Source organism: Aliiroseovarius marinus (assembly GCF_004360145.1).
In the GTDB taxonomy this organism is placed as follows: domain Bacteria; phylum Pseudomonadota; class Alphaproteobacteria; order Rhodobacterales; family Rhodobacteraceae; genus Aliiroseovarius; species Aliiroseovarius marinus.
The window spans coordinates 1-57,671 of sequence record NZ_ML178712.1 but is presented as its reverse complement, the minus strand read 5'-3'; the positions used below and the strand labels follow the sequence as shown (position 1 = coordinate 57,671).

Annotated in this window: 52 protein-coding genes, 1 tRNA gene and 3 pseudogenes (1 of these 56 running past the window's edge); 36 read left to right on the top strand and 20 right to left on the bottom strand. The window is 56.0% G+C overall.

Going from position 1 to position 57,671, the window contains the following annotated elements; all coding sequences use genetic code 11:
- The 8 genes from sucC to lpdA form a co-directional block, all read left to right on the top strand.
- Nucleotides 1-153, top strand: the final stretch of a protein-coding gene (sucC, locus tag EOL43_RS00275) for an ADP-forming succinate--CoA ligase subunit beta (protein WP_133484798.1). Its footprint begins 1,041 nt before the window's first position; only the last 153 of its 1,194 coding nucleotides appear in the window; its start codon lies off the left edge, out of view; the stop codon is at nt 151-153.
- A 5-nt stretch (nt 154-158) separates the two neighbouring features.
- Nucleotides 159-650 (top strand): hypothetical protein, encoded by a 492-nt coding sequence (locus EOL43_RS00270; protein ID WP_133484797.1) that lies wholly within the window; start codon nt 159-161, stop codon nt 648-650.
- 59 nt (nt 651-709) lie between these two features.
- On the top strand, nt 710-1,594 hold the full coding sequence (gene sucD, locus EOL43_RS00265; protein WP_133484796.1) for a succinate--CoA ligase subunit alpha: 885 nt from the start codon (nt 710-712) through the stop codon (nt 1,592-1,594).
- 5 nt (nt 1,595-1,599) lie between these two features.
- The gene (locus EOL43_RS00260; protein WP_166636174.1) at nt 1,600-2,400 is read left to right on the top strand and encodes a sulfotransferase family 2 domain-containing protein; all 801 of its coding nucleotides are present in this window, start codon (nt 1,600-1,602) and stop codon (nt 2,398-2,400) included.
- A gap of 20 nt (nt 2,401-2,420) precedes the next feature.
- A complete protein-coding gene (locus EOL43_RS00255) occupies nt 2,421-5,399 on the top strand; it encodes a 2-oxoglutarate dehydrogenase E1 component (protein ID WP_133484794.1) in 2,979 nt (992 codons plus the stop codon).
- Between the two features lie 3 nt (nt 5,400-5,402).
- Entirely contained in the window at nt 5,403-6,893 is a 1,491-nt protein-coding gene (gene odhB / locus EOL43_RS00250) for a 2-oxoglutarate dehydrogenase complex dihydrolipoyllysine-residue succinyltransferase (RefSeq protein ID WP_133484793.1), read from the top strand.
- A gap of 126 nt (nt 6,894-7,019) precedes the next feature.
- Nucleotides 7,020-7,289, top strand: coding sequence for a hypothetical protein (locus EOL43_RS00245; protein ID WP_133484792.1), 270 nt, complete (start codon nt 7,020-7,022; stop codon nt 7,287-7,289).
- A 91-nt stretch (nt 7,290-7,380) separates the two neighbouring features.
- Nucleotides 7,381-8,766 (top strand): dihydrolipoyl dehydrogenase, encoded by a 1,386-nt coding sequence (lpdA, locus tag EOL43_RS00240; protein WP_133484791.1) that lies wholly within the window; start codon nt 7,381-7,383, stop codon nt 8,764-8,766.
- 62 nt (nt 8,767-8,828) lie between these two features.
- On the opposite strand, the gene EOL43_RS00235 is transcribed toward lpdA, so the two are convergent.
- Both EOL43_RS00235 and EOL43_RS00230 read right to left on the bottom strand, forming a co-directional pair.
- Complete coding sequence (locus tag EOL43_RS00235) at nt 8,829-9,479, bottom strand: GntR family transcriptional regulator (protein WP_133484790.1); 651 nt, start codon at nt 9,477-9,479, stop codon at nt 8,829-8,831.
- A gap of 32 nt (nt 9,480-9,511) precedes the next feature.
- The gene (locus EOL43_RS00230) at nt 9,512-10,243 is read right to left on the bottom strand and encodes a M48 family metallopeptidase (protein WP_133484789.1); all 732 of its coding nucleotides are present in this window, start codon (nt 10,241-10,243) and stop codon (nt 9,512-9,514) included.
- Nucleotides 10,244-10,369: 126 nt separating this feature from the next.
- Here EOL43_RS00230 and EOL43_RS00225 point away from each other — a divergent pair, with 126 nt between their 5' ends.
- On the top strand, nt 10,370-10,690 hold the full coding sequence (locus EOL43_RS00225) for a TIGR02300 family protein (RefSeq protein WP_133484788.1): 321 nt from the start codon (nt 10,370-10,372) through the stop codon (nt 10,688-10,690).
- Nucleotides 10,691-10,788: 98 nt separating this feature from the next.
- A tRNA-Ala gene (locus tag EOL43_RS00220) sits at nt 10,789-10,864 on the top strand.
- A gap of 351 nt (nt 10,865-11,215) precedes the next feature.
- On the opposite strand, the gene EOL43_RS00215 is transcribed toward EOL43_RS00220, so the two are convergent.
- The 4 genes from EOL43_RS00215 to EOL43_RS00200 are packed head-to-tail and all read right to left on the bottom strand — an operon-like array spanning nt 11,216 to nt 14,269.
- On the bottom strand, nt 11,216-12,775 hold the full coding sequence (locus EOL43_RS00215) for a cryptochrome/photolyase family protein (protein WP_133484787.1): 1,560 nt from the start codon (nt 12,773-12,775) through the stop codon (nt 11,216-11,218).
- Nucleotides 12,769-13,431, bottom strand: a complete 663-nt coding sequence (locus EOL43_RS00210; RefSeq protein WP_133484786.1) for an SDR family NAD(P)-dependent oxidoreductase — start codon at nt 13,429-13,431, stop codon at nt 12,769-12,771. Before EOL43_RS00210 ends, EOL43_RS00215 begins: the two co-directional genes overlap by 7 nt.
- A gap of 14 nt (nt 13,432-13,445) precedes the next feature.
- Nucleotides 13,446-13,898 carry a TspO/MBR family protein gene (locus tag EOL43_RS00205; RefSeq protein WP_133484785.1) on the bottom strand — a complete coding sequence of 151 codons (453 nt, stop codon included), beginning with the start codon at nt 13,896-13,898 and terminating at the stop codon, nt 13,446-13,448.
- Nucleotides 13,895-14,269 carry a thiol-disulfide oxidoreductase DCC family protein gene (locus EOL43_RS00200; protein ID WP_240686415.1) on the bottom strand — a complete coding sequence of 125 codons (375 nt, stop codon included), beginning with the start codon at nt 14,267-14,269 and terminating at the stop codon, nt 13,895-13,897. Before EOL43_RS00200 ends, EOL43_RS00205 begins: the two co-directional genes overlap by 4 nt.
- A 328-nt stretch (nt 14,270-14,597) precedes the next feature.
- Between EOL43_RS00200 and EOL43_RS00195 the strand changes: the two genes are divergently transcribed.
- Complete coding sequence (locus EOL43_RS00195) at nt 14,598-15,155, top strand: CIA30 family protein (RefSeq protein WP_133484783.1); 558 nt, start codon at nt 14,598-14,600, stop codon at nt 15,153-15,155.
- A 201-nt stretch (nt 15,156-15,356) separates the two neighbouring features.
- Here EOL43_RS00195 and EOL43_RS00190 read toward each other — a convergent pair whose 3' ends face one another.
- The 6 genes from EOL43_RS00190 to EOL43_RS00165 all read right to left on the bottom strand — a co-directional run bounded on the left by EOL43_RS00190 (nt 15,357) and on the right by EOL43_RS00165 (nt 21,615).
- A complete protein-coding gene (locus EOL43_RS00190) occupies nt 15,357-15,608 on the bottom strand; it encodes a hypothetical protein (protein WP_133484782.1) in 252 nt (83 codons plus the stop codon).
- Between the two features lie 673 nt (nt 15,609-16,281).
- Nucleotides 16,282-17,532, bottom strand: a complete 1,251-nt coding sequence (locus tag EOL43_RS00185; RefSeq protein WP_133484781.1) for a site-specific integrase — start codon at nt 17,530-17,532, stop codon at nt 16,282-16,284.
- Nucleotides 17,533-17,981: 449 nt separating this feature from the next.
- Nucleotides 17,982-19,742 carry a hypothetical protein gene (locus EOL43_RS00180; RefSeq protein WP_133484780.1) on the bottom strand — a complete coding sequence of 587 codons (1,761 nt, stop codon included), beginning with the start codon at nt 19,740-19,742 and terminating at the stop codon, nt 17,982-17,984.
- A 1-nt stretch (nt 19,743) separates the two neighbouring features.
- Nucleotides 19,744-20,277: a bifunctional DNA primase/polymerase gene (locus tag EOL43_RS00175; protein WP_133484779.1), complete on the bottom strand. Its 534-nt coding sequence runs from the start codon at nt 20,275-20,277 to the stop codon at nt 19,744-19,746.
- A gap of 1 nt (nt 20,278) precedes the next feature.
- Nucleotides 20,279-20,476, bottom strand: a complete 198-nt coding sequence (locus EOL43_RS00170; protein WP_133484778.1) for a helix-turn-helix domain-containing protein — start codon at nt 20,474-20,476, stop codon at nt 20,279-20,281.
- Nucleotides 20,477-20,547: 71 nt separating this feature from the next.
- Entirely contained in the window at nt 20,548-21,615 is a 1,068-nt protein-coding gene (locus EOL43_RS00165) for a hypothetical protein (RefSeq protein ID WP_133484777.1), read from the bottom strand.
- Between the two features lie 41 nt (nt 21,616-21,656).
- On the opposite strand from EOL43_RS00165, the pseudogene EOL43_RS15465 reads away from it, so the two are divergent.
- From EOL43_RS15465 to EOL43_RS00095, 15 genes and pseudogenes are all read left to right on the top strand, one after another.
- Nucleotides 21,657-21,896, top strand: a pseudogene (locus EOL43_RS15465) (DDE-type integrase/transposase/recombinase); the annotation flags it as partial.
- A gap of 78 nt (nt 21,897-21,974) precedes the next feature.
- Nucleotides 21,975-22,931 (top strand): MurR/RpiR family transcriptional regulator, encoded by a 957-nt coding sequence (locus EOL43_RS00155; protein WP_133484776.1) that lies wholly within the window; start codon nt 21,975-21,977, stop codon nt 22,929-22,931.
- Nucleotides 22,932-22,962: 31 nt separating this feature from the next.
- A complete protein-coding gene (locus EOL43_RS00150) occupies nt 22,963-23,739 on the top strand; it encodes an ABC transporter substrate-binding protein (protein ID WP_133484775.1) in 777 nt (258 codons plus the stop codon).
- A 33-nt stretch (nt 23,740-23,772) separates the two neighbouring features.
- Nucleotides 23,773-24,480 carry an ABC transporter permease gene (locus tag EOL43_RS00145; protein WP_133484774.1) on the top strand — a complete coding sequence of 236 codons (708 nt, stop codon included), beginning with the start codon at nt 23,773-23,775 and terminating at the stop codon, nt 24,478-24,480.
- Nucleotides 24,481-24,482: 2 nt separating this feature from the next.
- Complete coding sequence (locus EOL43_RS00140) at nt 24,483-25,217, top strand: ABC transporter permease (protein WP_133485515.1); 735 nt, start codon at nt 24,483-24,485, stop codon at nt 25,215-25,217.
- Complete coding sequence (locus EOL43_RS00135) at nt 25,214-25,972, top strand: ABC transporter ATP-binding protein (RefSeq protein ID WP_133484773.1); 759 nt, start codon at nt 25,214-25,216, stop codon at nt 25,970-25,972. The genes EOL43_RS00140 and EOL43_RS00135 overlap by 4 nt, the downstream gene beginning before the upstream one ends.
- Before the next feature lie 45 nt (nt 25,973-26,017).
- The gene (gene menC, locus EOL43_RS00130) at nt 26,018-27,151 is read left to right on the top strand and encodes an o-succinylbenzoate synthase (RefSeq protein WP_133484772.1); all 1,134 of its coding nucleotides are present in this window, start codon (nt 26,018-26,020) and stop codon (nt 27,149-27,151) included.
- Nucleotides 27,148-27,879 carry a GNAT family N-acetyltransferase gene (locus tag EOL43_RS00125; RefSeq protein WP_133484771.1) on the top strand — a complete coding sequence of 244 codons (732 nt, stop codon included), beginning with the start codon at nt 27,148-27,150 and terminating at the stop codon, nt 27,877-27,879. The genes menC and EOL43_RS00125 overlap by 4 nt, the downstream gene beginning before the upstream one ends.
- 215 nt (nt 27,880-28,094) lie before the next feature.
- Nucleotides 28,095-28,262 (top strand): annotated as a pseudogene (locus EOL43_RS15460) (IS5/IS1182 family transposase); the annotation flags it as partial.
- Between the two features lie 107 nt (nt 28,263-28,369).
- The gene (gene dapE / locus EOL43_RS00120; protein WP_166636187.1) at nt 28,370-29,512 is read left to right on the top strand and encodes a succinyl-diaminopimelate desuccinylase; all 1,143 of its coding nucleotides are present in this window, start codon (nt 28,370-28,372) and stop codon (nt 29,510-29,512) included.
- Nucleotides 29,513-29,630: 118 nt separating this feature from the next.
- Nucleotides 29,631-29,711, top strand: a pseudogene (locus tag EOL43_RS15455) (IS6 family transposase); the annotation flags it as partial.
- A gap of 311 nt (nt 29,712-30,022) precedes the next feature.
- Complete coding sequence (locus EOL43_RS00110; RefSeq protein WP_166636173.1) at nt 30,023-31,753, top strand: DUF6538 domain-containing protein; 1,731 nt, start codon at nt 30,023-30,025, stop codon at nt 31,751-31,753.
- 313 nt (nt 31,754-32,066) lie between these two features.
- On the top strand, nt 32,067-32,819 hold the full coding sequence (locus EOL43_RS00105; protein WP_133484768.1) for a ParB/RepB/Spo0J family partition protein: 753 nt from the start codon (nt 32,067-32,069) through the stop codon (nt 32,817-32,819).
- A gap of 618 nt (nt 32,820-33,437) precedes the next feature.
- On the top strand, nt 33,438-34,112 hold the full coding sequence (locus EOL43_RS00100) for a recombinase family protein (RefSeq protein ID WP_133484767.1): 675 nt from the start codon (nt 33,438-33,440) through the stop codon (nt 34,110-34,112).
- Nucleotides 34,113-34,215: 103 nt separating this feature from the next.
- Nucleotides 34,216-34,449, top strand: coding sequence for a hypothetical protein (locus EOL43_RS00095; RefSeq protein ID WP_133484766.1), 234 nt, complete (start codon nt 34,216-34,218; stop codon nt 34,447-34,449).
- Between the two features lie 472 nt (nt 34,450-34,921).
- On the opposite strand, the gene EOL43_RS00090 is transcribed toward EOL43_RS00095, so the two are convergent.
- A complete protein-coding gene (locus EOL43_RS00090) occupies nt 34,922-35,962 on the bottom strand; it encodes a LacI family DNA-binding transcriptional regulator (protein ID WP_133484765.1) in 1,041 nt (346 codons plus the stop codon).
- Between the two features lie 99 nt (nt 35,963-36,061).
- On the opposite strand from EOL43_RS00090, the gene EOL43_RS00085 reads away from it, so the two are divergent.
- The 5 genes from EOL43_RS00085 (at nt 36,062) to EOL43_RS00065 (ending at nt 42,014) form a co-directional block, all read left to right on the top strand.
- Entirely contained in the window at nt 36,062-37,573 is a 1,512-nt protein-coding gene (locus EOL43_RS00085) for a tripartite tricarboxylate transporter permease (protein ID WP_133484764.1), read from the top strand.
- Nucleotides 37,570-38,040 (top strand): tripartite tricarboxylate transporter TctB family protein, encoded by a 471-nt coding sequence (locus EOL43_RS00080; RefSeq protein WP_133484763.1) that lies wholly within the window; start codon nt 37,570-37,572, stop codon nt 38,038-38,040. Before EOL43_RS00085 ends, EOL43_RS00080 begins: the two co-directional genes overlap by 4 nt.
- A gap of 47 nt (nt 38,041-38,087) precedes the next feature.
- Nucleotides 38,088-39,050, top strand: coding sequence for a tripartite tricarboxylate transporter substrate binding protein (locus tag EOL43_RS00075; protein ID WP_133484762.1), 963 nt, complete (start codon nt 38,088-38,090; stop codon nt 39,048-39,050).
- A 64-nt stretch (nt 39,051-39,114) separates the two neighbouring features.
- Entirely contained in the window at nt 39,115-40,518 is a 1,404-nt protein-coding gene (sauS, locus tag EOL43_RS00070; RefSeq protein ID WP_133484761.1) for an acylating sulfoacetaldehyde dehydrogenase, read from the top strand.
- Nucleotides 40,515-42,014, top strand: a complete 1,500-nt coding sequence (locus tag EOL43_RS00065) for an AMP-binding protein (RefSeq protein WP_133484760.1) — start codon at nt 40,515-40,517, stop codon at nt 42,012-42,014. Before sauS ends, EOL43_RS00065 begins: the two co-directional genes overlap by 4 nt.
- Nucleotides 42,015-42,359: 345 nt before the next feature.
- Here EOL43_RS00065 and EOL43_RS00060 read toward each other — a convergent pair whose 3' ends face one another.
- The 4 genes from EOL43_RS00060 to EOL43_RS00045 form a co-directional block, all read right to left on the bottom strand.
- Complete coding sequence (locus EOL43_RS00060) at nt 42,360-43,610, bottom strand: tyrosine-type recombinase/integrase (RefSeq protein WP_133484759.1); 1,251 nt, start codon at nt 43,608-43,610, stop codon at nt 42,360-42,362.
- Nucleotides 43,611-44,107: 497 nt separating this feature from the next.
- Nucleotides 44,108-44,935 carry a hypothetical protein gene (locus EOL43_RS00055; protein ID WP_133484758.1) on the bottom strand — a complete coding sequence of 276 codons (828 nt, stop codon included), beginning with the start codon at nt 44,933-44,935 and terminating at the stop codon, nt 44,108-44,110.
- 252 nt (nt 44,936-45,187) lie between these two features.
- A complete protein-coding gene (locus EOL43_RS00050) occupies nt 45,188-46,477 on the bottom strand; it encodes a bifunctional DNA primase/polymerase (RefSeq protein WP_133484757.1) in 1,290 nt (429 codons plus the stop codon).
- Complete coding sequence (locus tag EOL43_RS00045; protein WP_133484756.1) at nt 46,470-46,685, bottom strand: helix-turn-helix transcriptional regulator; 216 nt, start codon at nt 46,683-46,685, stop codon at nt 46,470-46,472. Before EOL43_RS00045 ends, EOL43_RS00050 begins: the two co-directional genes overlap by 8 nt.
- A 1,492-nt stretch (nt 46,686-48,177) precedes the next feature.
- Here EOL43_RS00045 and EOL43_RS00040 point away from each other — a divergent pair.
- The 4 genes from EOL43_RS00040 to EOL43_RS00025 all read left to right on the top strand — a co-directional run bounded on the left by EOL43_RS00040 (nt 48,178) and on the right by EOL43_RS00025 (nt 51,967).
- Nucleotides 48,178-49,812 carry a calcium-binding protein gene (locus EOL43_RS00040; RefSeq protein ID WP_133484755.1) on the top strand — a complete coding sequence of 545 codons (1,635 nt, stop codon included), beginning with the start codon at nt 48,178-48,180 and terminating at the stop codon, nt 49,810-49,812.
- A 451-nt stretch (nt 49,813-50,263) separates the two neighbouring features.
- Nucleotides 50,264-50,818: a hypothetical protein gene (locus EOL43_RS00035; protein WP_133484754.1), complete on the top strand. Its 555-nt coding sequence runs from the start codon at nt 50,264-50,266 to the stop codon at nt 50,816-50,818.
- A 16-nt stretch (nt 50,819-50,834) separates the two neighbouring features.
- The gene (locus EOL43_RS00030) at nt 50,835-51,185 is read left to right on the top strand and encodes a helix-turn-helix domain-containing protein (protein WP_133484753.1); all 351 of its coding nucleotides are present in this window, start codon (nt 50,835-50,837) and stop codon (nt 51,183-51,185) included.
- A gap of 197 nt (nt 51,186-51,382) precedes the next feature.
- Nucleotides 51,383-51,967: a response regulator transcription factor gene (locus EOL43_RS00025; RefSeq protein WP_133484752.1), complete on the top strand. Its 585-nt coding sequence runs from the start codon at nt 51,383-51,385 to the stop codon at nt 51,965-51,967.
- Between the two features lie 190 nt (nt 51,968-52,157).
- On the opposite strand, the gene EOL43_RS00020 is transcribed toward EOL43_RS00025, so the two are convergent.
- The 3 genes from EOL43_RS00020 to EOL43_RS00010 are packed head-to-tail and all read right to left on the bottom strand — an operon-like array spanning nt 52,158 to nt 56,394.
- The gene (locus tag EOL43_RS00020) at nt 52,158-53,372 is read right to left on the bottom strand and encodes an IS256 family transposase (protein ID WP_133484751.1); all 1,215 of its coding nucleotides are present in this window, start codon (nt 53,370-53,372) and stop codon (nt 52,158-52,160) included.
- A 32-nt stretch (nt 53,373-53,404) separates the two neighbouring features.
- Nucleotides 53,405-53,761: a response regulator gene (locus EOL43_RS00015; RefSeq protein WP_133484750.1), complete on the bottom strand. Its 357-nt coding sequence runs from the start codon at nt 53,759-53,761 to the stop codon at nt 53,405-53,407.
- A gap of 29 nt (nt 53,762-53,790) precedes the next feature.
- A complete protein-coding gene (locus tag EOL43_RS00010) occupies nt 53,791-56,394 on the bottom strand; it encodes a PAS domain-containing sensor histidine kinase (RefSeq protein ID WP_166636172.1) in 2,604 nt (867 codons plus the stop codon).
- Nucleotides 56,395-56,757: 363 nt separating this feature from the next.
- Here EOL43_RS00010 and EOL43_RS00005 point away from each other — a divergent pair, with 363 nt between their 5' ends.
- On the top strand, nt 56,758-57,462 hold the full coding sequence (locus tag EOL43_RS00005) for a response regulator transcription factor (protein WP_133484748.1): 705 nt from the start codon (nt 56,758-56,760) through the stop codon (nt 57,460-57,462).
- Nucleotides 57,463-57,671: the final 209 nt, after the last annotated feature.

Here is a 57,671-nt window from a genome sequence, read left to right as displayed (position 1 = left end):
GAAGTGGGCCTGCAGGTTCCGCTGGTCGTGCGCCTGGAAGGCACCAACGTGGAAGCCGGCAAAGACATCATCAACAACTCGGACGTTGATGTGATCGCTGCTGACAACCTGTCGGATGGTGCTGAGAAGATCGTGAAAGCGGTGAAGGGCTAAGCAAGATGCGCAAGGCTTTGATCACTCTTACGGCTTTCGTGGGGCTGGCTGCATGTCAGTCGACACCCGAGCAGTCGCGCTCTGCACTGCAAATGGTCCCGGTATCCGAGGCGATTGCATTGCTGGATGCGACCTGCGGGGCAACCCGCCCTGACTTTTCCGGAGTAGAAGCGCGCTTTCAAGCACGTGGTCTGACCCGGGATATGGGGGTGGCGTGGCAGTCCGAAACCAAAGCTCTCGTCGGTCGTGTGACCGAGATGGCAGATGGTACGCCGATCTGTTGGGTTGGCGGCACGTATGAGGGTGATCTGATCGCTTTGCAAAACGAACTTGCTTCGCGCTATGGCGGCGCGCGTCACTCGGATGTTGCCTATTTCGGCGCTGTTCGGGTGCCGGAATATAACCGGGGGGCGAAGGGTAAGATGCTCATCAACCTCGGCAACAGCCGCGCAGGTGCCGCCACGGCCGAATATCTTCTGGGGATTGTGGGCGGGTAGCGCCCTCCCCCGAAACGCAAAACATGTGGGCATGTCCCACGAGAAAGGGAGAAAGCCAAATGGCAGTCCTTATCGATGAAAATACAAAGGTGATCTGTCAGGGCCTCACCGGCTCGCAGGGTACCTTTCACTCGGAACAGGCCATTGCATATGGCACCAAAATGGTCGGCGGTGTGACGCCGGGCAAAGGTGGCCAGACGCATCTGGACCTGCCGATCTTCAACTCGGTTCACGAAGCCAAGCACGTCACCGAAGCCAACGCTTCCGTAATCTACGTGCCGCCGCCCTTCGCGGCTGACTCGATCCTTGAAGCGATCGACGCAGAGATGGAACTGATCGTCTGCATCACCGAAGGCATTCCGGTGCTGGACATGATGAAGGTGCAGCGCGCTCTGGAAGGTTCGGCTTCGCGCCTGATCGGCCCGAACTGCCCCGGTGTCATCACGCCGGACGCTTGTAAGATCGGCATCATGCCCGGCCACATCCACAAGCGTGGTTCGGTTGGCGTTGTGTCGCGCTCGGGTACGCTGACCTATGAAGCTGTGAAGCAGACGTCGGACATCGGTCTGGGCCAGTCGACCGCTGTTGGTATCGGTGGTGACCCCATCAAAGGTACCGAGCACATCGACGTACTGGACATGTTCCTGGACGACGACGAGACCCAGTCGATCATCATGATCGGTGAAATCGGTGGTTCGGCAGAAGAAGAAGCTGCTGAATTCCTGGCCGAGCAGAAGAAGAAGGGTCGCTGGAAGCCGGTCGCTGGCTTCATCGCTGGCCGTACGGCACCTCCGGGCCGCCGCATGGGCCACGCTGGCGCGATTGTTGCCGGTGGTAAAGGCGGTGCAGAAGACAAGATCGAAGCCATGCGTTCGGCTGGCATCGTTGTTGCTGACAGCCCCGCCACGCTGGGCGAAGCCGTTCTGGAAGCAATCGGCAAATAATGATCTTGGACGAGGCCGATCTTGGTCGGCCTCGTTCACGTCGCCGAAGAAATGACTCTGAGGTGAACTGGGACAAAGAGATGACGCTGGTCAGCTACAAGCACAATTTTGTCTACTTGAAGACACGCAAGACGGCAGGCACCTCGACCGAGATGTTTCTGCAGGCGTATTGCGTGCCTCCGGGCAAGAAAGTGACCGAGTACCAACCGCATCCCATTGTCAGTGAATACGGTATCGCCGGACGTCGCCGCGTAAGCGAGACGCTTAAGTGGTATCAAAAGCCGCGCCATCTTTGGCAGGTGAGAAACGGGACCCACAACTGGTACCCTCACATGGCGGCTAGCAAGGTCAAAGCTGGGTTGGATCCCGAGTTTTGGGGGCAATCGCTGAAGATCTCGTCAGTGCGCAATCCCTTTAAACGGATGATCTCGGCTTATTATTGGTCATTGAAACAACGGAATGGCGCTCAGACCAATCGGGATGACGTTATCGACGGGTTTCGCAGAAAAATCCTAAGCAGGAAGATTCAGAATGACCATGCGATTGTCTTTCTTGACGGAGAGTTCGTTCCTGACGTGCTGATCCGGCAAGAACATCTGGCAGACGACCTGAACGCGCTTGTGGACCGCCTTGGCCTTGACCCGTCATTGGCCCATTTGCCCGTAACCAAGAAGACGAACTCCTCGAGCGCAGACCAACGGCCGTCAACAGCCGAGTTTTATGATGAAGAGACCGCGGACATTGTTCGGGATCGCTTCTCATGGGTCTTTGAACACGCGAATTACTCGCTTGAAGTCCCGCACTGAGAAAACAGAAGGTGTGACCTATGAACGACCAATCCCCTAATGACATCTTCCACGCATCAAGCTTCATGCAAGGCCACAACGCCGAGTATCTGGAGCAACTGTACGCCCAGTATGTGAAAGATCCCAATGCGGTCGACGCCGCATGGCACGCATTTTTCGCTGAGCTTGGGGATGATGCTCGTGATGTGACCGCCGAAGCCGCTGGCCCCAGCTGGGCGCGTGGCGACTGGCCCCCGATGCCGGATGGCGACCGCGTGCATGCGCTGGACGGTCAATGGCCCGAAGCCCCTGAAGCGGAAGGCAAGGCGGCTGCCAAGAAAATCGAAGCGAAAGCCGCTGAAAAGGGCGTATCGCTGTCGGACGGTCAGGTAAAACGCGCTGTTCTGGACTCGATCCGCGCCCTGATGCTGATCCGCGCCTATCGTATTCGAGGTCACCTTGTTGCGGATCTGGACCCGCTGGGCATGCAGAAGGTCACCCCGCATCCCGAACTGGATCCCGCGTCCTATGGCTTCACCGATGCCGACATGGATCGCCCGATCTTCATCGACAACGTACTGGGGCTGGAAGTTGCCTCGATCCGTCAGATCCTGGACATCGTGAAGCGCACCTATTGCGGCACCTTTGCGCTGCAATACATGCACATCTCGAACCCGGAAGAAGCTGGCTGGCTGAAAGAACGCATCGAAGGGTTCGACAAGGAAATTCGCTTTACGCAGGAAGGCCGTAAGGCAATCCTGAACAAGCTGGTCGAGGCCGAGGGCTTCGAGAAATTCCTTCACGTGAAATACATGGGCACCAAGCGTTTCGGCCTTGATGGTGGTGAAGCGCTGATCCCGGCGATGGAGCAGATCATCAAGCGCGGCGGTCAGCTGGGCCTGAAAGAAATCGTCATCGGCATGCCCCACCGTGGCCGCCTCTCGGTTCTGGCCAACGTAATGCAGAAGCCGTACCGCGCGATCTTCAACGAATTCCAAGGCGGCAGCTTCAAGCCGGAGGAAGTCGACGGCTCGGGCGACGTGAAATACCACCTTGGCGCCTCGTCGGACCGCGAGTTCGACGACAACAAGGTCCACCTGTCGCTGACCGCGAACCCCTCGCACCTTGAGGCGGTGAACCCAGTTGTTCTGGGCAAGGTCCGCGCCAAGCAAGAACAGATGAACGACGTGGATCGCGATCAGGTTCTGCCGATCCTGCTGCACGGTGATGCGGCCTTTGCGGGTCAGGGCGTCGTGGCCGAAGGCTTCGGTCTGTCCGGTCTGGTCGGTCACAAGACCGGCGGCACGATGCATATCGTGGTGAACAACCAGATTGGTTTCACCACCGCGCCGCACTTCTCGCGCTCGTCGCCATATCCGACGGACATCGCCCTGATGGTGGAAGCCCCGATCTTCCACGTGAATGGCGACGACCCGGAAGCCGTGGTGCACGCTGCTCGCGTCGCGACCGAGTTCCGTCAGAAGTTCCACAAAGACGTGGTTCTGGACATCTTCTGCTATCGCCGGTTTGGTCACAACGAAGGCGACGAGCCGATGTTCACCAACCCGATGATGTACAAGAACATCAAGAAACATAAGACCACGCTGCAGCTGTATACCGAGCGTCTGGTCAAGGATGGCCTGATCCCGGAAGGCGAAATCGAGGACATGAAAGCGGCCTTCCAGGCCCACATGAACGAAGAGTTCGAAGCTGGGAAAGACTACAAGCCCAACAAGGCCGACTGGCTGGACGGGCGCTGGTCGCACCTTGATCGCAACAGCGACGAATATCAGCGTGGCAAGACGGATATCTCGACCGAGACCTTCCAAGAAGTTGGCAAAGCGCTGTCGACCGCACCGGACGGCTTCCCGATGCACAAGACGGTTGGTCGTCTTCTGGACACCAAAGCCAAGATGTTTGAAAGCGGCACTGGCTTTGACTGGGCAACCGCAGAAGCACTGGCCTTTGGCTCGCTGCTGACCGAAGGCTTCCCGGTCCGTCTGGCCGGTCAGGACTGTACGCGCGGCACGTTCTCGCAGCGCCACTCGGGTCTGATCAACCAGGAAAACGAAGAGCGTTACTATCCGCTGAACAACATCCGCGAGGGTCAGGCCCATTACGAGGTCATCGACTCGATGCTGTCGGAATACGCGGTGCTGGGCTTTGAATATGGCTATTCGCTGGCCGAACCCAACGCGCTGGTGATGTGGGAAGCCCAGTTTGGCGACTTCGCCAACGGCGCGCAGATCATGTTCGACCAGTTCATCTCGTCCGGTGAATCGAAATGGCTGCGGATGTCTGGTCTGACCGTCCTTCTGCCGCACGGCTTCGAAGGGCAGGGCCCCGAGCACAGCTCGGCCCGTCTGGAGCGCTTCCTGCAGATGTGTGGTGGCGACAACTGGATCGTTGCGAACTGCTCGACCCCGGCGAACTATTTCCACATCCTGCGCCGTCAGCTGCACCGCGGATACCGCAAGCCGCTGATCCTGATGACGCCGAAATCGCTTCTGCGCCACAAGCTCTGCGTATCGGATGCCAAGGATTTCACCGAAGGGTCCAGCTTCCACCGCGTGCTGTGGGATGACGGCGATCGTGAAAACGGCACAGGCCGCTCCGAGGCCAAGCTGGTCAAGGACGACAAGATCAAGCGCGTCGTCATGTGTTCGGGCAAGGTCTACTACGACCTGCTGGAAGAGCGTGACAAGCGTGGCATCGACGACATCTACATCCTGCGCCTTGAACAGTTCTATCCGTTCCCGGCCATGTCCTGCGTCAAGGAACTGGAGCGCTTCAAGCAGGCGGAAATCGTCTGGTGTCAGGAAGAACCGAAAAACCAAGGTTCGTGGACATTCGTCGAACCGAATATCGAATGGGTGCTGACCCGCATCGGCGCGAAACACACGCGTCCGGTCTATGCCGGTCGTCCGGCTGCGGCATCGCCTGCAACGGGTCTGGCATCGACCCACAAAGCACAACAAGAGGCGCTGGTGGATGCCGCGCTGACCATGGAAGGGAAATAAACCATGAGCATTGAAGTACGTGTCCCGACGCTGGGCGAAAGCGTGACCGAAGCCACGGTCGCAACATGGTTCAAGAAACCCGGCGACGCCGTTGCCGTAGACGAGATGCTCTGCGAGCTGGAAACCGACAAAGTGACCGTCGAAGTGCCGTCGCCTGCCGCTGGTACGCTGGGTGAAATCGCCGCCGCCGAAGGTGAAACCGTTGGTGTTGACGCGCTGCTGGCCATGATCGGCGAAGGCGAAGGCGCCGCCTCGGCACCTGCCGCTGCCGAGGCTGCCCCGGCCGCAGCCCCTGCGGGTGACGCTGGCCAAGCTGTAGACGTCATGGTCCCCGCGCTGGGCGAAAGCGTGTCGGAAGCCACCGTATCGACTTGGTTCAAGCAGGTTGGCGACGCGGTCGCACAGGACGAAATGCTGTGCGAGCTGGAAACCGACAAGGTATCTGTTGAAGTCCCGGCCCCCGCCGCTGGCGTTCTGGCCGAAATCCTGGCTCCCGAAGGCACCACCGTTGATGCGTCGGCCAAACTGGCCGTCTTGTCCTCGGGTGGTGCGGTCGCCGCCGCTCCGGATGCTGCGCCCGCCGCGGCTGCTGCACCTGCGGCGGCTGGTAAGGACGTCGAAGACGCGCCCTCGGCCAAGAAAGCCATGGCCGAAGCTGGCCTGAACCCCGCCGACGTGCAGGGCACCGGTCGTGACGGTCGCGTGATGAAGCACGACGTTGCTGCCGCCTTGGCCGCGCCGAAAACCGCTGCACCCGCACCGGCCCCGGCTGCCCCGCGCGCCGCTGGCGATGCATCGCGCGAAGAGCGTGTGAAGATGACGCGCCTGCGTCAGACCATCGCGCGCCGTCTGAAAGACAGCCAGAACACCGCCGCCATGCTGACCACCTATAACGAGGTGGACATGACGGAAACGATGGCTCTGCGCAAAGAGTACAAAGACCTGTTCGAGAAGAAGCACGGCGTCCGTCTGGGCTTTATGTCGTTCTTCACCAAGGCCTGCTGCCACGCGCTGAAAGAAGTGCCGGAAGTGAACGCCGAGATCGACGGCACCGACATCGTGTACAAGAACTACGTGAACATGGGCATCGCCGCGGGTACGCCCACCGGTCTGGTTGTTCCGGTCATCAACGATGCCGACAGCATGTCCTTCGCTGAGATCGAAAAAGCCATCGCCGAGAAAGGCCGCCGCGCCCGTGACGGTAAGCTTAGCATGGAAGAAATGCAGGGCGGCACCTTCACCATCTCGAACGGTGGTGTTTATGGCTCGCTGATGTCGTCGCCGATCCTGAACCCGCCGCAGTCGGGTATCCTTGGCATGCACAAGATCCAGGACCGCCCGATGGCGATCAACGGTCAGGTTGTCATCCGCCCGATGATGTATCTGGCGCTGAGCTATGACCACCGCATCGTTGACGGCAAAGGCGCCGTGACCTTCCTGGTGCGCGTGAAAGAAGCTCTGGAAGATCCGCGCCGCCTGCTGATGGATCTGTAATGAACCTTGGCGCGCTCGGCACTGGTCGGGCGCGCCAGCATCCTGTTTCCGGCGCACGACTTAGGTCAAAGACCGGCATGCTATCGCGTGCTAGCGTCGCCACACACACAGAGGGAGTTTCTGACCATGGCAACCCATGTACTCTGGCAAGCTGACGTGGCGGATTTCGACGCGTGGTACACCGTCTTCAAACAGGACCGTTTCAACCGCAAAGCTGTTGGCCTCAAAACATTGCACGTCTGGAAAGATCCGGATCAGGACAACCACGCAGTGGCCCTGTTCCAGGTTCTGGACCTCGACCGGGCACGCGCCTTCTTCGAGTCTGAAGAACTGGCCATGCATATGGAGCGTGACGGCGTCATCAACGTGAATGTGAAGCTGCTGACCCCGGTCTAAGGGCCGAGCGGTTTACAACAGCAAACGAATAGGCAAGTGCGCAGAAACAGCTAAGGCCGCGCGCATGGCGAACAATGAAGGATAGTGAGATATGGCAGACTATGACGTAATCGTAATCGGCGGTGGCCCGGGCGGCTATGTATGCGCGATCCGTTGCGCTCAGCTGGGCCTGAAAACCGCATGTGTCGAGGGTCGCGAGACCTTGGGCGGCACCTGCCTGAACGTGGGCTGTATCCCCTCGAAGGCGCTGCTGCACGCGTCGCACAGCCTGCACGAAGCCGAGCATAACTTCGCCAAGATGGGCTTGAAGGGCAAAAGCCCCTCGGTCGATTGGAAAGAGATGCTGGCCTATAAGGACGACGTCATTGGTCAGAACACCAAGGGCATCGAGTTCCTCTTCAAGAAGAACAAAGTGGACTGGCTGAAGGGCTGGGGATCGATCCCCGCGGCTGGTCAGGTCAAGGTTGGTGACGAAGTGCACACCGCCAAGCACATCGTGATCGCGTCCGGTTCCGAGCCGTCGAGCTTGCCGGGCGTTGAGGTCGACGAGAAAGTCGTCGTGACCTCGACCGGCGCGCTTGAGCTGCCGAAAATCCCGAAGAAGATGGTTGTCATCGGTGCGGGCGTGATTGGTCTGGAAATGGGCTCGGTCTATGCGCGTCTTGGGTCGGAAGTGACCGTGGTTGAATTCCTCGACGACATCACCCCGGGCATGGACAAAGACATCCAGAAGACCTTCCAGCGCACGCTGAAAAAGCAGGGCCTGAACTTCATCATGGGCGCTGCCGTTCAGAACGTGGACGCCAAGAAGACCAAGGCGACCGTGAACTACAAGCTGCGCAAGGATGACAGCGAACACTCGATCGACGCCGATGTGGTGCTGGTTGCCACGGGTCGCCGTCCGTTTGTCGACGGTCTGGGTCTGGAAGCCGCTGGCGTGAAGATGACCGAACGCGGTCAGATTGCCACCGACCACTGGAAAACCTCGGTTCCCGGCATCTGGGCGATTGGCGACGTGACCGAAGGTCCGATGCTGGCCCACAAGGCGGAAGACGAAGGTATGGCCGCTGCTGAAAGCATCGCCGGTCAGGCGGGCCACGTGAACTATGACGTGATCCCCGGCGTGATCTACACCTCGCCCGAGGTCGCATCGGTCGGCAAGACCGAACAAGAGCTGAAAGAGGCTGGCGTCGACTACAAGGTTGGCAAGTTCAGCTTCATGGGCAATGGTCGTGCGAAGGCCGTGTTCATGGGCGACGGCTTCGTGAAGATCCTGGCCGATAAAGCCACCGACCGTGTGCTGGGCGTCCACATCATGGGTCCCGCCGCTGGCGAGCTGATCCACGAAGCCTGTGTGCTGATGGAATACGGTGGATCGGCCGAAGATCTGGCCCGCACCTGCCACGCCCACCCGACCTTCTCGGAAGCGGTGCGTGAAGCCGCCTTGGCCTGTGGCGACGGCGCGATCCACGCCTGATCTTTAGATCTCGGAAAGAACAAAAGCACGCCTTCGGGCGTGCTTTTTCGTTTGGGGGCCGCTCAGCCCACCAGCATCTTCAAGCCCTGCGTTACATCCGTCCGCACAGCGAGCCTCAACGCCGGTTCATCGCCGGCGGCGAGGGCGGACAGGATCATGCGGTGGTGGCGCTGTAGGTCCGTGCGCTGGCCGCTGGCATAGAGCGCACGCATGGTGGGACCAAGCTGCAGCCAGACGGTCTCGGCCATCGCAAGGATAGCTGGGGCCTGCGCGCGCAGATAGATGGTGCGGTGGAACTCCAGATTGGTGCGCAGATAGCCGATGGCGTCCTGATTGGCGACGCATTCCGACACGCGGGCGTTGATGGCGCGCAGGCGGTCGATCAGGGTCATATGGGCACGGGGCAGGGCGCGTGCGGCCAGCTCGGGCTCCAGCAGGGCGCGCAGGGCCGTCAGCTCTTCAATCCGCTCGGCAGTCAGGTCCGGTGCCGTCACCCGGCCTGAACTGGACAGCGTCAGCGCGCCTTCAGCTGCCAGCCTGCGTACCGCCTCGCGTGCGGGGGTCATCGAGACGTCATACTCCGCGCCAATCCCCCGGATGGTCAGGCTCTCGCCCGGATCCAACTCGCCATGCATGATGCGGGTGCGCAGGTGGCGGTAAACCCGCTCGTGCGCGCTGGTATTGTCCGAGGTTGGGCGAATTTGGCTTTGCATGCGGGTAATTGTGATCACAAATCCCGGAGGCGTCAATCGCGAAAGCGATAGCGGTGTAAATCTGCCCCGTGATCCTTCAGCCACTTTCGTGGCGCTTGGTAGCTGGGAAAGATCGCCTCGACCTGCGCCCAGAAGGCGCGAGAATGGTCCATGTGGACCAGATGCGCGACCTCATGGGCGGCGACATAGTCCAGAACCTCGGGCGGTGCCATGATCAGCCGCCACGAATAGCTGAGATTGCCACGCGAGCTGCACGATCCCCAGCGCGAGCGTGTGTCACGCAAGGTGATCCGCCCGTAGTCACGCCCAACCTTTTCCGCATAGGTATCGCTGGCAGCCACCAGCGCCGCGCGGGCGGCTTCTTTCAGAAAGGCCTCGGCCCGGATCGCGTCGCGGTCGGGGGATTGTGGGGGCAGTAACATGTGATCGCCCACAACTTTGACCACCCGCGCCTGACCACGCGCCAGCGTCACGCTCTGCCCGCGAAAGGGCAGGGTCGAGCCGATGCCCGGAACCTCGCTGGGGGCCGTTTGGGCCAGATGGCCCCGGATCCAGTCCAGACGCTCTTTCGCAAACTGGATGGCCTCGTCCTTGTTCGCCCCATGCGGCGCGGTCAGTGTTACGCGCCCATCCAGACGGGACACCCGTAACGACAGCCTGCGCGCCCGTTTCGACGCCCGTAGTTCAATCACAACCGGATCCGCCGCCCCCAATGTCAGGGTGGTGTTCTCGGTCAGCCGATTGCGTGAATTTCGAAACAACATGCCCTTCAATGCGGCTTGAATCCGTCCAACGTCAACCCTTCCCTGCAAAAGCCTTTGACACCTATGCTGCATTGTGGCAGTTGCCTGAAATCTCAGACGAGTCAGTACGAACGGAAAGGGTTTCCTATGCCCAAAGCTGAATGGGGCGTCAAACGTGTATGCCCGACAACCGGTAAACGCTTTTACGACCTGAACGCCGATCCGGTGGTCAGCCCCTATACGGGTGAGGTCGTGAACCTGGACACCGGTAAAGGGTCGCGCACGATGGTTGCCGACAAAGAAGACAAAGCAGTCATGAAGGACGATCTGGTCGACGACGCAGATGCGGTTCTGGAAGATGACGACGCATCCGATGTTGATCTGGGCGATGATGTTCTGGACGACGACGATGACGATGATGTGTCGCTGGACGACATTGCGGACATGCCCGCGAACGACGACGAGTAAGCATCAAAGATTTTTTGCAAAGGCGCATTTTTTGGGTTGAACCCCTCCGCGCCTTTGCATAAATACCGCGCACAGGCAGCGACATAGCTGTCACGGATGGGGCCTTAGCTCAGTTGGTAGAGCGCTTGCATGGCATGCAAGAGGTCAGCGGTTCGACCCCGCTAGGCTCCACCAAATTGATCTCTCAGATTTGATAATGGTTTGAACCGGTTAGACGGTATCCGTCTACCGTTCGCGCATTGTGTCACCAGTTTGCATGCAGTCCTGTGTCACCCCTGTGTCACTCGATTGGGTGGGAAACGTGACGAACAGATCGAAGCAGGCAATGTAAAACTGGGACTGAAACAAGTTGGAAGATTTCAAACTGAGTTAATTGATCTTCAGTTCAATCGGGTATTGCGAAATTTTTGTTCGGTTCTACATCGCTTAAAACTGGGGACAACAAATGATGAAATGTGGTCGCCTACATCGTGAAGCGCTTGGGTTGATGAAGCCCTATGTCCAGCACAAGCTTTTGCTGATTGGCTAAAGAGCTTCCTTAACTGTATTGGCATGGGCCAAATAGGCAGATCGTTTGTCTTCGTCCATCCTGTCCCAATTCCGAAAGACATGCCCCAGACGCGGGTTGGACCGCAACTTGGCTTGGTTTCGGATCAGGAAATCCCAATATAGAGCATTGAACGGGCAGGCGGACTCGCCGATTTTCTGCTTCACATCATATCGACACTGGCCACAGTAGTCAGACATCTTATCTATATAATTCCCGCTCGCCGCATACGGCTTGGATCCAAGCAAACCTCCATCGGCAAACTGGCTCATCCCGATCACGTTTGGCGCCTCGACCCATTCGTAGGCGTCCAAATAGACGGAAAGGTACCATTCATGAACTTGTCTTGGATCCACGCCGGCGAGCATGGCAAAGTTCCCGGTCACCATTAACCGGTGGATGTGATGTGCGTAGGCGTAGTCACGGGTCTGGCCGATTGCTGCCGCCAAACAGGCCATATCGGTATCACCGGTCCAGAAAAACGCGGGCAAATCGCGCTCTGCAGAGAAGAAGTTCTCGTTGGTATAACCGGGCATCTTCAACCAATAGATACCGCGAACGAATTCGCGCCAGCCGATGATTTGCCGGATGAACCCTTCGGCGGCATTGAGTGGTGCGTCGCCATCAAGATACGCCTTTTCGGCGCGGCGGCAGACTTCTATCGGGTCTAGCAGGCCTACATTGATATAAAGCGATAGAACCGCGTGATACAGAAATGGTTCTCCGTCCAACATCGCATCCTGATAGTCCCCGAAGTGGGGCAGAGAGTGTTCTATGAAATGGCTGAGAGCATCAATCGCGTCGTCCCGTGTGACGGCGTACCAGAACGGGCGAAGCGTTCCGAAATTGCCGGCAAAGTCGGCCTCGACTAAGTCAAGGACCTCGTTTGTAATGGCGTCCGGACTGATCTGAAACGGCTGGGGCATGAACAGGTCGCGCTTGGCGGGTTTGCGGTTCTCTGCGTCGTAGTTCCACCTGCCGCCCTCGGGCTGATCGTCCTGCATTAGCAAGCCGGTCTTCCGACGCATCTCGCGATAGAAAAACTCCATTCGAAGTTGATTGCGCCCCTTAGCCCAGAGTTGAAATTCTGCATGGCTGGCCAGGAATCGAGTGTCTTCCAAATACTGAAGGCCCACGCCCAGTTCATCAGGCCAGGCCTGCATGTCGGCCTTCAACCGATACTCGCCCGGTTCGGTCACGACTACAGCCTCGGCGCGGTGCTGGGTGACTGCACGCTGAACCTCGCCACGCAGCGATCCGGTGTTTTCAGGATCGGTCAGGCGCGTATAACTGACTTGCCACCCGGCTGTCCTTAGTTCCCGGGCAAAGTGGCGCATAGCCGAGAATATGAACGCAATTTTCTTTTTGTGGTGCGGGACATAGGTGGCTTCATCGAGAACCTCTGCCATCAGAACGATGTCTTTATCCGGGTTTGCGTTCCGTAATGCGTGCATGTCGGGTGAAAGCTGATCCCCTAGGATCAGAACGATACGTGGACGGTCGCTGGTGGTACTCGGTTCAGAAGGCGCGCTCACCATGGAACCCTTTTCCCGGCCCAGTCGAAAAACTGTCCGCTGTCGTCAGGCGAAAGGTTGTCGATGACATTCAGCAGGTTGCACGCCGCTTCTTGTGGGGGAACCGTCTTGTGCTGAGGGTAGTTCCGTGTGAACTCCGTCGCAACAGTGCCGGGGTGCAAGGCGGCGCAAATCAGGTGCTTATGCGTGCGCTTCAATTCAATGGAAGCCGTTCTGATCACTTGGTTGAGGGCAGCTTTTGAGGCGCGGTAGGAATACCAACCGCCAAGGCCGTTGTCCCCGATCGAACCAACACGCGCCGAGAGTGCCGCAAAAACAGTTCTCTTATCTTTGGGCAACAAGCGCTTGGCATGTTTCAGAACCAAAGCAGGACCAATCGTGTTCACCGCGAACAGATTTTCCATCTCAACTGCGGACAACGCCAGCAGCGATTTTTCCGGTCCTTTTTCGCTGGACAAGATGCCGGTTGCTACGATGATCCTGTCGAACTGTGGCTGAAGGCCCCCGAGGGCCGTAGACACAGCATCTTCGTTGGTAATGTCCAGACCATCCCGCGAGCGAGAGAGGCATGTCACTTGCGTTCCCTTCGCCTTCAGCGCATCTGCCAAGGCCTGTCCGATGCCGCCCGAGGCGCCTATGACCAGTGCGTGTCGTTCCAAGGCCAGCCTCCTTTTCAGTTCAGATAGACGATCGCGGCATTCAAGGCCGACGCAAATCCTACCCAAGCGAGGTAGGGGATAAAAAGCAGAGCCGACAGACGGTCAGGATGCCATGTGGCTCGAATGAAGCCCGCAACGGTCACTAGCAGACAAAGAAGAATGACGAGCGCCAGCGCGGGCATCTGAGCGGCAAAAAACACCGGCGACCACGAGAAGTTCAAGACCAACTGCTTGATCCATAGGCGCTGCAAAGCAGACTGATGTTCATGCTGCCATACGCGCCAGCCAACGTAGGCGATTGCCAGATATAACACCGTCCAAACTGGACCAAAAACCCAGTTCGGTGGATTGAAGAAGGGTTTTTGCAAGTTCTGATACCATTCGCCCGGCGCGGTGAGCGTGCCAATAACGATGCCACCTCCCATGACCAAAAGCAGGAAAAGAAGAAACGAAACGAAGTTTTTCATGAGGTCCTGCCCGTTACTTTTTGTAATTTGCTAAAGCCCCATACGATTATGGGGCGAGCTTTTAAGAACAGACGGTATAGCACTTCCAGAACGCGCACAGCGCCCGGAAAACTTGCCAGCTTTGCCAGCCAGCGCCAGCTTGGAATAAGTCGCCAAACCTCAACGAACGCCCGCGCGCCTGACACTTGCCGACCGTCTGCCAAACGAACATGGAACCGTGCCATTGCGTCGGTTCGATTAATCCTGTCATCCCCTGAAAATTGATCTGATGAAACGTCGATGAAATCCAAGGCCTGATCGCGATCGGCCCGTTTGTAGTATCCGATTTCCGACGCACATAGTGGACAGGATCCGTCGTAGTAAAGGATCAACTTCGAGGGTGTTACGTTGCACGTAGATCTCAAATCAGAAGACCTCCGATGGGCTCCGGGGACGCGCGCAATGCAAGTCGTTGCTCGCCAAATGCAGCCAAAGCGAATGCGAACAACAGTGCTAATCTGATCATTTCGGCGCCTCCTATTTCCTTAATACGGCTCAAAGGTGCCTTTGGACCACTTGAGGTTCGAACAACTAGAATTTGCGGAAGACCTTTTCCAAAGTGGTTTAGAAGCAGTCGAGCGCTGTCGTGGAAAGATCCTTGAAACATTGACCGCCCAAACACAGGTCTATTGTAGCGCAATTGATACAGGATGAAGGCAAATGAAGACACTTGCAGCGGCTTTGGGCCTTTGCCTTTCATTATGTTGTTTCGCCACAACTGCCTTCGGAGAACAAGAAATGCTGGAAACTTTCGACAATGACCCCCAAAGCCGTTGGGAGTTCTTGGCCGACACTGTTATGGGTGGCGTCTCAACAGGCCAGGTCCGCTTCGAGAAGGAAAACGGCGCTGGGTATGCGCGTCTGACAGGAAATGTCAGTACTGAAAATCGTGGTGGCTTTATTCAGTTCCGAACAGAACTCGACGCGAAGCTTTCAGACGATACAAAGGGTGTAAGGCTTGTCACGCGCGGGAACGACCAAACATATTTCATACACCTTCGCACTGGCGGAACGGTGCTGCCGTGGCAGTTTTACCAAGCAAGCTTCGAAGTCACGTCACAGTGGACGGAAGTGCGCATACCATTCTCTGCCTTCAAGGCATCCGGCCGGATGCTCAGATCGGAACCGCGCGCAGGTTCGATCAAGTCACTAGGAGTCGTGGCCTACGGTCGGGACCACCAAGCCCAAGTCGACGTTCAGGAAATAGGCTTCTATTGATCGTCAATTCCGCTTTTCCAGTTTCGCCTGATCACACCCAAATTGAATACTGGCCGTAGTTGTTCTTACCCGGCCTTGATGCGCCCGCTATGATTTTCCTTACTTGAGGTTCGATTCATACCCAAACCTCGCTTTCTACTTACACCGACGAAGTGGCGCAGTTTTTGAGCAGAAGAGTTTGGGACAGGCACCCCAACCAAATCAGTTTTGTGAATCAGCCTTACGGAATACCATGAGCGTGATGAAAACACCCGCGATCAAAAGTACATGCCCTATGGCTGTAACACCAAACACGAAATAGCTGCCAACCGAAATAGAAAACACCGCACTCCACATCCAAGCCAGCACTTGCATTAGCATGTGAGCAGTAGGCAACGAGTAGTTTCTTAAGGGGTTCTGTGACTCGTCCATTACGGCATCCCACGAACCTTTGATGAAAGCAGTTATAGTCATTGTTTCTCTCCTCCTATAACTAAAATACGCGAGACTCAGTGCTTTGGATCATTTGGACAACCCTTTCTACATTTGAACTTAAAAGGTTTAACTCGTTTGAGTTGGTGCACTAGAGTTTGAATCACGCATACCGGTCCCAAGATTATTACATTGTCTAAGGTGTCTGTCTGGGCCCGACACAGACAACTCAAGTGTCACCGCTTCAACTATGTTCTGCATTCCAGAGACGTTTGTTACTGCGTCAAAAAACGTCTTTGTTTTGAATGGGAGGCGCGGTATTTTAGCGACCTCTCGCTACAGCTAGCGTCGCTTTGGGAGGCTAGCCAGAAATGCTCGTGCGTGGTCTGCGGAAATTATTCTTTTTTTTCCCTCTATGGCGAGCGCTCGGTTTCTGAATTACCCGGCGGAATGGTGAGCTGACGGCGACAGAAAATGCTAGAAATTGCCACTGATCCTGCAAACACGAAAGGCAGATTTTTTCGCATAGCAGACTCAAGTGTAAAGCGCAGCGAAGGTCCGGTTCCCGCTCGATTGCTCGTGCATGCCAGAGCAAAATATGGGCCACACTGGATCCTATCTCCCACCCACGGGAGTGGCCACGGAGCGCCCTGTGACATGAGCCAGCTATCCACCCACCCGGGCGGCTCCCAAGGGCCTCCCCGACCACCCTCCGTCAGGACCCGCTTTCGACCTGATAGGCGCGGTCTAGGACGGCCAGCGCCTCCGCTCCACCGCGCACCGCTTGGGTGTAGTGTCCCAATGTAACCGTTGGGTTCGCGTGGCCTGCGAGCTTGGCCACCAGTCCCACCTCAACCCCTTGCGCCTGCAGGGTGCTGACAAAGCTGTGACGCGCCGAATGGTGGGTCACATAGCGCAACCCTGCGGCTTTGAAGGCGGGGCGCCAGTAGCGCTTGAGGAAGTTGGAATAGAGCACTGGCCCTCCGCCAGCCTGGCGGGGCAGGGGCCATTGCTGAGCGACACCGGGTCCTGGGAACACGCGATGGAGCTTGCCCTCCAGACGCGGGCAGGTGACGCGCCATTCCAAGAGCATGGTCCGCAGCATTGGCGAGATCGGGATCTCGCGCTCACCCGCCTCCGTCTTGGTCTGGTCGGTAGTGGAGCCATCGCGCTCCTGCACCCGCCGGATGGTGATTGTGTTGCGGTCGAGATCGATGTCCTCCCACAGGAGCCCCAGTTGCTCGGAGACACGCACGCCGGTGAGGAAGGGGAAGGCATAGAAGATGCCACGGTCCTTGTCCGCCTGTGCGTGGGCCAGGAGCTTTGCCACCTCCTCGGGCGACAGGATCTCTTTCTTGGGCTTGGCCTTCCGTTTGGCCAGGTTGGTAGGCATCGAACAGACGCGCACCCCGAAGTCTTCCTCGGCCAAGGCCAAGATGCCCTTGAGCATCGACATGACCCGGTTGGCGGTATGAGCGCCCACTTCCGCGCGCACAAGGCTGTGCCAGCGGCGCAGTTGCGCGGTGGTGAGCGCGCTGACCTTGTAGGGGCCCAGCATCTCCAAGAGCTTGGTGTCGTGCTTTGGCTTCTCGCCGGTCAGCGCATAGTGCACCCGTTCTTGCGGGCTGCCCTGCAGCAGCGGTCCCACGATGATCTTGAGCAGGGGCCGGTAGCCCGCGATAGTCTGCGGCTTTACCGTGCCGCGCTTGGTTTCAGCCCAATGCTCAACAACCTCGGCAACGCTCGGGTTGGTATTGGGATTGAAGTAGCGTTCACCCGAGACTTCGGCGACCAGCGCATCTCGATAGGCTTCGGCCTTGGCCTTGGTGGGGAACGAGATGCGCCGTTTGCGCCCGGTCTCGGGGCAGCGATAATTGACGACCCATTTTTTGTCGGTGACCCGCTTGCCTGCGGCATTGCAACGGCGCCGGGTCCACCGGCCAATTGTTGGATTGAACTTAGTCATGGGCTCCCTCCTTGAAAGAAAAAAGCCCAAGAAAAACACAGGGTGAACTCACGCACAATTTTGCGCGGTGACACAGAATAGGAGGGCCCCAGACCACCTCCGAGGTGGTCCAGAGGGTGGAGGTGGTCACGGAGGTGGTCTTGCAGACCGAGGTGTGGCGGGGCCCGACGGGGCGGGGGTGAGAGCGTGTGGGGATTGGACGCCGCACAGGGCGCTGACCACCTGACCACCTGTCTCGCTGGGTGGGGGCGTAAGAGGCTGGGGAGGGGCCAAGTGTAGGCCCTGTAGGCGGTGTAGGCGTCGTCCTACCCTGGATGTGTGGTGCCCCGCGTGCAGCCGCCAGCGGGGGCACCGAGGTGATGTGCGGGAGGGCGCCGTCTCCCTCCCTCTCCAATTTAAAGGTTTGGGAACGCCTACACTGCCTACACTGCCTACACTTGCAGCGGGTCTCAGAACTGGCCATGACCATTGCCGTCACCATTGTCCTGAGCCGCGACCTCCCGGGCCAAGGCGACGCCTTCATCGGTCAACCGCAAGATCACCGTCTGGCCGCTGCTGGACCGCATACCTTCTTCGACCTCAAGGCCAATCTGGCGGTAACCAGGCTGCATGCGCTTGAGTTTGCTAGAGAGGGCGGAGGGCGAGGCTGGCAGGCCCCTCCCAAACCGGCGACTGTTAGCCACGAGCTCTTCATGAAGTTGGCCATACCGCCCCTCATACGCATACCCCGCTTCATTCAGCAGGAGCTCCATGAGCGCCACCGTAAGGGTGTCATCCATAGCGCTCTGCGCAAGGATCTCGCGTTGGATCATCTCCAGCGCGTCCAAAATAGAGCCCTCGGGGAAGCCAGTTGCCGGTTCCGCCGCAACCAACCAGTGGGCCGCATCCGCCATGCGAATAGAGCGGGGCGGTTCGACCTCATCGAGGTTGGCCAAAGCGCAGGTCACACAGTCAAGAAGGTACCCCAGGAACTTGGGCATCAGCTTGTCCAGTTCGGCGTAGAGTTCGCGCTCGGTCTTGCGTTTCCCTTTCTGGATTGCGGTGAGATTTAGAAAGATCGACCGTTCCAGCAGATCCGGTCGGGTGGCGAAATTGCCAATCCCATTCATCATGACCGGCCGTTTAAAAGCCAAGATGATCATCTCATTATCGGTGTAGAGTTTGCGCGTCGCGAAGGCGCCACCTGTTGCCATCGTGCAAAGCGAGTCGGACATGTCGTTTGAGACATAGGAGGCATTTTCGTAGTTGAGCAGCCATTGCCCTTGGGCTTGCAAAACCAAATCCTGTTCAGATTTCGGCATGCGGAGCTTATCGGCGACATTGCGATCAATCAGGTCCTTGATGATCTTTGCAATGATGGTTTTTCCGGCACCTTGCTCCCCATGGATTTGCAGTACGAAGAATGGCCCGTCGGGGTTCAGCGCGTTAATGCAAAAGGCAATCAAGAGGATGAAGTTTGGCATGCTCATGCCAAGCAGTTTCCGGAGCTCGTCGGGGTCGAAACCACGTTCAGGAAAGGGCAAGGGTTTTACTGCCCCGTGCGGCCGAACAAAGTTCACCGGGGACTCGTCGACCTCCTTCCAGCCGTGGCGTGTGATCTGGATGGCCCGATTGGTCTCGTCACCGAGGTCAATGATGACCCCACCATGGTAGTTGGCGATCCTGATATGCACCTCTTCAACGGGCGCGTTGTACCGTGCGTTGGCCTCCAACTGGTCCTGAGCCTCGCGCACGGCCATATTCCCCGGGGGTTTGCCGGTTTTCTCATAGTACAAACGACGCATCAGTTCTTTCGTGTAGGTGCTACGAACAGGATGGACTTCCTTCCCGCCGTGTTTGCCCGGCATACGGATATGTGGAATGAACTGCGGGGAGTTAAAAAACTCCCCGCCGCATTCTGCTACCGCCTCGAGAATGACCTCAGATTGTTTGCGATCGTCGTTCCCGTCAACGCCTTTTGGGTGGTGAAGACCTTTCCGGATCCCGCTCTGAACCATCTCCGGCACTTCTTTCAGCAGATTGCCTCGGTAATCCTTGGGAAGAAGGCTCTTGATCAGGTCACGGATTCGATCCTCATCTTGGGTAATAGGCAGGATCTCGTTAATGAGCCCCAAACCGGAATCGTGTGTGGGGGAACCTTCGGTCAGACTAAGGGCATGATGGCTTTCGAACACTACCTTGAGCAGTTTCAATGGAGATACATGCGCCATATCAAACCTCCACAATCGGCAGGTCGTGCGGATTCACCTCAAGGAGCGGCTTGCCGATCCAGCGATAGGGGCACTGGATATCAGGATGGATCGTGGGAGGAATCACAATCAGAGAGCCCGTGCAGAGAAGCTCGCCGATGTGGGTTGTATCCCCTCCGACTTCGCGGACATTGAACACCCATTTCGAGGTATTTCCAGCTCCACGAACGCGCACAAAATATGCGGCGCCCTTGCTCCCATACCGACCACAGATCGGACCGTCGAGCATGCTCCGCGCCACCTCGTCAAAGCGGTCTACATCAATATCGAGAGTCCCAAGGACAGTGTTGTCCGGCATCGGCGTGCCAAGGCGGAGACCAATCCCATGGTCGCCATTGGTGTCGATCCAACGGGTGTAGATGTCATTGGGCAATGCCGTGTCAGGCTTGTTCCAACCTGTCAGTTTGCAGGCCTTGGTTCCGGGCTTGATAGGGCGAGGTTCAAAACCCGCAGCTTGATATTTGGGTGCCCATTGGGAGAAGATTCCGTGTTCCATTTTACTTCTCCCCCTTTGCTTCGATTGCCGCGACGACCTCGGTAAGGCGCACGCGGATACGTTGGCTAAAGGGGCGGTGGAAAGGGACGAGCCCTTTGTTTACCGCGCGCCGAAGGGTAGAGGTGGGAATGCCCAAGCGGTCTGCTGCTTTGGGGATGGTGAGGTAGCCTTCTGCTACCGGTTCATGTGAATGTGCCATACTGGCCTCCTATTCAGACTAAAGTTCTGAACGGAGACTTGCAGCTTGCAGAGTGTATGACTTCTTACCCCCTAGAGGTGGTAAGAGGTCCGGTCAGTTGGCGGCAAGGTGTTGTCATCAGTGACTGCCAGATCGCGAATTTTTACTTCTGAGAGTTTGTTTTGCCGAAACGATGCCCTCATTTGGATCTCGTCTTCTGACAGGAGTTCTCGAAACCAGTCACGCTGATGATGCTTGGAAGGAAAAAACCCATTCCTCAAGATTTCTAGTATGAAGTCGATAACTTTGCTGTCAGTGTCCGCCCGCCTATCACCTGGATTTTTAAGAGCGACAAATACTTTCGCGTACCAACGTTTATGTTGCTCGCGGCTCTGTGCCTCGGCCCCTTTGAGGTACTGAAACTTAGGTGAGTTGCGCAGGAATTCATGCTCAATCACACCGGCGTGGTCGGAAAACGCACCCCATTCCGCGAGAAATGAAACGCTCAGTTCGCGTGCTTTTATCTTCGGTTTCAACTTGGTGGCCAAGTGGAGGGCCGTTTTCCATTTGAAGAAGAGGAGCTCTTCGTCTCGATCTGGGTCATATGGGATTTGAAGCCATGAACGAACCTTGGTTCCCACTTCAGGATCTTCCCAATATACCCTCAGATCTTTGCTAGAGTTCCCTAGACGTGGGGAAATGGCCTGCACCTTGGTCTCAAGTTTGGCTTGATTGAGTGTGTCGAGAAGATCGTAGAAGCGCCTCTCAATTTGCGCCCAAGTTTCATCATCGGTTTGCGGAGGAATGGCTTTCAACCAATCTGGCATTTCTTCTTCTGCGTCCGACATCGGCACCTCCATGTCTGCATCTTTGCATCGAAGCTGCGATCCGCCCAAGCCAAATAGCCGAAACGGCAGTGTAGGCGATGTAGGCAGTGTAGGCGATTTCGCCACTTCGGTAGCCCAGTTCGATTTTTCCGCCCGTCTTAAGTGCTTTCGAGAAATGACATCGAAATGACCAAAGATTTCATGTTCGAGGGGTGACAATGCCCTCAAGAGGTAGCTGGTTACCTCGAAAATGGCCCCAGAAATCTCTATGAGTATTTCTGTGCGGTCGCTGAGTTCTTGAGAAGTGGCCGGAGCTTCATAGACGCCAAGCAAAAGGTCAGTATTGTGTGATCTTGATCCGGGCTGAAAAGTCGGAGAAACAGAATTCTGGTCGCTTTCTGAACAACCGAATTAAGAACTCACATCTTCCATTCCGGCGACGAGAAATAGCGATGTCACGCTTTCGACGAATGCGAAGTTTGCAGAAATTTGTCTCCGTCCACTCCTCCGTCTTCAACCACTTTAACCATGATTGCAGTCTTTCGAAACGGAACCATATCAAGCTTGACCGCGCCGCTGATCTTTCCAAGTGGCGCGGGCTCTGCGCGATATAAAGGGCAGTCATGCTGGCCTGGGTGAGACTGGCTCGAATTGGTCTGATAGCGCACTCCAGCAAATGAAATGACAGCTTTATGTATTCTGTTGACTTATTGCAAGTTATCTTGCAGCTTTGCGCAACAGTTTCATCAACCACCGCAAAGATTGCCGAATTGTCCACACCAGTCCGCTCCACACTCACTAAAGCCCTCCAGAATGGCTCCAAGGCTGACAAGGCGATTGCGAATTATATGCTGAGTGCACTGGAGGAGGTTCCGTTCGAGACCGCTGCCAGTCTCGCAGACAAGGTTGGTGTGAGCGAAGCCACGGTCGGACGGTTTTGCCGTTCCAACGGATTTACAAGCTTCAAGGATCTCAAGGAAAACCTGAAAGGCGATCTTGGTGGACATCCCTGGCTGGTCAGTGACCGGTTGAACGAGCTACAAAAAAATGCACGTGATGATGAGACACACCTGACCCGCGGCATGGAGTTGGAAATCGCGGCGGTGGTTCGGATCTATGAATATGCCCGGACGCCTGAATGGCAAGAAGTCGTGAAACGTCTGGCCATGAAACAACATGTCTGCGTGGCGGGGTTTCAGACCGAACGCGGAATCGCCCAATATTTTGCCAACCAAATGCAGTATCTGCGCGACCGGGTCACTTTGGTTGATCTTGCGGGTGGGAATTTTGCCGAGGCTCTGGCTTCGGATCAGGATGCCTGTCTGGTGATCTTCGAAGCGCGTCGATACTCGCGAATGGCAAAGGTGCTGGCCCGAGAGGCTCAGGAGGCAGGCATTCCGGTGACCTTGATCACCGATGTTTTCTGTGACTGGGGACGCGATGTTGCCGATGAGGTCTTTGCCGTTCCTACCCAGTTCAACCAGTTCTGGGATTCTACAGCGCAGATGGCCAGCCTGTGCAATTTGATCATCAACGGCGTGTTCATGGAATTGGGTCAACCCGTCGAAGACCGCCTGAGCCGGATCGCCAAGCTATACGGACGTTTCACAGGTCATGTGGGCGATCCGATTAGTCAAATCGAAAAGTGATGAAACATTGGGAGAAACAGGAGGATACCCCATGACATTGAAGAGCAAGCTTGCCTTCATCGCAACCGCAACCGCGCTGGTTGCCTCGACCGCAACCGCAGGCAGTCTGCGCCTTGGCACCGAAGGTGCGTACCCACCGTTCAACTATATCGAAGCAGACGGCAAGATTGCCGGTTTCGACGTTGAGATCGGCCTGGAGCTGTGCAAGCGCATCGGAGAGGAATGTGACCTTGTCGCTCAGGACTGGGATGGGATCATTCCCGGTCTTCTGGCCAACAAATATGACTTCATCATCGCTTCGATGTTTATCACCGAAGAGCGCAAGAAACGGGTGGATTTCACCGATCCCTACTATCTGGCCGCCATGACCCATGTCGTGCCGAAAGGTTCGGACATCACCGAGTTCACCAATGAGGCACTGTCCGGCATGGTGATCGGTGCACAATCCGGCACCACCCAGGCCGATTTCATCGAGGCAACCTATCCGGATGCCGACATCCGCCTCTATCCGACACAAGATGAAGTGAACCTCGACATGGCCTCGGGTCGTATCGACCTGCAGGTGGGCGACATGCTGCCGATGCTCGACTGGACCACCAAATCCGACGACGGAAGCTGCTGTGAGTTGGCAGGTGAGCCGATCACCGATCCGGCCTTTGTTGGCGAAGGTGTGGGCATTGCCGTGCGTCAGGAGGATGACGAACTGCGCGAAAAGCTGAACGCTGCGCTGGCTGAGATCCGCGCCGACGGCACCTATAAAGCCATCAACGACAAGTATTTCGAGATCGACGTCTATACGATGAAGTAACAAAAACGTCCCTCCGGCCTGAAAAGGAAATCTATGTTTGAACTGCTTTCATATGGCGATGCCGGCTGGGGGGACGAAATCCTGCGCGGGCTGGCGATCACGGTGCAACTGGCGATCGTCACCCTGCCCGTCGGGTTGCTCCTCGGCTTTCTGGCGACTTTCGCCTCCATGTCGAAATTTCTGCCGCTGCGCTCATTGGGGTTTGGCTATACCACGATCATGCGAGGCCTACCCGAGATCCTGACCCTCTTTGTGGTCTATAACGGCGTTGGCCTTCTCATGAATGCGGTGCTGCGCTGGTGGGCACCAGACGCCCCACCCACCGATTTCAGCCCCTTTGCAGCGGGGGTCGTGGCCCTTGGCATGGTGTTCGGCGCATTTGCGGGCGAAGTGCTGCGTGGCGCGTTCCAGTCGCTCGACAATGGTCAGGTCGAGTCCGGACGGGCCATCGGCATGACGGATCGCCAGATCTTCCTGCGTATTCAGTTGCCGCAGCTCTGGCGCTTTGCCTTGCCGGGATTGGGCAATCTCTGGATCAATATGCTCAAAGACACGGCATTGGTGTCGGTCATTGCGCTGGATGACCTTATGCGCATGACCAAGGTCGCCGTGGGCGTTACCAAACAACCCTTCACCTTCTATCTGCTGGCCTGCCTGATCTACTGGGCGATGTGCGTTCTGTCGGAATTGGTACTGGCGAAGATGGAACACCGCGCCAACCGCGGCATCCTGAGGGCTTGAAAATGAATCCCGTAGAAATCCTCATCCAATACTGGCCGCGCTTGTTCGACGGCCTGCTGATGACCCTTCAGCTCACCGTTCTGGGCGCGCTGATCGCTGCGCTGGTGTCACCAGGTTTTGCGCTGATCCGGGTGCATGCCTCACCCATGGCGCAGGCTCCTCTCCGCCTTTATGTCTCGTTCATGCGGGGTACACCGATCCTCGCCCAGCTCTTTCTGATCTTCTACGGATCGGGGCAGTTCCGGCCCTTCCTTCAGGATTGGGGGCTATGGAGTTTTTTCCGCGATCCGTTCAACTGCGCCCTTCTGGCCTTCGCCCTCAACTCCACCGCCTATCAGACCGAGATCCTTCGCGGGGGTATCATGGGGGTCCCGCGGGGTGAGATCGAAGCCGCAAAGGCAATCGGCATGAGCCGGATCAAATCCCTCTACCGGGTTGTGTTCCCACATGCCTACCGCATCGCATGGCCCGCACTCGGCAACGAGGTGATCCTTTTGATGAAGGCCAGCGCATTGGCCAGCGTGGTCACCGTCTTTGACGTGATGGGTCGAACGCGGCAGGTCTTTTCCAAGACTTTCGACTTCTCCGTCTATCTTTGGGCGGCGCTGATCTATCTCTGCATCACCGCGATCTTTGTCCTGCTCTGGCGGCAAGCCGAACGCCGCCTCAGCCGCCATATCTACGCCCCGTACAAGGCCCAAAGCACCGCCCAATCCCTAAAGGAGACCCGTGCATGACACAGCCGGACATCATTCTGAAAGCCGAAGACATCCACAAATCCTTCGGCCATGTCGAAGTGTTGAAAGGCATTTCGCTCGAAGCGAAAAACCATGACGTGATTTCGATCCTGGGATCGTCCGGCTCGGGTAAATCGACCTTTCTACGCTGCCTGAACTTTCTCGAAACCCCTACCTCGGGCAAGGTGACCGTTCACGGCGAAGAGATCCTGGTGAAAAACGGCAAGCCGCAGAATGTACGGCATATCGAAGAGATCCGTGCCCGGCTGGGTATGGTGTTCCAGCAGTTCAACCTCTGGACCCACCGCACCGCTCTGGAAAACGTGATGGAAGGCCCGATCCAGGTCAAACGCGAAAGCAAGGCAGAAGCGCGCGACCGCGCCGAGGCTCTGCTCAATCGCGTCGGGCTTGCGGAGCGGATGCAGATGTATCCCTCACAGCTTTCCGGTGGCCAGCAGCAGCGCGTGGCCATTGCCCGGGCGCTGGCGATGGAGCCGGACGCGATCCTCTTTGACGAACCCACATCGGCACTTGACCCCGAACTGGTGGGAGAGGTGTTGAAGGTGATGCAGGATCTTGCCGCCGAGGGTCGCACGATGATTGTCGTCACCCACGAGATGGGTTTTGCCCGCGAGGTCTCGTCCGAAGTTGTTTTCCTGCATGAAGGCCGTGTTGCCGAACAGGGACCGCCGGACGAGATGTTCACCAATCCGAAAACAGACGAATTCCGCCGCTTCATTGCCAAGGTGATGTGAGCTTTGCCCTCAATCAGGTTCTCTGAAATGCCCAATGACTTGAATATGACCACCGGGTTTCTGCACCCCGGCATCCGCATCGAAAGCGCCGAGTTGCGCATAGTCAGCCTTCCGCTGCTGACCCCTTTCGTGATTTCAACCGGCACCATGACCGCAAAAACCTTTCCGCTGCTTGTGCTCAAGGGCGAAGGGATAGAAGGCGTGGCCGAGGCGGTGATGGATCCCACCCCTGACTATCTGGAGGAAACTATTCCCGGTGCCATGGCGTTTTTACGCGACGTGCTCCTGCCCCAGATCGTAGGAAAGCGCTTTGACTCACCCTACGAGCTCCAACCCCTCCTGTCGCCCTGGCGCGGCAACCGCATGGCTAAAGCGGTGGTCGAGATGGCGTTCTGGGATCTCTGGTCCAAGAGCCTCGGCATTCCGCTGAAAGCCGCGCTCGGTGGCGCCGGGAACCATGTGGATGTGGGGGTGAGCCTTGGCATCGCTCCGATCGACACTACGCTGGAACGGGTCGCCGATGCGCTGGCACAGGGCTACAAGCGCACCAAGCTGAAAATCGCACAGGGCCATGACGTCAAGATCGTCGAGGCTGTTCGCTCTCAGTTCCCCGACATCAAGCTGACGGTGGACGCCAACACAGATTACGGATTGGCTGATCTCCCAGTGTTGCAGGCGCTGGATGAGTTTGATCTCGACTATATCGAGCAGCCTCTGGCCTTTGATGACATTCACGATCATGCCAAGGTGCAGGCGGCGCTGAAAACCGCAATCTGCCTTGACGAGAGCATCCGCAGTGCCATTGACGCACGCAAGGCGCTGGAGATCGGCGCGGCCCGGGTCATCAACATCAAGGTCGGCCGTGTCGGCGGCTTTGCAGCGGCCCGCGCCATCCACGACACCAGCGCCGCCTTTGATGCACCGGTCTGGTGTGGCGGCATGCTGGAAAGCGGCATCGGGAGAGCACACAACATCCACTTGGCAACGCTCGCCAACTTCACCAAACCCGGCGACACATCCAGCGCCAGCCGCTATTTCGAAAGGGACATCATCAATGAAGCACTCGAAGCATCAAATGGCGAAATGCCCGTCCCCGCAAACGGGCCGGGCATCGGGGTAACGCTGGATCATGATTACCTCGCCTCTGTCATCGATCATCATGAGGAAATCAGAGCATGAACATTCGGAACACGGGGCTGGTGCTACGCGAACTGAACGGTGTGGCGGAACTCAAGAATGCAGAGTTGTTCCAGAAAGAGATCTGGGGCAAGGATGATCCCCCCGACAATTCTGACATCTTGTTGGCAATCCAGCATGAAGGCGGCCTTGTGGCGGGAGCGTTCATTGATGACCGGATGCTTGGTTTCCTGTTCGGTTTCCCCACCAGCCAATGCCATGTCCAGCATTCGCACCGGCTGGCCGTCCATCCAGACAGCCGTGGCATGGGCTTGGGAGTGAAACTGAAATGGTATCAGAGAAACTGGTGTCTGGATCGCGGTATTACCCATGTACGCTGGACTTACGACCCATTGCGCCGAATCAATGCGGGGCTGAACGTCTCCCGTCTTGGCGGAACCGCAAACACCTATCACATGGATTATTATGGTCAGATGGTGGGTATCAATGCCGGAGTCCCATCAGATCGTCTGGTCATTGACTGGGATCTAAACTCTCCGCATGTGGAAGCTCTGGCAACGAGAATGGATTTGCCTCAATCCCTTCTGAGGGACGAGTCCCTTACAGTTGAAATTCCTCGGGATCTGGATGAGCTTCTTGCCTCTAATCTGGACTTGGCCATCTCCGAACGGCTCCGTGTGCGGGAAGAACTGACCTCGGCATTTGCCGAGGGCTACCGGATTTCCGGCTTCGATGCCGAGACCTGCTGTTACCTCTTGTCCAAATCCTGAGGAGCAGCGCATTTCGCCCCAAGATAAGAATTCAGGTGCTACATTCGATGCTACACATTCTGCCTACCTCTTGAAACGGTAGTGTCATGTGTGGACGGCTCCGTGTGCGCAAGGGTTAATTCAAGCTGATGGCGATCGTTTCGGGGAGCGGTCATGTTTCCGGCCTTTGAGCGCGACACAAGTGGCCTGAGGCGATCTGGGCTGAGTGGTAGGTTGAAAAAGGGGGGCGTGATCGCCTGATTGGCCGAACGAAGGGCGGCATGAACTCGAAGTTGCATGCCGTCACGGATGCCCTGGATCGCCCTTTGCGGATGGTCCTGACGGCAAGTCAGCACAGTGACTATATCGGCGCACGGGCGGCGTTGAATGAAATGCCGCAATCCTCAAAGGTGACACATATTCCCCACAGCCTCCCTCGCTCGGTTTTTATTTTCTGCTTAACCCTGTAAGGGATGAGAAAAAGGAGAGCACCATGTCCAAAGTCAGCATAATCGGGACCGATCCCGTCCTTCTGACCCAACGCCTGATCCAATGCCCGTCCGTGACGCCGGAAGAAGGGGGGGCGCTGGTGCTGCTGGAAAAGATGTTATCGGAAGCCGGGTTTGCCTGCACGCGCATCAATCGCGGTGACACGTCAAACCTGTTTGCCCGCTGGGGATCAAAAAGTGCCCGCACGCTAGGCTTCAACGGGCACACCGATGTGGTGCCGGTTGGCGATGAAAAAGCGTGGACGGTGGATCCCTTTGGCGGCGAGATCAAGGATGGGTTACTCTGGGGGCGGGGCGCAACGGACATGAAATCTGGCGTGGCCGCCTGGGTCGCAGCAGCGATTGATTACGTAGCTGAGGCCCCCGAAGATGCGTCACTGGTGATCACGATTACAGGCGACGAAGAAGGGGACGCCACTGACGGCACCGTGGCAATCCTCGACTGGATGGATGCGCAGGGGGAAACCATGACGGATTGCATCGTCGGTGAACCCACCTGCCCAAACGAGATGGGCGAGATGATAAAAATTGGGCGGCGTGGTTCGATGACTGCCTATTTCACCGCCAGTGGTATTCAGGGCCATTCGGCCTATCCGCATCGCGCCAAAAACCCGGTGCCCGCGCTGGCGCGGCTGGTGGCGGATCTGGATGCGTATGTGCTGGATGAGGGTACCGATCATTTTGATGCATCGACACTGGCAGTGACCACAATGGATGTGGGCAATCCGGCGACCAATGTCATTCCGGCGGAAGCGCGTGCGACAGTGAACATCCGCTTCAATGATGCACATACATCAGAAGACCTGACCCGCTGGCTGCGCTCGGAGGTGGATCGAGTGGCGGCGGCAACGGGGATCGAAGTTGATATACGAGTGGAGGCATCAGGCGAGAGCTTTGTCACCCCTCCCGGCGCGCTATCCGATCTGGTGGCGACATCGGTCGCAGCTGAAACCGGCCGCACCCCTGAACTGTCAACATCTGGTGGGACGTCGGATGCTCGGTTTGTTAAAAGCCATTGCCCGGTGGTGGAATTTGGGCTTGTCGGCAAAACGATGCATCAGGTTGATGAGCGCATAAATGTCGATCAGATTTGCCAGCTCAAGGCGATTTATACGCGGGTGATGCGGGATTATTTTGCCAGTTAACGGGCACCCGCGCGGGTCCTGTCAGATTTAAATGCGCGTCTACTATACCAGAGCGGAATTGGGCAGTGTCAGAAGAAACCAACTTGAGGCGGGCAGGGCGCTGAACTAGCGTCCGGCCATGTCCAAATGCTCCCCATTTCGCTATTTCAAAACCAGTCCTGAGATCATCCGCCTAGCGGTGATGTTGTACGTCAGATTCCGCCCTCAAATGGTCCTTTGTGACTGTCCGGTCACCACTGCGAAACACAACGAGTTCCCACGAAACTGGACCAAATCGAACCTTTCACCCAGATCAGCGCACATTCTCAAAATATCGAATTAGGCTCATTCCCCTTCACTATCCTCCATTCACCTCAACTGGCCCAACAAACCAATCTCGCCCATGGCATGCAAGAGGTCAGCGGTTCGACCCCGCTAGGCTCCACCATCAACCTCTTAACATGTTGATCTTGTGGAAATCCCTTGTCATTAAGGGCTTTCAGAACGTGGATGTTACAGGGAGGTGTTACAGTGGCGGCTTTGGAAAAGATGCCCGGACACCCCAGATTGTACCGTCGTAATGCCACGTACTACCACCGTGCTGCCATCCCAAGAGACATCGCAGCAACCTATCCTAAGAGCGAAGAGACGTTCTCGCTTAAGACAAAGGACTACCAAGAAGCCCTGAGGTTGGTGCGTGTTGCCGCCGTAGAAGTGGACAGGCGTTTTGCTGCACATCGCAGAAGGCAAGCTAGTGTAGCGCAACCAGAGCTAACTCCAGAGCAGCTGCAGAAAATCCACGACGAGTATTATCGCCACTTGTTGGAAGAGGATGAGGAAAACCGCCTCGCTGGCTTTGCAGGTTACACAGCGGCGAAGTCCTTCGATGATGCTCAGGCGTTAAACGAGGACTTGGCAGCTGAAACGCGGCGACAATATGCGCGAGGGGAGGCGGACGAGTTCTTCTATGGGGAAGCAGAAGATGTGCTGGCGTGGGATGGTATCGACATCAATCTGACACCCGACTCTCCCTCTTGGGTTCGTCTGGTCCGTACATTGCACGAAGCAAGCCTAAGAGCCGCTGAGGCAATCAGTGAGCGTTTTCAGGGGCAAATAGTAGAAACACCACCTGACGCAACGGGGAGCGCAACTGCAGACCACTCAGGGCCGCGATTGTCTGTGTTGTTTGCGGAACGGGAAGAGGAAGCCCAGCGCACCGGAAAATGGTCTCCCAAGCTCCTAGACGACTACCGACAATGGACTGAGCTGTTCATTGAGCTTGCGGGCGACCGCCCAATACTAAGTTACAAAAAGCCTGACGCGCGGGAGTTCAAGAATGTGTTGATGAGCTTGCCTAGCAACAGGAACAAGCGTCGGCAGACAAAAGGGCTGTCTGCGATGGAAGCCGTTGAGGCGGGAAAAGCGTACGACCTGCCGACGCTTTCTGTCAGTACAATCAACAAGGCGCTGGGGAGATTGCAGGCAACATGGGAATGGGCATCTAAGCAGTTGGACGAGGAGGTCTTAGACATCTTCGGGCCGATGAAGTTGGACACAAACGGCAATGCAAGAGGTGAGGCGGACCCGTTCAGCACGGCACAGCTGCAGGCAATCTTCAGCAGTCCCATTTACTCAGGGTGCAGATCAACGAGGCTCAGGGCAGAACCCGGCGATACAGACATGAGTGGGACGAGTTGGTATTGGTTGCCTCTGTTGGGCCTCTGGACCGGGGCAAGGTTGAACGAACTTTGCCAGCTTGGGATTGATGATGTCGCAGAAGAGAATGGCATATGGTTCCTACGCCTGCGTGAAGGCGACGATACGCAACGCATCAAGGGCGGTAAGAAGCGTAATGTGCCGCTTCACCCTGAGCTAATCCGTCTTGGTTTCATCGACTACGTGGAAGAGAAGCGGAGGGCGCGGAAGGACCGGGTTTTCCCACGCCTCAAGCTCGATGCGAAGGGATACTACTCAGGACAGCCGTCCAAGGACTTCAGTGCATATATTGCCAAACTAGGAACTAAAACCGACAAGACATCGTTCCATTCCTTCCGGCACAACTTCAAAGACGCTTGTCGGCATGCGGGGATCAACCCAGACATCAACGACATCCTGCTCGGACACGCACTGCCGGGAATGGCTGGCAGATACGGAGACGGCAACATCCCTCTGCACCGCCTTTACGAAGCCATGTGTAAGGTTGAATACTCTGGCTTATCGCTACAGCATATCAAGGGCTATCAACGGGTCAGATCAGCCTAAGAAAGCACTATAGAACACCTGAAGCCCTAACTGAGAGCGCCCCTGCTACCATTAGGAACCACCATCCAACATTGGGGTCCACCATTGCAGAAGAGCAGCATGGAAACTGAGGTGACGGCCTCGGAGCAACGCCGTGCTGATCTCTTCGGCTGGTCCGTAGCTTTTGCCTTGGGTTTCCGTGGACGAGGTGATCTCGCTTCTGGAGGCCTGAGGTGGAGCTGATGCCGTAGCTAGGGTGTGCAGCCTCAGGGTGTGCAAATTGCACAGGCAAGGACCAGCAGTCTGGACACAGCCGAAGAACGGAAACCAATCAATGACAGCAAGAAATCACGGGGGGCCATCCCCCAAACGAAAGCGCCTGCCCATCGCTGCGCTACAAACAGACCCAATGACATTCCAGTTTCGCGAACAGGAACTGACACCCCACCATGTGGACGATCTCGTAGACGCGCTCAAGGCTGGCAAAGAACTCGATCCAATGACGGCATGGGTAGATCAGGAGGGGCGCTACATCGTAACCGACGGCCACCATCGTCTCGCCGCGTATCAAGCTGTTGATTGGCAGGGGAAGGTTCTGGTCGAGGTCTACACATGCGACCGCGCAGAGGCTCGCCTTCTTGCCCTCGCAGAGAATGCTAAGGCCCGCTTGCCAATGACACACACGGCTAAAGCGAATGCTGCATGGGCGTTGGTGTGCGATGAGTTCGCCTACAGCAAACGGCAGATCGTCGATGCAACCGGCATTAGCAACGGCACAGTGGCGACAATGCGGCGAGTGAAGAAGCTCTTGGATGCGGAGGACGAAGGTCTCCCTGAAGACTGGAAGCAGGCCCTACGAGCAAGCCAAGGCAAGGAGCCAAGGGAGATGACCGACGACATGGCGGAGGCGATGATCCAACACCGTACCAAGCAACTAGACGACTTGGTCGGAAAACACATCGGTCACATGGCTGAATTGCAGTGGGAAGCCATTGCTCGGATGCTGGAGCGGCGCATGGGGCAGAAGATACGCTATCTTGTCGAGGAGTGGCGGGACGACGAAGAAGAGGACGATCTTCCATTCTAACTGGAGCTGGTTTGGGCCACAAATTTCTGAGCGGTCTATCTATAATGTTATGATGCGTTTTCTCCCCCTGTAGGCGGGCGCAGGAGCGTGTAGGGAGGCTTTCATGGGGTGGAGGGGCCAGCCGATGAGACAGCCCCTCAGCGCCCGTCCTAGCCCCTCTCAGCGGCCAGCACCGGGGAGGGTGTAAGGTAGACCCTCAGGCTACCACAGCACAGTAGTAGTTCCTTCCCGCAGGGGGACGACAGCACCTCGACAGCGAGCCGGGGCTTGGTGACTGTGTTGCGCTGGGCGTAGATGCGACCGATGAACGGGAGGGTGAGTTGGATGAAGTTGGTCATATGTGCGTGTCCATAGCTGTAAGAACGACGCAAGGCTCTGATAACCAATGCCAATCTGCATGGATCGCCTTGCTCTCACTGATGCCATGGAAGGGCGGAGAAGACTCTGCGACATTCTGACTCATGGAGGGGATGGGAGGCCTTTGTCCGTAGGGGTATGGTTTTACGTACACATCAGTGGCTCTTACTGGCTTCAATGAAAATAGGTGTCCGTAGAGTTGACTAATCTCAACGTACGCAATAACAACGTACAGTACCCAAACGGACACATGAGGACGCCATGAGCAAGACCATACTGTACGCACGAGTCTCAACTACAGACCAAACCCTTGACCACCAGAAAGACCAAGCAGAGGCCGCAGGCTTTGTGATCGACGAGGTGGTGGCTGACCATGGGGTCTCAGGCGTCAGCACGACGCTACAGGAGCGACCAGAGGGGAAGCGGCTGTACGACAAGCTCCGCCACGGTGACACGCTTGTGGTCCGCTGGGTGGACCGTCTGGGCCGTAACTATCAAGATGTCACTGACACGATACGTCACTTCATGCGACAGGGTGTGGTGGTGAAGACAGTGATCAACGGTCTGACCTTCGACGGGGCAACGCAAGACCCAATGCAGGAGGCTGTACGCGACGCTCTTATCGCCTTTATGGCCGCGACGGCGCAGGCACAGGCGGAAGCCACGAAGGAGGCCCAGAAGGCAGGCATAGTGGCTGCGAAGCAGGATGGCACCAAGTACCGTGGGAAGAAGCCAAGCTATGACAGGAAGGCGCTGGGCGAGGTCATGGACATGCTAGGAAATGGGGCAGGAGCTTCAGAGATTGCTAACACGGTCGAAGTGCGTGTGGAGGAAGGCGGGGAGTGGAAAGCGCGGAAGCTGACGCGGCAGACCGTCCTACGGATCAAGAAAGACCCGGCAGCAGCTGAAGAAGTCTTGAGCAAGTGGGGGATGTAGGGAGGCGTAAGGGTGCAGAGCGCAATGGCCCTTGCAATCATCTACCTTTTCCATTTCTCTCGCATTTGTAATTCGCGTCATAGCTGAAAGGACTGGAAAAACAATGGCTAGAGCAGTGATAATCTTTGGGTGGATCGTTCTCGGACTAGGCGTTGCATTGGTGTTGCTCGGCCTAGCAGGTATCGCAATGAATGATGGTATTTGGGCAGCAATCCAGATGCTCAGCCCGTTCAATGTGATGAACTTCATCGCAACAGTTATCACCCTTGCCCCCGGTATTGCTTTGATCACTTGGGGGCAGAAGCTCAAGGAAAAGCAACGCAGACAAGGCAACTAGGGGCGGCAACATGTGGAAGCTGATAGGCAGAACTTTGATCGTGGCCGTAGGCGTATAAAGATGTTACAGAGACGTGTACCATTTGCCACTATGGCGAACTGGTAAGCGCTTGAAATATAAGGACTGCGTCAATTGTAACTCGCTCCCGCTAGGCTCCACCAAATCTCTTTCCAATATTCGATAATGGTTTGAACCTGTTACACGGTATCTGCTTACCATTCGCGAACTGTGTCACCATTTTGCATGCAGTCCTGTGTCACCTCTGTGTCACTCGGTTTGGGTGACAAATGCGAGGACAGCTCTAAAGCAGGTATTTGAATTGATCGCAGCGAATGGTTGGCTTGAGCCCATAGTGCCGACTGCTGCGATCGGCGCGAACGTTCGGTTTAGGAACAAAACTGACCTAAAAAGAATCTGATCTCGCGGACGCGGATCAATACCCTACTTTGCAAGGGATATTTCTAAAACATCCTCAAGCAAGTGCCGTTTTTGAGGGAGATGCCGTGGAATCGCGGGGGATTACTCGGAGTTCGTAGTTTGTCGACGTTGTGTCCGCGTGATCTCCATCGACGGCGTCTGCGATTTGCTTTGCGGCCAAAGCGCCAATTCGCTTGGCTGGAATGCGAATGGTGGAAAGTGACGGTTCGATTTCAGCCGAGCCTTTGAAATCGCCGATCCCCATAATTGACAGTTCGGTTGGCACAGTGATGTTATTGTGTTTGGCCGCGTAAAGCACGCCCTGAGCAATAATGTCATTGCCGCACAGAATGGCCGTAGGGTACGGGGATTGTGCCAGTAGGGGCAGGCAGGCTCGTTTTGCATCCGCAATGCTATAGGGTGCTTCCAATTGCCAATCGTCTGGTATCGTGATCTGTTCACGCCCTATCTCGGAAAGAGCACCGTGCAGCCGGTCGCGGGCACGGTCATTCCCCGTCGGATTTGGAAAGATCAGACCAATGTCACGATGGCCAAGATCCAGTAGGTGACGTGCAGCCAATCGCCCGGCCTCTGAGTTCTGAGCGCCGACGCAGGACAATCGTGCATCGTCGCTATAGTTCCAGATTGCTACGGTCGGGACGCACTGTTGTGCGATTAGTTGATAGGTGGCCTCGGAATGATCCAAACCGATCAGCGCCAGCCCATCGACACGGTGCTCCATTAGCTTACGCAGCATGTTGTATTCGCGATCCAGATCGAAACTATGCGATGCAATAAGCATCGTGAAACCGCGCTGATCCAGCCCATCGGAGAAAGACTGGATCAATTCGGCGAAGATTGCGTTGTCTATGGTCGGCACCACAAGCCCGATTGTGCCGCTTCGCCGCCCATGCATAACCTGGGCCGCGCGATTGCGAATGTAGCCCAGTTTCTTTACTGCCTTTTCGATCTTTTTCCGAGTCGCCGGCTTCAGCAACTCCGGGTGGTTAAAGCTTCTGGAAACCGTTGAGATGGAAACGCCAGCCACCTTTGCGACATCGACAATATCCGGCTTACCCTTTTGTTTATAAGACATAAAACTGGCCTTCGCTGGGTCAAAAATGAAAACATTTGCAAAACTATTTTCATCTCTTAGCCTACAATGTCAACACGCGATCAAACACAGGATTACACCGTGGAATTTCTGTACTACTTCGGAGATGTCTTCACCCCGATCTCGTTCGGGTTGCTGCTTCTGGGAACGATCGGCGGGCTTATTCTGGGTGCGACGCCCGGCTTGTCGCCAACAATGGCCGTCGCCCTTCTGATCCCGTTTACGTTCCACTTGGCCCCCGTTCAGGGCCTGATCCTACTGGGTGCGGCCTATACCTCCACGGTGGCGGGCGGCGCGGTTAGTGCGATCCTTTTGAAGATCCCAGGCGCACCTGCAAACATCGCAACGACGTTGGATGGCCACACCATGGCAAAGCAGGGCAAGGGCGCGCAAGCGCTTCAGCTAAGCTTCCTTGCCTCGGCTGTTGGTGGTGTGATTGGCGTGCTGCTGTTGATCTTCCTGACACCTGTTTTGGCGCAATGGGCGCTGGCCTTTGGCCCCAGCCATCTGTTCTGGTTGGCGATCCTTGGTGTTACGGTCATCGGGTCGCTGGACAGCGCGTCGGTGGTGAAAGGGCTGCTGTCTGGTTGCATCGGCCTGTGGCTTGCGACCATTGGGTTTGACGACATCATGGGCGCACAGCGGTTCATCTTCCACCCGGCGCTGGGCGGCGGCATCAACATCATCGCCGCGTTGATCGGGCTTTTTGCCATTCCCCAAGTTCTGACCATGTTTGCCAAAGGGCGCAACGCGGCGAATGCCGAGGTGATTGACGTCGAGAAGCATTCGATCATGGATGCCGTGCGCGAGCTTTTGCGTCGCCCGAAAGCGCTGAGCATCGGAACCATCACCGGGTCGGTCATTGGCCTTATTCCTGGTGTCGGTGGCCAGATTGCGGGTCTTGTCGCTTATGACCAGACCAAGAAATTCAGCTCGGAACGTGAGAAATTTGGGAAGGGTCACAGCGAAGGGGTGATCGCGGCGGAAAGCGCGAACAACGCGATGGTGGGGCCCAGCCTTGTGCCGCTTCTGACGCTGTCGATCCCCGGTTCGCCCACGGCGGCGGTACTGTTGGGCGGCCTTCTGATCCACGGGATTTTCCCGGGCACCGACCTGTTTGACAACCACCCGGACGTGGCATGGACCTTCATCAACTCGATGCTGATCGGACAGGTTCTGATGTGCCTCTTCGGCCTTTACGTTGCTGGCCTTGCTGCCCGCGTTGCACAGGTGCCGCAAAGCGTCATGGCCGCCGTCGTGCTTGGGCTGGCGGTTTTCGGCAGCTACTCGGTCCAATCCAGTATGGGTGATGTGTACGTCATGGCCACGCTCGGCGTCATGATGTACTTCCTCGAACGTTTCGGCTTCTCGGCCGCGCCTTTGGTGCTTGGCCTGATCCTTGGCCCGATCGCCGAAGCGAACTTCATCCAAGGATCGATGATTGCAGGGGCCACCGATGGGATGGCCAGCTACTTCCTGACTGGTGCGCTTAACATCGTCCTGATCGCCATCGTGATCGCCTCGATCGCCTATTCGGTTTGGATGGAACTTCGCAGCCGCCGCTACACATCAAAAGAGGAGATCATGGCATGAGCTACGTCAGTCTTCCACGCGTTCAGCACATCGTGGCATCCGGCTTTATCGCCGCCGTCGGGATGTGGGTGGCGTGGGTCAGCTATACCCAACAACCCGCCGAGGCATTCCTGTTTCCCCGCTTGATCTCGACTGTCTTTGTCGTTCTGGCCGTGTGGACGTTTGTCAAAGCGATCCTTGGCTGGACCAAGGTCGGGCACGGCGTTTCGCGCAGGGATTTTGTCTGGCTGCTGCCGGGTCTGATCATTGCGCTGATCTATATCTTCTGGGCCGCAAAGGCGGTGGGTTTCTACACCGCCGGCACAATCGCCTTCTTCATGCTGCTCAGTTTCTACGACCCTGCACCACATGGCGAAGCCAAAACCTGGATCAAGCGCGTGACCATAACCGCCGGGTTTCTGGCCGTGATGTACGGGCTCTTCGCCATGTTGCTCAAGGTTTACACACCACGAGAGATCTTTTTCTGAATGAGACCGCGCAAAGCGGCAAATGCACATCCAAGGGAGGATATGAAATGAAACATCTATTGGCAGGCGCCGCGCTGGCGCTGATGTCCCTGACCGGAGGCGCAGCCACCGCCGAGGACTATCCTGAACGACCCATCATGATGATGGTAAGTTACGGTGCGGGCGGCGCCACCGATTTCCAGGCGCGCATCGTTACCATGACGGCGGGCAATGAAGATGCGCTGGGGATGCCCATTGCAATCATCAACAAACCAGGTGCGGGTGGTCGCGTCGGCTGGAACTGGTTTGCAACTCAAGCCGAGGCCGATGGCTACACGCTCGCCGCCTACAACATTCCGCACTTCATCGCGCAGTCGATCAAAGGTGGTGTCGAGTATTCCGCAGACAGCTTTGAACCGATTGCGAATTGGGGCGCGGACCCTGCGGTCTTCGTCGTGGCTAAAGACAGCCCGATGAACTCGATGGAAGACGTTGTGAACTACGCCAAAGAAAACCCGGGAAAATTGACCTTCTCGGGTGCTGGCTTGTTTGTGGGACACCACATCGCGGCGCTACAGCTCGAGAAAGCTTCAGGCGTGAAAATGGCCTACATCCCGACCAAAGGCGGCGGTGCGGCAGCCATGAAAGCTGTGATTGCGGGTGACGTCATGGGCGGTGTGAACAACCTGTCCGATGCGTTCCGCGCGCAGGAAGCTGGCAACGTCAAAATCCTTGGCGTGTTCGATCTGGAACGCAACGCGTTCCTGCCGGACGTCCCGACGCTGAAAGAACAGGGCTATGACATCGACAACGCCAGCGTGAACTTCCGCGGTGTGATGGTGCCCAAAGGCACCCCGCAAGAGGTGATCGATAAACTGGCCGCATCCGTGCCTGAGATGTTCAAGAACGCGCGCGTGGCCAGCAAAATGAAGGCCGGTGGCTCACCCATGCACATCATGACCCGTGAAGAGGTTCAGGCCATGTGGGCGGCCCGTCAGGAAACTCTGCAAGAGCTTCTGGCAGGTCTTTAACAAGTAGAGCAGTACCAACGGATAGGGCGGATGGCGCCCTATCCACTTCAGTAGGATTTTCGTGATGAATGCACATGATGATGTAGCCCAAGTAAGCGCGATTGTGGCCCGTGCGCGTGCCGCCCAAAAAGCTTACGAGACTGGCGCCAACCAAGCACGATATGACCGTGCAGCCGAAGCTGCGGCTTGGGCGATCATGGAGCCTTCACGTAATAAGGCCTTGGCCGAGCTTGCGGTCGAAACGACCGGGCTTGGCAATGTGCCCGACAAGATCATCAAGAACCATCGCAAAACCCTTGGCCTGATGCGCGACATCAAGGGCGTGAAAACGCATGGGATCATCAGCGATGACAGATCCACCGGCATCACCGAGATCGCTCGCCCTATCGGGGTGATTGGCGCTGTGGTCCCATCAACAAATCCGGCGGCGACGCCCGCCAACAACATCATTAACGCATTGAAGTGTGGCAACGCAGTGGTTGTCGCCCCGTCACCAAAAGGTGTGGCGAGCTGCGAGCTGCTTCTGTCCTACATTCACGCCGAATTTGATAAGCTGGGGCTGGATCATGATCTGGTCCAAATGATCCCAGCGCCGGGCTCCAAAGCCAAGACGCAGGCGATGATGGAACTAAGCGACCGTGTGATCTGCACTGGCAGCCAGAACAACGTCCATCGCGCGCAAACTTGCGGCACGCCCGCCGTGGCCGTTGGCGCAGGCAACGTGACCGTGATCGTTGACGAGACTGCCGATCTGACCGCAGCGGCGCAGAAGATCACTGCATCCAAGACGTTCGACAATGCGACCTCCTGTTCATCCGAGAACTCGATGATCGTTGTGGATGCGATCTATGATGACTTCATCGCTGCATTGGCCAAAGAAGGTGGCGCACTGGTGAAGGACGAAGCACAAATCGTCGCGAAGCTCTGGCCTGATGGGCATCTGAACCGAGAAGTCATTGCGCAGGATGCCAACAAGATGATCCAGGCGCTGGGCTTGTCTGGTCAGGTGCCGGACGACACCAAGTTCCTTGCCGTCGAAACACAAGGCATCGGCGCGGACCATCCGCTATCAGGTGAAAAACTCAGCCGTGTCGCGGCCTTGTATCGTGCGACGGATTATGACGATGCGCAGGCCATAGCGACCCGTATTCTTGACTATCAAGGGGCGGGGCATTCCATCGGCATTCACACCGCTGACGACGCACGCGCCGTGGCGCTGGGCGCGTCGATGCCGACCTGCCGGGTCATCGTCAATCAAGCGCACACGTTCGCGACAGGAGGCTCGTTCAACAACGGTATGCCCTTCTCGCTTTCGATGGGGTGTGGCAGTTGGGGAGGCAATGCGATTGATGAAAACCTGCATTGGAAGCACTTCATCCAAAGCACCAAGATCGTTCGCCAGATCCCACCTGTTGAACCCGAAGTTGAAGACATCTTCGCGGACTACTGGGATGACGCAGGCAAATGAGGGTAGATGATCATACGCCCCCCAGCGGCACCGTTCGCGACTGGCTGGACAACCGGGCATGTATCGTTGGTGATCGCAACGCCTATCTGTTTTTCGACGGGGAACCCGCGCTTACGTGGTCTGGCTTGCAAGGCAAGGCGCGGCAGTTGGCCGGACAATTGACGGCACTAGGGCTGGAAAAAGGGGCCAGCCTCGCGATTCTCCAACCAAACGGGCGCGAGGCGCTCGAATGCCTTTATGGCGCGCTTTACGGCGGATTTCGCGCGACGGTGATCAACCTTGTCGCTGGAGACGAGGCCATTGGATATGCGCTGGACCATTGCGAGGCGCGCATCGCGCTTGTTGGTGACGGTCAGCTGGAGTTGTTCGAACGTGTTCGTCCCAAGGGGATGTCTCGGTTCGCTCCCACTCGCATCGACGAGGCTCAGGACATGCACCCGCTAGGCCCCGAAGATGACGCGCTGCTCATGTATACGTCGGGCACGACCGGCCGTCCCAAGGGCGTTGTGCATAGCCACTCAAGCTTGCTGGCTGGCGGCTGGACGCCCACTGTGGCCCACAAGTTGACGCCAGAGGATCGTGGCCTTTGCGTGCTTCCGATTTATCATATCAACGGGCTATGCGTGACCGTCTTGAGCGCGCTGGTTTCGGGCGGATCATTGGCTGTGTCCGAGAAGTTTTCGGCAAGCAAATTCTGGGACCAATGCGAAACGGCGAAGGTGACGTGGTTCTCGGTTGTGCCGACGATCATCTCTCATCTACTGCATTCGGACATCACCCCCTCATCAGAAACCCGTGCACGTCTGCGTTTTGGACGTTCTGCCTCGTCCCCTTTGTCGCCAGATGTTCAAACCGCGTTTGAAGCCCGGTTCGAGGTTCCAATCGTCGAGACGATGGGGCTGACGGAAACCGCCGCGCAAATCCTGTCTAACCCTTTGCCACCGGGCGTCCGCAAGATCGGGTCGCCGGGAAAGGCCTATGGGAACGAGGCCTGCATTCTGTCAGCCGACCTAAAGCCCCTGCCGCCTAACACCAAAGGCGAGATTGCAGTACGCGGTCCCAATGTGATGCGCGAATACCTGAAGAACCCCGAGGCCACACATGACACGTTCACGCCCGACGGATGGCTGCGCACAGGTGACCTCGGGCACGTGGATGAAGACGGTTATTTCTTCGTAACGGGCCGCCTGAAAGAGCTGATTATCAAGGGTGGTGAAAACATTGCCCCGCGCGAAATCGACGAAGCGCTCTATTCGCACCCGGATGTGATCGAAGCCGCCGCCTTCGCACGACCATGCAAAGTGTATGGCGAACGCGTGGAAGCCGCAGTCAAGTTGAGCCCAGGATCAAGCGCATCCACCGATCAACTCTTGGAGCTTTGCGTAGAGAGGTTGGGCGCGTTCAAATCACCTGACAAGATATATTTACTGAATGATCTTCCAAAGGGGCCATCGGGCAAGATCCAAAGGATCAAGCTGCCTGCGCTGACTGGCTGAAGGTTCGCCTGTCGTCTGTGTACGAAGTCGACAGGCATGAGCTTTGAATTTCCACTCATGTAGTAAAGTCAAATGGTCCCCCTGAAATAACTTGTAAAACATTCTAAGGGCCTTAGCTGACATTGGAGCAAGAGTAGCCAACGACGGCTACGTCCCGCGAACTGGTCGTTGGTTCCGAACGCAGATAGTGACCGCTTTCTTCCCTTTTGATTAAAACGCATGGAGAAAGGTAGGCCTCCAGCCCCATCTCCCCGCCCCCGGGGAGGGGCCACGGAGCCCCCTGAGACATGCCCCAGCTATCTACCCACCCGGGCGGTCTCTGCGTGCCTCCCCGGGCTCTCCCGGTCAGGACCCGCTTTCGACCTGATAGGCGCGATCCAACACCGCCAGCGCCTCCGCCCCACCGCGCACCGCTTGGGTGTAATGCCCCAATGTGACCGCCGGGTTGGCGTGCCCCGCAAGCTTGGCCACCAACCCCACTTCGACACCTTGGGCTTGTAGGGTGGACACAAAGCTGTGCCGCGCCGAATGATGGGTCACATAGCGCACGCCTGCGGCTTTGAAGGCGGGACGCCAGTAGCGCTTGAGGAAGTTGGAGTAGAGCACCGGCCCACCGCCGCCTTGGCGGGGCAGGGGCCATTGCTGGGGGACACCGGGCCCCGGGAACACGCGGTAGAGCGCGCCCTCGAGACGCGGGCAGGTGAGGCGCCATTCCAAGAGCATCGTCCGCAGCATCGGTGAGATCGGGATCTCGCGTTCGCCTGCCTCTGTCTTGGTCTGGTCGGTGGTGCTGCCATCGCGCTCCTGCACGCGCCGAATGGTAATGATGTTGCGGTCGAGATCGATGTCCTCCCACAGCAATCCCAGCTGCTCGGAAACACGCACCCCGGTCAGGAACGGGAAAGCGTAGAAGATGCCACGTTCCTTGTCACCACGCGCATGGTCCAGGAGCTTTGCCACCTCCTCTGGCGACAGGATTTCCTTCTTGGGCTTAACCTTCCGTTTGGCCAGATTGGTGGGCATCGAGCACACCCGCACACCGAAGTCCTCTTCAGCCAAGGCAAGGATACCTTTCAGCATCGACATGACGCGGTTGGCGGTATGGGCGCCGACTTCTTCGCGCACAAGGCTGTGCCAGCGGCGCAGTTGCGCGGTGGTGAGTGCGCTGACCTTGTAGGGACCCAGCATCTCCAAGAGTTTGGTGTCATGCCGTGGCTTCTCACCGGTCAGCGCATAGTGCACCCGTTCCTGGGGCGTGCCTTGAAGCAGTGGGCCTACGATGATCTTGAGCAGGGGCCGGTATCCCGAGATGGTCTGCGGTTTCACAGTGCCGCACTTGGTCTCAATCCAATGCTCCACCACCTCGGCGACACTCGGGTTGGTGTTGGGATTGAAGTAGCGTTCACCCGAGACCTCCGCGACCAGCGCATCCCGATACGCTTCAGCCTTGGCCTTGGTAGGGAACGAGATGCGCCGTTTGCGCCCGGTCTCGGGGCAACGGTAATTGACGACCCATTTCTTGTCGGTGACCCGTTTGCCAGCGGCATTGCGACGACGGCGGGTCCACCTGCCAATGGTCGGATTGAACTTAGTCATGGGCTCCCTCCTTGAAAGAAAAAAGCCCAAGAAAAACACAGGGCGGACACACGCACAATTTTGCGCGGTGACACAATGCAAAGGGGCCCCTGACCACCTCTGAGGTGGTCCAGAGGGTGGAGGTGGTCACAGAGGTGGTCTTGGAGGCCGAGAGCCGCCAGAGCCCGACGGGACGGGGGGGCGAGCGTGTGGGAATTGGACGCCGCATGGGGCGCTGACCACCTGACCACCTGCCTCGCTGGGTGGGGGCGTAAGAGGCTATGTTTACGGCCCCATTGTCCCACAGGACGCGCTCGGGCGGCGTGACGGTGGTGCGCAGGCTGGCCGCGTGTTGCGTCACCCAAATGAGATACCCCATATAGCTGGGAACGGTACGGAACGGTTCATGGTGGGGATATATATACCCATATGGTGAGGGGAGGGGGGATCCCCCCTCCCCCCGCGCCGCAGGGGGTATACCGGTGCCCCGCGCACCGTACCGTACCCAGGCGTTGCAATCAGAACGATACATCGCCATCCCCATCATCTTCGTCATCAAGTTCGGGGAGGTAGTGGAGCGGGATTCCCAAGCAACGATGCTTGCCGGGAATGTTCGGAAACCGTTCCGGGTGTTCGAGCCTAAAGGCGCCTGACAGTTGCCCCAACGCCCGGTTCCAAGCCCCGTTGGCCCAACGGGTGCCCGCATAGATCCGGTCCATTGCCTCGGAGCCATTCCGGATCAGGAGGCCGTCTTGGCCTTTGCCGATATGGAACTTGGCTTGCAGATTGTCCGCGATCCGTTTCGACTCCGTGATCGTATTGGGCCGTGCCCCGCTGCGGATCCGCTGCAACTCCCGGGCAAGCCAGTAGCCAACCGTGTTTTCGCCTGCGTCATGCGCGCGTTCGATGTGGGACAGTAGGTGCGTGAGGCATTCCTGCGCGTTGTCGCGCTCCTGATCACGCTGGTGCCCTTCGATGGTCTGACGATACTCGTCCACCATCTGCTCGGCTTCCGAGGAGGTGGGAACACGGCGGTGCAACGTTACAAACGTACCCGACATCAAGGTTGCGAAGGTTTTACGCAACCGGCTGTCATAGCCAGGCATGGCGGCAGAGAACACCGGGATTGCCTGCAAGATGGTTTCGACCAATCCGACGACATACCCGCACCAGCGCGGGCCCAAGGTCCGGAAATGGGCAAGCGCCTCTTCGATTTTGGCGCCAATCTCGGGATCGCTGTTATGGGGGCACAGTTCCATCGTAAGGATGCGCGTCTGGTCTGCGGGTGTCATGCCGGTCACATTCACCGCGGAGAACATGAAGCTGGCCCTAATGCTAAATTGCATAGCTTTGCCTTCTGGAGTTCCCCTAAGCAAAGGGGATTCTGCGGATGAGGCGCTGCGGGCCAAACGCAGGACGCTTTGCAAGCGACGGGCTTCTGTATCGGTCTCGAACTCATCAACGACGACCGGCAAGGCATCAGGGCCCTGAAGTTGGCGAATGCCAGCTTCGGTACTTTGGCCATCTGCGGCCACCACCATGGGCGTAAGAAGCGCGGCAACCAGATTGTGAAGCGTGGTCTTGCCGGTGTTCGGCGGTCACACATGCGGACGCCAATCGAGTGCCCCTCCAATTAAAGCGATGGAGAGCCAGCCAAACAGCATCGTAGCATTTCCTTGGTCGCGGAAATTGAACTGTTGGATCACTTCCTGAAGACGTGCCGCTTCGAATTCCTCACAGAGTTCGACAGGAACAGGAGAAAAGCACAGGTAATGGCATTGGAGATCATCAGGCAGGTCATCTCCAAGGTTGGCGATAATGCGATCATCTTCCTTCCACAGACCGCGACCGCGGACAGTGGCCGGATCAAAAGGCCCCTTGCTACGACACCCTTCGATTAGCGCGCTCCCGGCGAGAATAGAGGAATATCCCTTTTCGGTGCGGAATTGTTCGGCCCAAAAATCCATGGGCGCCAGTCCCAGCTGCCATTGAAGGCTTAAGAGTTGCGACGACGTTGCGGACAGGATGAGATCCCGCTCTTGGTCCCGCACGACGAAGTTTCCATTCTTGTCAAAGCCAAGCGGAATGGGCCCGGTGTCGCCGGGATCATAGGGTGCGTTGAAAGCCCCATTTTCGAAACCCTTCGCGCGGGCCGAGGTAATCATTCCTGATAGCTCTTTGTGTGTGTCGCCTGCATATCCAACCGGCAACAAACCCAAGACAAACGCTTCGATCTCGCCGTCGGTCGCGCCAGCCGCCACCAATTGGGCGGTGAAGGCCAAGGCCGCAGCGTGGGTTTCCTTGCCAGAAACAAGGCAAGGGACGTGTTCAGATTTGATCGCGATTGCCAGCACACCCAGAAAACGCTTGTCCACCTGCGGCAGGTCCTCGAACTTCGTCTTGTACAAAGGCTGCCCCAGCCACTTGTAAGGCTGGCCAGTGTTAGGGTGGATTGAAGGCGGCAGGACCGTTTGCTTGCCCCCGGAGAGAATGTCGATGCCGCCAAAACCCTCAACGGCTTTAAGGGCCGTGGACTTCACTTTTTCCGATTTGGGCACGCGGACGAAGAAGGTGGCCCCCTTCTTTCCACGCTTGGCACAGGCCTCGTTGCCGAACAGTCCGTATAAGGGGCGAACCCAGATATCGTCGTCCGCATCAATGGCAGCAATTTGCTCTCCGTCGGCCACTTGGGTGCCAAGATTGATGCCGATCCCGCAGTTCGAGTACCTGCTCAACCATTCCGCCCGACGATCCTCGCTGGGGAGATTGGCCTGATAGGACGTCCAATTCGAAATTGCCGGTTTCTTTTCTCCAGGTTTTTCGGGCAAGGCCGACAAGCCGATGGCCCAGTATTTTTGCGCTTCAGTTGCGAAAACTCCCTTACCCATCGCGCTGTCCTCCCACTTTCTGGGCCTCAATGACGGCAATGATTTCGGAAAGGCGCACGCGGACACGCTGACCCAACGGGCGATAGCTCGGCACGATGCCGCATTTCACAGCGCGCCGTAAGGTGGTGGTGGGAATACCCAACAGACCGGCTGCTTGGGGGATTGTGAGAAACTCTTCGGGAGTATCAGTCTTTGAGGTATAGCTCATCACTATTTTCCTTGAGTTCTGGAAAACGGGCTTATGCACACGCTCCCCAGCCCCTTTCGGGGAGGTTTGCGTGATGCCAGCCAGCGAGGATGAGCCTCGGGGTCTTATGCAGCGGCTAGAACGCTGCCCGGTATTGGGAGGAATTCCTTAGAGCACCTCTATGGGGTGCTCGACACGGTATAGGCCCTGTCTAACGCAAGCCACCGTGCCTCCTCTCCGTGAGATCACAGATGCTATTTATGATGGCCATTCTGATTTGCGTGTCAATTGGCATTTCTGGAAGTTGTGAACTCTAAGGCGTTCTCGAAAGTGACATCGAAATGACCAAGGATTTCATGTTCGTGTGGTGACAATGCCCTCAAGAGGTAGTCGGCTACCTCGAAAACGGCTCAGAAATCCTTCGAGAATGTTGGAAGTCGGTCGCTGATTTCATGAGAGCTAATCGGAGCTTCATAGACGCCAAGTAAGAGGTCAGGATTGGGAGGGCAAAACTGCTTTACCTAGTTGGTTGAGATGAGCGGGTTAGTGTGCTCGACCACCCCCACCTTGGTGGGGCAGGCATTCCTGCGCAACTTAGTGAGTTTTCGGCTAGGACACATATGATTGTAGGCGAAATCAAATTTGTAACGCATTTTGCACAACTCCTGGACCAATTTAACACACAACCAAACAACGATTGAGATGTTCCTGTGGCAAGAATGAGTTGAAAAAATTCCCCGATGCTGGAGCGTCTAATGCTTGGTCTGCAAGATGAACCTATACTGCAAGAATCGAGAATCCCTGGGCTTGAAGGTGCTGAAAAGGCTGCTCCCAAGTGTGTTGAGGAGTTGCGATTTCAATCACTAGGCCTTCGGAGCCGGGCGGTTCTTTTGGTCACTAATGATTGCTGTAATAATAAGATCATTCCTTTCGCTGGTGCGGCGTCTGAGCTCGAATTGGAAGTGGGCTCTACAGATAGTATCGAAAATGCGTTCAAGATCGTCTCTCCGTACCCAGAAGAATGGGGGATGGTCGCGATCTGCCTTGATGCGAGCTATAGGAAATCCTCCCTAGCAAAGTGGGTGCGTCTTATGCGCCTAACGGACCACAGACTTCCAATATCTCTTTATTGGTCGTCTGGAGCATTTTCCAGTGAAGAGCAGGAGCCGACGGCTCTTGGGGATAGTTTTGCACGGATGCCCAAGACTGCACACGAGCTTGCGATAGCTATCGGCGTAGCAGTGCGTTCAAATCGTAGTTTGGGACATCGCTTTGCTCACTTCAGCAACAACTCACTTCCTCAGACACTGCACCCCGGCAAACTTACACCCCGACGACTGGGGGCGTAGAGATTGGAAATGCGATTGAGCATGCGACATGCTTGCACACCCACCCCACTCCCGCATTTCCTTTTTGGGCCGTCTTTCGATTTCGGAAGACGGCCTCTTTTCCCGATATCTGAGCGAAATGGAGTGGCAAGCGCTTAGCCCTGGTCGAAGAGCTGGAGAAATCTATGGCTATCTATACATACACTGACGTCGAACTTCATCATCTGGGCCATGCGGGAGGCGGTTTACATGGGACCGCTGCTGGAGATACGTTCAACCTGACGGCAACAAACACTCGTGCGCAGTTCCATCCGTGGGGTGGGTGGGGCAACGATACGATCAACATGATCTTTAGTGATATTGATGGATTCGCACATGGCCATCACACATACGCCGACCTCTCTGGGAACGTGAACTTCTCTGATACGTATGACTTTATAGATATTCACGAAGTCCACAGTGGTGGAGTCGTCGTGGGTCGGCTGAATGACTACGATAGCACGCGCGACATACTTAAGATCGAAGGTCAGGTTGTTGATTTGTATGACCTTGAATCGTTTGAGCATCCGAGTGTGAGCAGCATCCGCATAGTAGAGTATAACGGAGCCCACACCGATCCTGATGCGCACGCTCAACAGTGGTTGCTTATCGAAACGTCAACAGGTGGTACAATCTTCTATGCGATTGAAGGTGCGCGAGTTGCCATGGATGGTAACGGCGGTTCCCAGACGCAAGAAACCCATTTTCTGTTGCCTGAAGACTTGCCCGTCAACTTCAGCGATCTGGAAACCGTAGAATTTGTCGCTAAGCACAACTATGTCCCATTGGGCTATACTGCCGAGGCCGGAGGCGTGGTTTACAATGATCGAGATAGGGATATCGCCGATGTTGAAGACGCTATTGGTGATGAAGCAAATGAAGCTTCACAGTTCGGAGATTTAATCGCCGCTGGGCTTAATGATGATTTGGTAACCGCTCTTGGGGGCGACGATTTCGTCTGGGGTGGGAGTGGCCACGATAAAATACTTGGTGGATGGGGTGACGACTACATAGAGGGCAATTCTGGCTCGGACATCCTCAAGGGAGGAAACGGAGCGGATCACCTGATCGGAGGAACCGGTGATGATAGATTAGTAGGCGGTAATGGAGGCGACACGCTTATTGGAGGAAGTGGTGCGGACATAATGAGCGGAGGACTGGGATATGACACGGCGGACTATTCAGCTTCGGTGTCAGGTGTTCAGATTAATCTATCCAAGTGCTCGTTGAAGGGATGGTCCATTGGGAAGGGCGGTCAGGCCGAAGGAGACAAGTTGAAGGGTGTTGAAGCCATCATAGGCTCTGGTACTTCTGATGACCGCATCAAAGGGTCAGCCAAAGATAACAAATTCTACGGCTTGGGTGGAGACGACAAGCTATTTGGGTATAGTGGAGACGACCATCTCGAAGGAGGTGAAGGTCGCGATCGCCTTCACGGTGGAGCCGGAAATGACTCCCTGTATGGCGGGTCAGGTGATGACATCTTGATCGGTGGCAGGGGCTCAGGATCCGATGTCTTGAGTGGCGGACTTGGTGATGACGTCTTCATATTTCACCGCGGCTTTGGAACTGACACCATTTCTGATTTCGACGTGTTCGACTCGACAGACATCATTGACGTTTCACGGATTTCTGACTTCGACGGTTTTGAAGACCTGATGGAAAACCATGTGACGCAGGTTGGGGCAGATACGTTAATAGAAGATGGAAATGGAAACAGCATCCTGCTTGAAAACGTCAACTCGGCCGACCTTAGCGCCGATGACTTTCTATTTTCGTGAAGCAATTAGCCAGAAGTGGCGTGAGGGGGCTCCGAGAGGAGTAGACATGGATTTTTTGCTTTTGTTTGCGGCTGGAATAGGGCTCTCGTCGTTCATAATTTGTGATGGGAGCGATGACTCAACGAGCTACCGAGCAACCCACCTGCCGATGTAAGCGAAGACGAAGCCAGTACGTGGCCTTACATGAACCGTGTGGCCTTACATGAACCGTAAGGAACTGCTCGCCCTGATGTGGGAACATCTGGGGCGGGGGAGGGGGGGCAGGCTCCTCAATGCCAAGTGCGAACACATCGCTATTGAGAACCCGGTGATGCACTTGCATGCGAAGGAGAGGATCAGGGGATACCGCGCCTCCGCCTCCTCAACGCAGCCGCTTCTTTTCCGGTATGGCTAAAGCTATGGCCGAGGAATGGATCGCATACGTGGTCAAAACTTTGATGGAGGAAGCAGCATGAAACTCAAGGCATGGGCCAGTGTGATGGCGCTGGTGGTGCTACCTCACGTGGCCAGTGGGGACATCGACAGCACGGTGCTGATGAAGCACAAGGATTGGGAGGTGACGCATGATTACCTCTCGTCCACGGACTCGTCAGCGTGCTCAGCCGACACGACGAACGGATCGGGGGACTTGTTCAGCCTGATCACGTGGGAGCGTGGCGGGGCATCCCTGATGATTATGATGGCCTCTGACTTCGAAGGGTGGGATGGCACGTTTTCAGCGGATGCTATCCTACACATCGACTACGAGCGATGGACCTTGAACGATGCGTCGTTCGGGGTGCATCGGACGGGTCAGCGCACGATCTGGTTCGACTTCCCCGACAATACCGACAAGGTTGGGGATTTTTTGGAAGACCTTTGGCGCGGCAGCAAGGTCGCTCTCAAGACACCGAAAGAGAAAACAAGTATTTCCCTATGGTCCCTCAAGGGATCGGCTGCTGCCTTGGGAAAGCTGAGCGAATGCACAACACGCATTCGTGGCAACTCTTCAACGACACGATACTGAAAGCGAGGGTATTATCATGGCACATCCAGTAGACGTTCATGTTGGCAGTAAGGTTCGAGAGCGCCGTCTGGTCAAGGGACTGACGCAAGCGCAGGTGGCCACGGAGCTGGGGATTAGTTTCCAGCAGATGCAGAAGTACGAGACCGGGTCCAATCGGATCAGCTCCAGCAAGCTGTTCGAGATTGCCAAGTTCATGGACTGCCCCATCACGTACTTCTTCGAGGGATTGGATGGCGTCGAGGCGGATGGCGAAGCACCTCGCACCCAGACAGAGGTTCGCATGCTGCATGCCACGCGCGCCATGCCTGAGACGCTGCGCTCCAAGCTGTTGGAGATGGCAGAGATGATGGTCGATAAGGCCAGCTAGGAGGGGCGCATGAGACGTTACGAGCTGAGGGGGTGCGAGGTTACCCCCTTCATCGGGGGACGAGTGGGGCCATGACCGTTCACCCATTGAAAATCGAATTTCCACCAAACAGACACTGATTTTGCAAAGAAGCGAACGGCGAATTCGACGATAGATCGCTAACTTGGACCTAATAGATGGTTTAAGGGGGCGAGTTGATGGCAATTCCCAACAAACTTCCGCGTGAGGAAGAAGCAATAAGCGTTAGCGCAATTACACCTTTCGTTGTTGTGAGTGCAGAGATTGATGGCAATTTAACTTTCGAAAATGATGCGAGCAATTTCAGGGCGAAATGCGTTGCTTTTGTTGCTCAGGATGAAACGAAAATTACTCAGTCCATTCAAGCTTTCAAAGATCTTGGCTTTGAAGCTGCATGTACAACCAGTCTAGAGGCTGCTTTTGAAGTGGTTTCTGAAGACCCAGAAGAATGGGCAATGATTGCGATCGTTCTGGACCGCCAATACTCTAAGACCGAACTTGCCGGCTGGGTCCACCAACTTCGAATGGTAGATTTCAGAATCCCGATAATGTTGCTCTCGGATCAGGGACCAAAACCGCATTGGGAGCAAGAACCCACGAGGCTGGGTGATTGCTGTCTTGCCTGTCCCTCCACCCCTAGCGAGCTTGACGCCGCGCTTGGAATTGCTTTGCGCGCCAACCGAAAACTAGGTTCAGATTTCAGACATTTTAAAAACGGCAGTGTTCCCCGGCCCTTGAACTTTCGCCACCACTCGCGGGTATAAAAAAACGCGAAAGCAAAAGGGTGGAAGAGATGAAGCATTGTTCCATGCCGCTTCATCTCTTCGTAAGAAGCTGCCTCTTGGTGTGGTCTTTTAGTCAGGAGGCAGCTTCAACTATTTTGGCGAACTCAGCGGTCTTGAGGGAGTGTCCTAAACTCTGTGTATCTGCGCCGGTCCATGCGGTTTCAGATACTCAAGCGTCGAAGCGCTCGCCGAACATTATGGCGAACTGATTGCGCGCTGCAAACCATTCCCGGACATTTCGGCCATCTTTTTCAAAGTTCCGTATCGCCAGATAGATCAGCTTTGTTGCGGCCTCATCGGTTGGGAACGAGCCTCGCGTCTTGATCGACTTGCGGATCACGCGGTTCAGGCTTTCTATGGCATTCGTGGTGTAAATGATCTTGCGGATCGCCGGATCGAAGGCGAAGAACGGGACCACCTCAGCCCATGCCCTGCGCCAAGCCGGGGCGATTGAGGCGTATTTCCCGGCCCATTTTTCCTCAAAAGCATCCAGCTCAGCCTCTGCCGCCTCGGCGGTCGGGGCACTGTAAATCCGGCGCAGATCGGCGGCCACGGCCTTGCGATCCTTCCATGAGCAGAAGTTCAGGGAATGGCGCACCAAGTGTACGATGCAGGTTTGAACCATAGCATCCGGGAAGGCGGCGGTGATCGCGTCGGGGAAGCCTTTGAGCCCATCAACAACGGCAATCAAAATGTCCTGCATGCCGCGGTTCTTGAGCTCGTTCATCACAGACAGCCAGAACTTCGCGCCCTCGTTCTCGGCAATCCACAGGCCCAGAACCTCGCGGCTGCCGTCACGGGTGACGCCCAGGGCCACGTAAACGGCCTTGTTTTTAACCGTCCGGCTGTCGGCATCGCGGATCTTCACCCGTAACGCATCGAAGATCACGATGGGATACATCCGGTCCAGCGCACGGCTTTGCCATTCACGGACTTCGTCCAGCACCGCATCAGTAACGCGGCTGATCAGATCGGGGGAGACTTTCAGGCCATAGACCTCTTCAAGATGGGCGCGGATGTCACGGACGCTCAACCCGGCGGCATAGAGCCCAACGATCTTGTCATCCATGCCGTCGACCCGGGTCTGGCCTTTCTTCACCAGTTCCGGCTCGAAGCTGCCCTCACGGTCTCGTGGGATCGCCAGTGGCATTTCCCCGTCCTGACCCTTCAGAACCTTGCTTGAGGTGCCATTGCGGCGGCTGGTCTGGCCCGAAGGCGCGTCCTTGCCTTCCTCGTAGCCTAGATGTGCGGTCAGTTCTGCGCCTAGCATCCGCTCCATGAGCTTGATCTTCAGCTCTTTCATCAGCCCGGCTTCGCCAAGCAGGTCTTCCGGGCGCTCAACGCCTTGCAGAAGTTCGTCCAGCAGTTCTTTCGAAATAGTCATTCATGCTTCCTTTCGGTGAAGCATGAACCGGATCACTCATACACAAAAGACAGGACACTCTCGGTCTTGATCGGCTTGGACATGACCCGATCTAAATTCGGTAAGATCCGTCTGATGCTTTCCCTTGTCTCCATTCTTCCAGAGACCAGAATATATTTAATTGAGCCTCCAAAGCTAGCGAGGCAAAGCTGTATCAGCTCTGCGCCATTAAGCTTTGGCATCGTGAGGTCTGCGATCAGTACATCAACTTTACCATCACATTTCTCGAGAAACTCCCAGCAATCATGGGAGTCGTCAAAGACATGGGCGTTGCAGGGTAGATAGCTCAGTGCGTCCCTGACTTCATCACAGATGACCGTTTCATCATCTACATAAACTACGGTTACCATTACTATGGCTCCTAACTTTCAACTGGTTACTATTTCAGCGGAAGGCAAATCATTATCTCTGCCCCCGTTTCTGTATTTTTCGCCCGAATGCTTCCCTGCATAGCTTCAACAGCTGTTTTGGCCATGTAGAGTCCAATTCCGGTGCCTTCCTCTTCGGGTTTGGAGGTCACGAACGGTTCAAATACCTCATGAAGGATGCGCTCGGGAATGCCAGGTCCATTGTCGGCAAACTTGATCATGATTGCTTTGCGCGCGCTGAGAGAATCCTCCTCCTCGAAGCGGCTGTGACACTGTCGTTCACAGGTGGCGCATACATTGTAACTGCACTCGATATTGATCTCACGGTTATCTGATGCATTGCCGCAGACAGCCTGTTGCGCGTTGATCAATATTGCCAAGATTGATTGCTCAAGCATGAGTGCATTCCCTTCGACTGTCGCGTTTTGACAGGGTTGTGAAATGTTGAGTTTGACGGAGTTGACCCGCATTGATTCCTTCGTCGATTCGAGCGCGTTATCTAAGATTTCAAGTATGTCGAACGTCGTGGTTTTGAGTTGATCGCGATGCAATACAAACTGACGAATGGTTTGAATTACCTCGCCAGCCCTGATCGCTTGATCTTCAATGCGTTCAAATTTTTTGTTGATGGAAGCGAGGTTGGGTTTAGCCTGATGTAATTCCGCCATTCCGTTCCCAGAAGCTAATGCAATTGCGTTTAGAGGCTGGTTCAGCTCATGAGCAAATGTCGCGGCCATCTCGCCCAGTGCGGTAAGGCGAGCAGCATTTAGGATATTAGCCTGCGCAACCTTCGCTTCTGTAATATCTTGAGCCACAAAGTAGTTTCTGTTCTGGGCTAAACCGGAGCGAGAAGTAACACCTCTTTGAACCGCAGTGGAAACGTCGTGCAAAAACGTCCTACCTGTCTGAAGGTATAGCTGCCTTCCATCTTTGGTGATCAAAGAAAACGAAAATCTGTGTGAGGCGCTATTGGGGGCGATTTCACCAAACAAAACGGCTAAGTCTTCTGGTGAGCTATCGCTTGCATCAATGAGACCTAGAATTTTTTTGCCTTTCACTTCCCGTAAGCTGAAACCGGTCAATTCTTGCATCATTGAGTTCCAAACGCAGATGTTGCCGGATTGATCAGTTGCAAAAATTGGAACTTTGGAGTTTTGGATCACAGCATTGAAATTACGGATGGCAAGCAGTTCCGACCTTTCCTTCTCCTTTATGAGGGTATCCAGCCTTTTCACCCACTGCACCGTACGGCGATCTTCTTGGAAACGCGCAGATAGCGCGCGTTGGCTGATTTCGCCGGTTCTGACGAAGTTCTCAGTCTCTCGGGCAAAGCGGTCGAGCCAGAGATTCAATCTAATTCCAAGAAAGTAAACGAGGCAAATCAAGGCCATTGCGATTATGGAAAGCCGGAGAATAACTTGTGCGTATTCGGCGTGAAATTCCACTACGGAATTGCGAATTCCCATCGATACTGTCAGAGCGATTTTTGGTGTTTCACTGATCGCAAATGAAGTTTGGGCTGTTCCCGCAAGCCAGGATCGAAGCGCGGGTATATCGGCGCTGGTGTCTCTAGTCGTCCAGATTTTAAATTCCCCGTCTGATGGCGCGCTGCTTGCACCACACGATAGCATGATATCTTCATCTTCGGCCCCCGCAGTTAGAACGCTCAATACTTCTAACGGCCACAACGAAAAATAGTCTTGGCTAGGCGACGAGCCACGAATGGCGACAAGCATTGTGCCTTTGGAGCAATCGAGTATCTGGGTTGTGTCATTTCCATCCTTGGGGCGGGTTAAAACAAGCTCTCTAGCCCTTTGGTTCAAAGCGTCCAGAGGCGCGCCTGCGATGCGTACTAATTTGTTTGTGTCTGAAAGCTTGTACAATCCGATCGGTGCATAGGTTTCGATGACCCCCTTACGACTAGCCTTGGTGCTCGGTTGGACTGCGTAGGGGTGATCATGATGCATTGCCCAATACCGTGTTTCCTTGGCCAGAAAAGGCAGCCCATTCGCTCTGAGGGCTGATGCTGCCCTTGTCACCTCGGCGTGGGTCGCGGCAATGCGAAGATCAAATGACTTACGAATGGCAAATAGCTCTGCGAGGCCAGTGGATACTAAAATCAACAGGATAATAGAGGACTGAATCAGCGCTGAATAAGAAGGGGATTGAACGTGAATACCCACTTCGCGAGTCCTTTTGGAAATCCTGCATTGAGGTTTCTTGGCAAACGCATTGAATAGAAAAATCGCGGCGCATACATTCAGCAGGCTATTCAGAACTTGTTTGGACACGACAATCATCCACGTGCTCTGAGGTAGATCTAAGCCATGACTATAAGCTGCGTATGATAATGGTGCTCCCAATAGCAGCCAGTAAGCAACTAACCCGAGCGCTATCTTGGATGTATCTCTTTCACGCCGAAGCAGCGTGGCTATGAAGAGAAACTCAAGAATAAAAATTCCAAATGCGTAGTAGTGCCCCCAAAGAAGCACAGTGTAGTACGCGGCAGTTATCGCTGTGAAAAGTGCAGAAATTGGCCCTAGGAATATCCAGCAGAGCCAAACGAATATCGTTCCAAATAAAAAATTGACTCCAAAGAACAGGTCAATGTTCACGATGTTCCCGAGCACGGCCAACGAGGTATAGAAAAGCGTTAGAGCTATTTGCCAGCCAATTCTTTCCCACTTTTCTCCTAACGGAGACGTTTCAGAACCGGTCCCAGCGAAAGACTGCTGATTAGATAGAGATGACAAACGATCTGCTCCTAGGATGTGGATTTGCGTTCTGAAGTGGGCGATCCAATCCTTTTGGGACTTGCACCGAACCATCAGTATAGGTGTATTTTACGTGAAGAATTGTGCGAGTTGTGTGCAAACTTTGCGGATAGCGTGGAGTTTGTTGAAGCCGTTTGTTAGGCAATTTTCATTCGGCAGTTGTCGTTGCGAACGGCATACACGCACTTGAGGATGGAGTATTAAATGCAAAGCATTCTTCTGGTAGAAGACGATGTTCCGGTAGCAGAAGAGTTGGCAGAAGTTCTCGAGCGATATGGCTTTCGGGTGAAAGCTGTCAGGACGATTAATCAGTTCCGATCTCTTCAGGACATTCGTTCGTATGACCTGATGGTCGTGGATCTCAGTTTGCCCGATGGACATGGCAATGAGGTGATCCGAATTGCTCGCGCTGGGACCAATGCAGGCATAATGGTGCTTTCCGGTCACCACAGTGAAGTCGACAAAGTTCTGGCTCTGGAAATTGGCGCTGATGACTATGTTGAAAAACCGTACAGGATCTCTGAATTTATTGCTCGCATCCAGAGTTTGCTCAGGCGTTTGGAAAGGTCGGTTGCCCCTTTAGAGGCTCAAAAGAAAGATACTTTTTTTGAGTTTGATGGCTGGAAAGTCGATACACAGAAGAGGCGATTTTTGAATCCAGACGAAGAAGAGGTTGTTCTAACAAAGACAGAGTTTGATGTCTTGGAGATCTTTCTGAACCATCAGGACAAAATCCTTTCGAGAGAACAGATTGTCATTAAGTTAAGAGGGGGTGAATGGGCTGGATACGATCGTGCGATAGATGGCATCGTCAGTCGCCTCCGTGCGAAGTTTGCGGCACATAAATGTGACGTTGACTACTTCCGAACCGTTCGCGGGGTGGGATATCTGTTCTCAGCCACTCAATAAGGTGAAATTTACACTTGGGGTGACCTTTTGCATGTAAAAACTGCCCTAGTTCGTGACGCGCTTGAAGTGCAGTGATCACCTATGATTTCTACATTGCTTTCCGATTGGAAATGCTCGCTTTGGCTTAAATATGATCTGTCTGGTCATATCGAAGGTGATCAGCTGCACTTTATAAAGGGCGGCGCAATATTGGACCACGGTAGCGCCGC

Excerpts from the sequence above, each read along its gene's own strand:
- EOL43_RS00270 (WP_133484797.1), top strand. The coding sequence starts at position 159 with ATGCGCAAGGCTTTGATCACTCTTACGGCTTTCGTGGGGCTGGCTGCA.
- sucD (WP_133484796.1), top strand. The coding sequence starts at position 710 with ATGGCAGTCCTTATCGATGAAAATACAAAGGTGATCTGTCAGGGCCTC.
- EOL43_RS00255 (WP_133484794.1), top strand. The coding sequence starts at position 2,421 with ATGAACGACCAATCCCCTAATGACATCTTCCACGCATCAAGCTTCATG.
- odhB (WP_133484793.1), top strand. The coding sequence starts at position 5,403 with ATGAGCATTGAAGTACGTGTCCCGACGCTGGGCGAAAGCGTGACCGAA.
- EOL43_RS00245 (WP_133484792.1), top strand. The coding sequence starts at position 7,020 with ATGGCAACCCATGTACTCTGGCAAGCTGACGTGGCGGATTTCGACGCG.
- lpdA (WP_133484791.1), top strand. The coding sequence starts at position 7,381 with ATGGCAGACTATGACGTAATCGTAATCGGCGGTGGCCCGGGCGGCTAT.
- EOL43_RS00235 (WP_133484790.1), bottom strand. The coding sequence starts at position 9,479 with ATGCAAAGCCAAATTCGCCCAACCTCGGACAATACCAGCGCGCACGAG.
- EOL43_RS00230 (WP_133484789.1), bottom strand. The coding sequence starts at position 10,243 with ATGTTGTTTCGAAATTCACGCAATCGGCTGACCGAGAACACCACCCTG.
- EOL43_RS00225 (WP_133484788.1), top strand. The coding sequence starts at position 10,370 with ATGCCCAAAGCTGAATGGGGCGTCAAACGTGTATGCCCGACAACCGGT.
- EOL43_RS00215 (WP_133484787.1), bottom strand. The coding sequence starts at position 12,775 with ATGGTGAGCGCGCCTTCTGAACCGAGTACCACCAGCGACCGTCCACGT.
- EOL43_RS00205 (WP_133484785.1), bottom strand. The coding sequence starts at position 13,898 with ATGAAAAACTTCGTTTCGTTTCTTCTTTTCCTGCTTTTGGTCATGGGA.
- EOL43_RS00195 (WP_133484783.1), top strand. The coding sequence starts at position 14,598 with ATGAAGACACTTGCAGCGGCTTTGGGCCTTTGCCTTTCATTATGTTGT.
- EOL43_RS00190 (WP_133484782.1), bottom strand. The coding sequence starts at position 15,608 with ATGACTATAACTGCTTTCATCAAAGGTTCGTGGGATGCCGTAATGGAC.
- EOL43_RS00185 (WP_133484781.1), bottom strand. The coding sequence starts at position 17,532 with ATGACTAAGTTCAATCCAACAATTGGCCGGTGGACCCGGCGCCGTTGC.
- EOL43_RS00180 (WP_133484780.1), bottom strand. The coding sequence starts at position 19,742 with ATGGCGCATGTATCTCCATTGAAACTGCTCAAGGTAGTGTTCGAAAGC.
- EOL43_RS00175 (WP_133484779.1), bottom strand. The coding sequence starts at position 20,277 with ATGGAACACGGAATCTTCTCCCAATGGGCACCCAAATATCAAGCTGCG.
- EOL43_RS00170 (WP_133484778.1), bottom strand. The coding sequence starts at position 20,476 with ATGGCACATTCACATGAACCGGTAGCAGAAGGCTACCTCACCATCCCC.
- EOL43_RS00155 (WP_133484776.1), top strand. The coding sequence starts at position 21,975 with ATGTATTCTGTTGACTTATTGCAAGTTATCTTGCAGCTTTGCGCAACA.
- EOL43_RS00150 (WP_133484775.1), top strand. The coding sequence starts at position 22,963 with ATGACATTGAAGAGCAAGCTTGCCTTCATCGCAACCGCAACCGCGCTG.
- EOL43_RS00145 (WP_133484774.1), top strand. The coding sequence starts at position 23,773 with ATGTTTGAACTGCTTTCATATGGCGATGCCGGCTGGGGGGACGAAATC.
- EOL43_RS00140 (WP_133485515.1), top strand. The coding sequence starts at position 24,483 with ATGAATCCCGTAGAAATCCTCATCCAATACTGGCCGCGCTTGTTCGAC.
- EOL43_RS00135 (WP_133484773.1), top strand. The coding sequence starts at position 25,214 with ATGACACAGCCGGACATCATTCTGAAAGCCGAAGACATCCACAAATCC.
- menC (WP_133484772.1), top strand. The coding sequence starts at position 26,018 with ATGACCACCGGGTTTCTGCACCCCGGCATCCGCATCGAAAGCGCCGAG.
- EOL43_RS00125 (WP_133484771.1), top strand. The coding sequence starts at position 27,148 with ATGAACATTCGGAACACGGGGCTGGTGCTACGCGAACTGAACGGTGTG.
- EOL43_RS00105 (WP_133484768.1), top strand. The coding sequence starts at position 32,067 with ATGACAGCAAGAAATCACGGGGGGCCATCCCCCAAACGAAAGCGCCTG.
- EOL43_RS00100 (WP_133484767.1), top strand. The coding sequence starts at position 33,438 with ATGAGCAAGACCATACTGTACGCACGAGTCTCAACTACAGACCAAACC.
- EOL43_RS00095 (WP_133484766.1), top strand. The coding sequence starts at position 34,216 with ATGGCTAGAGCAGTGATAATCTTTGGGTGGATCGTTCTCGGACTAGGC.
- EOL43_RS00090 (WP_133484765.1), bottom strand. The coding sequence starts at position 35,962 with ATGTCTTATAAACAAAAGGGTAAGCCGGATATTGTCGATGTCGCAAAG.
- EOL43_RS00080 (WP_133484763.1), top strand. The coding sequence starts at position 37,570 with ATGAGCTACGTCAGTCTTCCACGCGTTCAGCACATCGTGGCATCCGGC.
- EOL43_RS00075 (WP_133484762.1), top strand. The coding sequence starts at position 38,088 with ATGAAACATCTATTGGCAGGCGCCGCGCTGGCGCTGATGTCCCTGACC.
- sauS (WP_133484761.1), top strand. The coding sequence starts at position 39,115 with ATGAATGCACATGATGATGTAGCCCAAGTAAGCGCGATTGTGGCCCGT.
- EOL43_RS00065 (WP_133484760.1), top strand. The coding sequence starts at position 40,515 with ATGAGGGTAGATGATCATACGCCCCCCAGCGGCACCGTTCGCGACTGG.
- EOL43_RS00060 (WP_133484759.1), bottom strand. The coding sequence starts at position 43,610 with ATGACTAAGTTCAATCCGACCATTGGCAGGTGGACCCGCCGTCGTCGC.
- EOL43_RS00055 (WP_133484758.1), bottom strand. The coding sequence starts at position 44,935 with ATGCAATTTAGCATTAGGGCCAGCTTCATGTTCTCCGCGGTGAATGTG.
- EOL43_RS00050 (WP_133484757.1), bottom strand. The coding sequence starts at position 46,477 with ATGGGTAAGGGAGTTTTCGCAACTGAAGCGCAAAAATACTGGGCCATC.
- EOL43_RS00045 (WP_133484756.1), bottom strand. The coding sequence starts at position 46,685 with ATGAGCTATACCTCAAAGACTGATACTCCCGAAGAGTTTCTCACAATC.
- EOL43_RS00040 (WP_133484755.1), top strand. The coding sequence starts at position 48,178 with ATGGCTATCTATACATACACTGACGTCGAACTTCATCATCTGGGCCAT.
- EOL43_RS00035 (WP_133484754.1), top strand. The coding sequence starts at position 50,264 with ATGAAACTCAAGGCATGGGCCAGTGTGATGGCGCTGGTGGTGCTACCT.
- EOL43_RS00030 (WP_133484753.1), top strand. The coding sequence starts at position 50,835 with ATGGCACATCCAGTAGACGTTCATGTTGGCAGTAAGGTTCGAGAGCGC.
- EOL43_RS00025 (WP_133484752.1), top strand. The coding sequence starts at position 51,383 with ATGGCAATTCCCAACAAACTTCCGCGTGAGGAAGAAGCAATAAGCGTT.
- EOL43_RS00020 (WP_133484751.1), bottom strand. The coding sequence starts at position 53,372 with ATGACTATTTCGAAAGAACTGCTGGACGAACTTCTGCAAGGCGTTGAG.
- EOL43_RS00015 (WP_133484750.1), bottom strand. The coding sequence starts at position 53,761 with ATGGTAACCGTAGTTTATGTAGATGATGAAACGGTCATCTGTGATGAA.
- EOL43_RS00005 (WP_133484748.1), top strand. The coding sequence starts at position 56,758 with ATGCAAAGCATTCTTCTGGTAGAAGACGATGTTCCGGTAGCAGAAGAG.